58 protein-coding genes, 1 tRNA gene and 1 pseudogene (2 of these 60 running past the window's edge) are annotated in these 57671 nt (G+C 28.4%); 13 read left to right on the plus strand and 47 right to left on the minus strand.

The features are described from left to right. From J1C67_RS17755 to J1C67_RS17775, 5 genes are all read right to left on the minus strand, one after another. Window positions 1-562 carry the 5' portion of a glycosyl hydrolase family 18 protein gene (locus J1C67_RS17755; RefSeq protein ID WP_167865481.1) on the minus strand. It extends 1277 nt beyond the left edge of the window, so only the first 562 of its 1839 coding nucleotides appear in the window; the start codon lies at window positions 560-562; its stop codon lies off the left edge, out of view. Between the two features lie 263 nt (window positions 563-825). Then, window positions 826-2214 (minus strand): MATE family efflux transporter, encoded by a 1389-nt coding sequence (locus J1C67_RS17760; RefSeq protein WP_167865480.1) that lies wholly within the window; start codon window positions 2212-2214, stop codon window positions 826-828. A gap of 144 nt (window positions 2215-2358) precedes the next feature. Beyond that, complete coding sequence (locus tag J1C67_RS17765) at window positions 2359-2592, minus strand: TIGR04540 family protein (RefSeq protein WP_167865479.1); 234 nt, start codon at window positions 2590-2592, stop codon at window positions 2359-2361. A gap of 101 nt (window positions 2593-2693) precedes the next feature. After that, window positions 2694-2891, minus strand: coding sequence for a hypothetical protein (locus J1C67_RS17770; RefSeq protein ID WP_089968150.1), 198 nt, complete (start codon window positions 2889-2891; stop codon window positions 2694-2696). A 48-nt stretch (window positions 2892-2939) separates the two neighbouring features. Continuing rightward, window positions 2940-3557, minus strand: coding sequence for a superoxide dismutase (locus tag J1C67_RS17775; RefSeq protein ID WP_167865478.1), 618 nt, complete (start codon window positions 3555-3557; stop codon window positions 2940-2942). Window positions 3558-3785: 228 nt separating this feature from the next. Here J1C67_RS17775 and J1C67_RS17780 point away from each other — a divergent pair, with 228 nt between their 5' ends. After that, a complete protein-coding gene (locus J1C67_RS17780; protein WP_167865477.1) occupies window positions 3786-4646 on the plus strand; it encodes a S66 family peptidase in 861 nt (286 codons plus the stop codon). A gap of 186 nt (window positions 4647-4832) precedes the next feature. On the opposite strand, the gene J1C67_RS17785 is transcribed toward J1C67_RS17780, so the two are convergent. The 3 genes from J1C67_RS17785 to J1C67_RS17795 all read right to left on the minus strand — a co-directional run bounded on the left by J1C67_RS17785 (window position 4833) and on the right by J1C67_RS17795 (window position 6343). After that, window positions 4833-5234, minus strand: a complete 402-nt coding sequence (locus J1C67_RS17785; RefSeq protein WP_167865476.1) for a GNAT family N-acetyltransferase — start codon at window positions 5232-5234, stop codon at window positions 4833-4835. A 277-nt stretch (window positions 5235-5511) separates the two neighbouring features. Beyond that, a complete protein-coding gene (locus J1C67_RS17790) occupies window positions 5512-5922 on the minus strand; it encodes a ribosomal maturation YjgA family protein (protein ID WP_423738880.1) in 411 nt (136 codons plus the stop codon). Window positions 5923-6007: 85 nt separating this feature from the next. After that, window positions 6008-6343 (minus strand): hypothetical protein, encoded by a 336-nt coding sequence (locus J1C67_RS17795; protein ID WP_167865474.1) that lies wholly within the window; start codon window positions 6341-6343, stop codon window positions 6008-6010. Between the two features lie 251 nt (window positions 6344-6594). Here J1C67_RS17795 and J1C67_RS17800 point away from each other — a divergent pair, with 251 nt between their 5' ends. Continuing rightward, window positions 6595-6834: a hypothetical protein gene (locus J1C67_RS17800; protein WP_167865473.1), complete on the plus strand. Its 240-nt coding sequence runs from the start codon at window positions 6595-6597 to the stop codon at window positions 6832-6834. A 162-nt stretch (window positions 6835-6996) separates the two neighbouring features. Here J1C67_RS17800 and J1C67_RS17805 read toward each other — a convergent pair whose 3' ends face one another. Then, window positions 6997-7500, minus strand: a complete 504-nt coding sequence (locus J1C67_RS17805; protein ID WP_167865472.1) for a GAF domain-containing protein — start codon at window positions 7498-7500, stop codon at window positions 6997-6999. Window positions 7501-7658: 158 nt separating this feature from the next. Between J1C67_RS17805 and J1C67_RS17810 the strand changes: the two genes are divergently transcribed. The 3 genes from J1C67_RS17810 (at window position 7659) to J1C67_RS17820 (ending at window position 8936) form a co-directional block, all read left to right on the plus strand. Further along, a tRNA-Glu gene (locus J1C67_RS17810) sits at window positions 7659-7733 on the plus strand. Window positions 7734-7914: 181 nt separating this feature from the next. Continuing rightward, window positions 7915-8400, plus strand: a complete 486-nt coding sequence (locus J1C67_RS17815; protein WP_167865471.1) for a permease — start codon at window positions 7915-7917, stop codon at window positions 8398-8400. After that, complete coding sequence (locus tag J1C67_RS17820; RefSeq protein WP_089968179.1) at window positions 8397-8936, plus strand: permease; 540 nt, start codon at window positions 8397-8399, stop codon at window positions 8934-8936. Before J1C67_RS17815 ends, J1C67_RS17820 begins: the two co-directional genes overlap by 4 nt. A gap of 61 nt (window positions 8937-8997) precedes the next feature. On the opposite strand, the gene J1C67_RS17825 is transcribed toward J1C67_RS17820, so the two are convergent. Then, window positions 8998-9414 carry a UDP-N-acetylglucosamine pyrophosphorylase gene (locus tag J1C67_RS17825; protein WP_167865470.1) on the minus strand — a complete coding sequence of 139 codons (417 nt, stop codon included), beginning with the start codon at window positions 9412-9414 and terminating at the stop codon, window positions 8998-9000. A gap of 264 nt (window positions 9415-9678) precedes the next feature. On the opposite strand from J1C67_RS17825, the gene dapF reads away from it, so the two are divergent. After that, window positions 9679-10530, plus strand: coding sequence for a diaminopimelate epimerase (gene dapF / locus J1C67_RS17830; protein ID WP_167865469.1), 852 nt, complete (start codon window positions 9679-9681; stop codon window positions 10528-10530). 13 nt (window positions 10531-10543) lie between these two features. Further along, window positions 10544-11728 (plus strand): LL-diaminopimelate aminotransferase, encoded by a 1185-nt coding sequence (locus J1C67_RS17835; RefSeq protein WP_167865468.1) that lies wholly within the window; start codon window positions 10544-10546, stop codon window positions 11726-11728. A 185-nt stretch (window positions 11729-11913) separates the two neighbouring features. Here J1C67_RS17835 and J1C67_RS17840 read toward each other — a convergent pair whose 3' ends face one another. The 4 genes from J1C67_RS17840 to J1C67_RS17855 form a co-directional block, all read right to left on the minus strand. Next, window positions 11914-12903 carry a hypothetical protein gene (locus J1C67_RS17840; RefSeq protein ID WP_167865467.1) on the minus strand — a complete coding sequence of 330 codons (990 nt, stop codon included), beginning with the start codon at window positions 12901-12903 and terminating at the stop codon, window positions 11914-11916. A 93-nt stretch (window positions 12904-12996) separates the two neighbouring features. Continuing rightward, a complete protein-coding gene (gene nfsA / locus J1C67_RS17845) occupies window positions 12997-13737 on the minus strand; it encodes an oxygen-insensitive NADPH nitroreductase (protein ID WP_167865466.1) in 741 nt (246 codons plus the stop codon). Between the two features lie 72 nt (window positions 13738-13809). Beyond that, window positions 13810-14661: a rubredoxin-like domain-containing protein gene (locus tag J1C67_RS17850; protein WP_207253535.1), complete on the minus strand. Its 852-nt coding sequence runs from the start codon at window positions 14659-14661 to the stop codon at window positions 13810-13812. 180 nt (window positions 14662-14841) lie between these two features. Further along, window positions 14842-15414, minus strand: a complete 573-nt coding sequence (locus J1C67_RS17855) for a CHAP domain-containing protein (RefSeq protein WP_167865465.1) — start codon at window positions 15412-15414, stop codon at window positions 14842-14844. Window positions 15415-15752: 338 nt separating this feature from the next. On the opposite strand from J1C67_RS17855, the gene pflB reads away from it, so the two are divergent. After that, window positions 15753-17984, plus strand: a complete 2232-nt coding sequence (gene pflB / locus J1C67_RS17860) for a formate C-acetyltransferase (protein ID WP_089968199.1) — start codon at window positions 15753-15755, stop codon at window positions 17982-17984. A gap of 137 nt (window positions 17985-18121) precedes the next feature. On the opposite strand, the gene J1C67_RS17865 is transcribed toward pflB, so the two are convergent. From J1C67_RS17865 to kduI, 12 genes are read right to left on the minus strand one after another with little or no spacing between them, the layout of a single operon-like run. Further along, window positions 18122-19132 (minus strand): LacI family DNA-binding transcriptional regulator, encoded by a 1011-nt coding sequence (locus J1C67_RS17865; protein ID WP_244980256.1) that lies wholly within the window; start codon window positions 19130-19132, stop codon window positions 18122-18124. A 35-nt stretch (window positions 19133-19167) separates the two neighbouring features. Continuing rightward, window positions 19168-21192: a heparinase II/III family protein gene (locus tag J1C67_RS17870; RefSeq protein WP_243176663.1), complete on the minus strand. Its 2025-nt coding sequence runs from the start codon at window positions 21190-21192 to the stop codon at window positions 19168-19170. 50 nt (window positions 21193-21242) lie between these two features. Continuing rightward, complete coding sequence (locus tag J1C67_RS17875; protein WP_167865464.1) at window positions 21243-22259, minus strand: sugar kinase; 1017 nt, start codon at window positions 22257-22259, stop codon at window positions 21243-21245. A gap of 9 nt (window positions 22260-22268) precedes the next feature. After that, window positions 22269-22916 (minus strand): bifunctional 2-keto-4-hydroxyglutarate aldolase/2-keto-3-deoxy-6-phosphogluconate aldolase, encoded by a 648-nt coding sequence (locus J1C67_RS17880; protein WP_167865463.1) that lies wholly within the window; start codon window positions 22914-22916, stop codon window positions 22269-22271. Between the two features lie 23 nt (window positions 22917-22939). Further along, window positions 22940-23719, minus strand: a complete 780-nt coding sequence (gene kduD, locus J1C67_RS17885) for a 2-dehydro-3-deoxy-D-gluconate 5-dehydrogenase KduD (RefSeq protein ID WP_167865462.1) — start codon at window positions 23717-23719, stop codon at window positions 22940-22942. Between the two features lie 15 nt (window positions 23720-23734). Then, the gene (locus J1C67_RS17890; RefSeq protein WP_243176660.1) at window positions 23735-24010 is read right to left on the minus strand and encodes a preprotein translocase subunit YajC; all 276 of its coding nucleotides are present in this window, start codon (window positions 24008-24010) and stop codon (window positions 23735-23737) included. A gap of 1 nt (window position 24011) precedes the next feature. Then, entirely contained in the window at window positions 24012-24422 is a 411-nt protein-coding gene (locus J1C67_RS17895; protein ID WP_167865461.1) for a PTS sugar transporter subunit IIA, read from the minus strand. A gap of 28 nt (window positions 24423-24450) precedes the next feature. Beyond that, complete coding sequence (locus tag J1C67_RS17900) at window positions 24451-25260, minus strand: PTS system mannose/fructose/sorbose family transporter subunit IID (protein ID WP_167865460.1); 810 nt, start codon at window positions 25258-25260, stop codon at window positions 24451-24453. Further along, a complete protein-coding gene (locus tag J1C67_RS17905; protein ID WP_167865459.1) occupies window positions 25250-26032 on the minus strand; it encodes a PTS mannose/fructose/sorbose/N-acetylgalactosamine transporter subunit IIC in 783 nt (260 codons plus the stop codon). Before J1C67_RS17905 ends, J1C67_RS17900 begins: the two co-directional genes overlap by 11 nt. A 49-nt stretch (window positions 26033-26081) precedes the next feature. Continuing rightward, window positions 26082-26576, minus strand: coding sequence for a PTS sugar transporter subunit IIB (locus tag J1C67_RS17910; RefSeq protein WP_167865458.1), 495 nt, complete (start codon window positions 26574-26576; stop codon window positions 26082-26084). A 21-nt stretch (window positions 26577-26597) separates the two neighbouring features. Further along, window positions 26598-27788 carry a glycoside hydrolase family 88 protein gene (locus J1C67_RS17915; RefSeq protein WP_167865457.1) on the minus strand — a complete coding sequence of 397 codons (1191 nt, stop codon included), beginning with the start codon at window positions 27786-27788 and terminating at the stop codon, window positions 26598-26600. Between the two features lie 16 nt (window positions 27789-27804). Beyond that, window positions 27805-28635, minus strand: a complete 831-nt coding sequence (kduI, locus tag J1C67_RS17920) for a 5-dehydro-4-deoxy-D-glucuronate isomerase (protein WP_167865456.1) — start codon at window positions 28633-28635, stop codon at window positions 27805-27807. A 212-nt stretch (window positions 28636-28847) separates the two neighbouring features. Between kduI and J1C67_RS17925 the strand changes: the two are divergent. Beyond that, window positions 28848-29216: pseudogene (locus J1C67_RS17925) on the plus strand (glycine radical domain-containing protein); the annotation flags it as partial. A 248-nt stretch (window positions 29217-29464) separates the two neighbouring features. Continuing rightward, on the plus strand, window positions 29465-30214 hold the full coding sequence (locus J1C67_RS17930; protein ID WP_167865455.1) for a 3'-5' exonuclease: 750 nt from the start codon (window positions 29465-29467) through the stop codon (window positions 30212-30214). A gap of 11 nt (window positions 30215-30225) precedes the next feature. On the opposite strand, the gene aat is transcribed toward J1C67_RS17930, so the two are convergent. The 6 genes from aat to J1C67_RS17960 form a co-directional block, all read right to left on the minus strand. Further along, the gene (gene aat, locus J1C67_RS17935; protein WP_167865454.1) at window positions 30226-30864 is read right to left on the minus strand and encodes a leucyl/phenylalanyl-tRNA--protein transferase; all 639 of its coding nucleotides are present in this window, start codon (window positions 30862-30864) and stop codon (window positions 30226-30228) included. Between the two features lie 119 nt (window positions 30865-30983). Next, window positions 30984-31931 carry a CPBP family intramembrane glutamic endopeptidase gene (locus J1C67_RS17940; RefSeq protein ID WP_167865453.1) on the minus strand — a complete coding sequence of 316 codons (948 nt, stop codon included), beginning with the start codon at window positions 31929-31931 and terminating at the stop codon, window positions 30984-30986. 202 nt (window positions 31932-32133) lie between these two features. Further along, window positions 32134-32460 (minus strand): hypothetical protein, encoded by a 327-nt coding sequence (locus tag J1C67_RS17945; protein WP_167865452.1) that lies wholly within the window; start codon window positions 32458-32460, stop codon window positions 32134-32136. Between the two features lie 173 nt (window positions 32461-32633). Beyond that, complete coding sequence (locus J1C67_RS17950) at window positions 32634-33536, minus strand: glycosyltransferase family 2 protein (RefSeq protein ID WP_167865451.1); 903 nt, start codon at window positions 33534-33536, stop codon at window positions 32634-32636. 335 nt (window positions 33537-33871) lie between these two features. Further along, entirely contained in the window at window positions 33872-37057 is a 3186-nt protein-coding gene (locus tag J1C67_RS17955; RefSeq protein WP_167865450.1) for a DEAD/DEAH box helicase, read from the minus strand. 218 nt (window positions 37058-37275) lie between these two features. Beyond that, complete coding sequence (locus tag J1C67_RS17960) at window positions 37276-37656, minus strand: desulfoferrodoxin (protein ID WP_167865449.1); 381 nt, start codon at window positions 37654-37656, stop codon at window positions 37276-37278. Window positions 37657-37834: 178 nt separating this feature from the next. On the opposite strand from J1C67_RS17960, the gene J1C67_RS17965 reads away from it, so the two are divergent. Next, window positions 37835-38041, plus strand: a complete 207-nt coding sequence (locus J1C67_RS17965; protein WP_167865448.1) for a heavy-metal-associated domain-containing protein — start codon at window positions 37835-37837, stop codon at window positions 38039-38041. A gap of 72 nt (window positions 38042-38113) precedes the next feature. Next, window positions 38114-38326, plus strand: a complete 213-nt coding sequence (locus tag J1C67_RS17970) for a cold-shock protein (protein WP_167865447.1) — start codon at window positions 38114-38116, stop codon at window positions 38324-38326. 95 nt (window positions 38327-38421) lie between these two features. On the opposite strand, the gene J1C67_RS17975 is transcribed toward J1C67_RS17970, so the two are convergent. From J1C67_RS17975 to J1C67_RS18015, 9 genes are all read right to left on the minus strand, one after another. Continuing rightward, window positions 38422-38907: an NUDIX hydrolase gene (locus tag J1C67_RS17975; protein WP_207253536.1), complete on the minus strand. Its 486-nt coding sequence runs from the start codon at window positions 38905-38907 to the stop codon at window positions 38422-38424. A 112-nt stretch (window positions 38908-39019) separates the two neighbouring features. Then, entirely contained in the window at window positions 39020-40039 is a 1020-nt protein-coding gene (locus J1C67_RS17980; protein ID WP_167865446.1) for an ABC transporter permease, read from the minus strand. Next, window positions 40039-40785 (minus strand): ABC transporter permease, encoded by a 747-nt coding sequence (locus J1C67_RS17985; RefSeq protein WP_167865445.1) that lies wholly within the window; start codon window positions 40783-40785, stop codon window positions 40039-40041. The genes J1C67_RS17980 and J1C67_RS17985 overlap by 1 nt, the downstream gene beginning before the upstream one ends. Window positions 40786-40798: 13 nt before the next feature. Next, entirely contained in the window at window positions 40799-41545 is a 747-nt protein-coding gene (locus J1C67_RS17990; RefSeq protein WP_167865444.1) for an ABC transporter ATP-binding protein, read from the minus strand. 98 nt (window positions 41546-41643) lie between these two features. Next, window positions 41644-42363 (minus strand): PadR family transcriptional regulator, encoded by a 720-nt coding sequence (locus J1C67_RS17995; protein ID WP_167865443.1) that lies wholly within the window; start codon window positions 42361-42363, stop codon window positions 41644-41646. 179 nt (window positions 42364-42542) lie between these two features. Then, window positions 42543-42692 (minus strand): hypothetical protein, encoded by a 150-nt coding sequence (locus J1C67_RS18000; RefSeq protein ID WP_167865442.1) that lies wholly within the window; start codon window positions 42690-42692, stop codon window positions 42543-42545. Between the two features lie 14 nt (window positions 42693-42706). Further along, a complete protein-coding gene (locus J1C67_RS18005) occupies window positions 42707-43075 on the minus strand; it encodes a hypothetical protein (RefSeq protein ID WP_089968232.1) in 369 nt (122 codons plus the stop codon). A gap of 144 nt (window positions 43076-43219) precedes the next feature. Next, window positions 43220-44680 carry a MocR-like pyridoxine biosynthesis transcription factor PdxR gene (pdxR, locus tag J1C67_RS18010; RefSeq protein ID WP_423738882.1) on the minus strand — a complete coding sequence of 487 codons (1461 nt, stop codon included), beginning with the start codon at window positions 44678-44680 and terminating at the stop codon, window positions 43220-43222. Window positions 44681-44697: 17 nt separating this feature from the next. Then, the gene (locus tag J1C67_RS18015) at window positions 44698-45597 is read right to left on the minus strand and encodes a D-alanine--D-alanine ligase (protein WP_167865440.1); all 900 of its coding nucleotides are present in this window, start codon (window positions 45595-45597) and stop codon (window positions 44698-44700) included. A 170-nt stretch (window positions 45598-45767) separates the two neighbouring features. Between J1C67_RS18015 and J1C67_RS18020 the strand changes: the two genes are divergently transcribed. Then, a complete protein-coding gene (locus J1C67_RS18020; RefSeq protein ID WP_167865439.1) occupies window positions 45768-46562 on the plus strand; it encodes a histidinol-phosphatase HisJ family protein in 795 nt (264 codons plus the stop codon). 589 nt (window positions 46563-47151) lie between these two features. Here J1C67_RS18020 and J1C67_RS18025 read toward each other — a convergent pair. The 6 genes from J1C67_RS18025 to J1C67_RS18050 all read right to left on the minus strand — a co-directional run. Next, window positions 47152-47844: a hypothetical protein gene (locus J1C67_RS18025; RefSeq protein ID WP_167865438.1), complete on the minus strand. Its 693-nt coding sequence runs from the start codon at window positions 47842-47844 to the stop codon at window positions 47152-47154. 351 nt (window positions 47845-48195) lie between these two features. Then, on the minus strand, window positions 48196-49209 hold the full coding sequence (locus J1C67_RS18030; RefSeq protein WP_207713822.1) for a serine hydrolase domain-containing protein: 1014 nt from the start codon (window positions 49207-49209) through the stop codon (window positions 48196-48198). Between the two features lie 92 nt (window positions 49210-49301). Next, entirely contained in the window at window positions 49302-50402 is a 1101-nt protein-coding gene (locus J1C67_RS18035; protein WP_167865437.1) for a serine hydrolase domain-containing protein, read from the minus strand. 287 nt (window positions 50403-50689) lie between these two features. Next, window positions 50690-51226, minus strand: coding sequence for a cysteine hydrolase family protein (locus J1C67_RS18040; RefSeq protein ID WP_167865436.1), 537 nt, complete (start codon window positions 51224-51226; stop codon window positions 50690-50692). Window positions 51227-51267: 41 nt separating this feature from the next. After that, a complete protein-coding gene (locus J1C67_RS18045) occupies window positions 51268-51492 on the minus strand; it encodes a cysteine hydrolase family protein (RefSeq protein ID WP_167865435.1) in 225 nt (74 codons plus the stop codon). 80 nt (window positions 51493-51572) lie between these two features. Then, a protein-coding gene (locus J1C67_RS18050; RefSeq protein WP_167865434.1) for an Ig-like domain-containing protein crosses the window boundary here: on the minus strand, window positions 51573-57671 show its 3' portion. 789 nt of this gene lie beyond the right edge of the window; only the last 6099 of its 6888 coding nucleotides appear in the window; its start codon lies off the right edge, out of view; it ends in the stop codon at window positions 51573-51575.

Below are 57671 nucleotides of genomic sequence, written 5' to 3' on the forward strand. Positions count from 1 at the left end.
CTGGTTGACGAGCATCACCTGGGTATTCCCAATCTATATCTACAAAATCCATATTAGTATATTCAACAAATTTCATAACGTTTTCAACAAATTTAGCTCTAATTGTAGGATCAGCTGTTACTGTGGAGAAATCTCCTGATTTTGACCAACCTCCAATAGATGTACCTATTTTCATATTTGGATTTTCTGCCCTTAAATCTTGCAATGCATTTATAATACCTGCATTAGCTCCACCCCATTGAACGCTTGGCATTCCAACTGGAGCTCCAATATTTGCATCCTTGTCACAGAAAATCAAATCTCCACTTGCATTAAAATCTAAAAATGCTAAATTTAAATGAGTTAATTGATCTGCTGGTATGTCTTTTGGATAAAAATTATTTTCTCCACCCCATATCGACCAATCTCCGTAATACATTACATTACGTTTGTTCTGTACTGCCACTTCCATTGCACTTGCATTCATAGATGGCATAACAGTAATAGTAATTCCCATAAGCATACTTGTAACTGTCAAAATTGCAACTGTCTTTTTCATTTTTTTAAAAGCTCTTCTCGCCATTTTAATATCCCCTTTTTTTTAATATTTTAAACTCCAGTACAACTTTTGTATTTATGAAGTTTAATGTAATATATTAATAATATTACTATTATATCCCAATTGCAACGCTTTATTTTAATTATTCTGATTATTTAGATTACTCAGTTTATTTCAATTTTTCTTCTAATTAATATACTACAAACTACATAATTATTTTTTAATGTTTTATAAAAATAAGAACTATCAAAATCTCTGAAATTAGAAATTTTGATAGTTCTTTTCCCTTAGTCGCTTTCAATTCTACTATAAGCTATTTCATCTTCATTTTTATCAAGCTTCTTTATTGATCTCATTTCTCTTATTACTATTAAAGCTGTTATTATTGTCGCAATAATATCTGATATAGGTTGTGCTATCCAAACCCCATCTAACCCTAAAAACTTAGGTAAAATAATCATAATAGGTATAAGTACTATTATTTGTCTAAGTATGCTTAATGCCATTGCAAGTTTTGCTTTACCAATAGCCAAAATATAATCTGAACCAGATATAGCTATACCTATAATTGGTAACATAAGAAGATATATTCTAACACCTCTTGTTGATATACTCATTAGCTCTGGATCTTTATTAAACATTCCAATTATAGCTTCTGGGAATATTTGAATTACTATTGCAGACACTGTTAAGATGGCTGTTGCCGCCATCATTGAAAGCTTAACCGCTTTATGTGCTCTGTCATATTGTTTTGCCCCATAGTTAAACCCAATTATAGGTTGCGAACCCTGATCTATTCCAAACACAGGCATTAGAAATAATAAATTTACTGAAGAAATAGTTGCCATTGCGCCAATTGCTAAATCTCCACCATAAACCTTTAATGAATTATTTGCTATAACTTGCACTAAACTTGCTGCAATTTGCATCATAAAAGGTGATAATCCTATTGCGAATATTACTCCAATTAGCTTTTTATCTAACTTCAAGCTTGATTTTCTAAACTTTAAGTTCGATTTGCCCGAAATGTAATATTCAAGTGCCCACACAGTAGTAATTATTTGAGATATTACTGTAGCAAGTGCAGCTCCTTGAATTCCTAAATTAAATTTAAATATAAATACTGCATCTAATATAATATTAGTTAAACATCCAACCACCATTATAGTAGCTGCAAGCCTTGGATTACCATCTACTCTAATTGTATTATTTAAAGCAAATGCTAAAATACTAAAAGTTGTTCCCCCTAATATTATATAAATATAAGACTTAGCATAATATAATGTATTTTCACTTGCACCAAATAGGTTTAAAATATTGTTTCCAAATATTATACCTAAAATACTTAGTGTTACTCCTATAATCAGTGAAAGGGTAATAACATTTCCTATTATTTTTTCTGCCTCTTTCCGTTTTCCCTGACCAAGTTTTATCGATATATTACTTGCAGCTCCGATTCCAATAAGCATTCCAAAGGCTAATATAATAGTCATTATTGGCATAGTTAATCCTACCCCAGTTATTGCTAAAGATCCAACCTCTGGAAGGTGCCCTATAAACATTCTATCTACTACATTATAAAGTGCATTTACAATCATTCCTATTATTGCCGGAATTGAATATTTTATAAGCAACTTCCCTATAGGCGCAGTTGCTAACATATTTTCATTTTTCATAAAAATTCTCCTATCCTATTTTCATTTGTATCTATTTCTAGAATTATTTTTCCATTTTTTGTCAATTTTTACAAAGCTATATCTATATAGACTTCAAAAAAAGAAGTGAATCTAGTATCAATCTACTAAATTCACCTTCAATATTTATTCAATATTTTTTGCAATTTTATCTATTACTTCTATTCTTTCAGCACCTAATACAATAGATAATTTTGCTGGCATATTACCATCTTTATAAATTCTATCGCCATTAGCCTTTATAATTAATGTAATCTTTTGCTCTAATTTTTCATAACTTAACACATCATCAAAATAATCATCTATGGTGTCCTTAAGTTTACTTGCTAATTCCTTAGGATTTCTATATACTGCTCTCATATGTTCTCCTTTTTATCTAAGTTATTTTATATAATGAAACATATTCATTATACTTTATCAATGTAATTATTGTAAATAAAAATTTAATATATTAATAAAAATTAATCTACATAAAGATTATCTTCTATAATTCTGTTAATTATAAGACCTACATTAACTTCACTTGTATCCATATACACATCTATAATACGATCATCTAAGGTGACCTCAACATACTCAATTATTTTCCCATCTTCATCAACAGACTTTATAACATCATAAGTTATTATATCTTCTTTAAGTTGTTTCTTTGTAACCATATGTTAGTCCTCCTCTTAATCTTTTAAAGTATTTATACTTATTATAGCCTATTTTCCCATTGACTTATAATAAATTTTTTCAATTTTTGACCAATCTATTAGGTTCCAAATATTTTTCACATAATCTGCCCTTAAATTTTTATATTTTAAATAATATGCATGCTCCCAAACATCTATAGTTAATAGAGGTATCATACCAATACTTATTGGTGTATCTTGATTTTGTGTACTTATAATTTCTAATTTTCCTTTTCTATTAATTACAAGCCACCCATAACCTGAACCAAACTGAGCAATTGTAACTCTACTGACCTCTTCCTTTAATTCATCAAAACTACCAAAACATTTATTAATATTATCTAGTAATTTTCCTTCTGGTTTTATTTTAGCATTAGGAGATAGTATTGTAAAATAAAAGTTATGATTAGATACTCCACCCCCTTGATTTATTACCCCTGTCCTAATTTTACATGGAATTTTTTTCGGGTGTCTTAATATTTGTTCTAATGTTTTCCCATCTGTAAAATCCTCATATCCCTTTAATAAGTTATTTAAATTATTTACATAAGTTTGAAGATGCTTTGTATAATGTATTTCAACTGTTTTTGCATCAATATATGGTTCTAATCCATCATAAGTATAATCCAGCTTTACTTTATCATACATAATCCTATTACTCCTCTTTTATAATTCATATAAATATATCTATGCTCACTATATTGTTTTTGTTAATATTTATATCAAGATATTTAGGATCATGAAAAAATAACAGATCAATGTTATAATCAGCATATAAATAAACATTCAACACAGGCTTTCAAAAAAACTAAGGACAGTATGTAGTATAATATTATACTACAACATAATCTGAAATTAAAAAGGACGGTTAAATATATGAATTCATTATTAAAATTTGAAGATACAATAGGAATAATTGCTTGCTCTAATGGTTTATCAGAAGAGTCCTCTAGAAAAATTGATTATTTAGAAGAAAAACTTTCTTCTATTAATATAAATGTCTTATACGCGAAAACATTATATAAAAAACATTCTATTTTTAATGGTTCTGCAAAAGAAAGAGCTAATGAATTAATGAATCTTTTTATTAATCCAAATGTTAAAGCAATATTTGATGTTTCTGGTGGAGATTTAGCTAATAGTGTTTTAGACTACTTAGATTTTAATATCATAAAAACTAACTTTAAACCATTCTTTGGTTATAGTGATTTATCAGTATTATTAAATGGTATATATGCAAAAACAGGTTTAAAAACATATAATTATCATTTAAGAAACCTAGTTGGTAATTGTGAAGAAAAACAGCTTCAGGATTTTACTAAAAGTCTTATTGAAAATAAAAAAGATTTATATAACTTTGAATATACGTGGGTACAGGGAACTTCAATGGAGGGTGTAGTTGTTGGCGGTAATATTCGTTGTGTTTTAAAACTAGCTGGAACAGAATATATGCCAGATTTTCAAGATAAAATTCTTTTCCTTGAAAGTCTAGGTGGTGATGTAGGTAAAATGACAACATACTTAACTCAATACAAACAATTAGGGGTCTTTAAAAAAGTTAAAGGAATATTACTTGGCAGCTTTACTGAAATGGAAAGAGAAAAGTATACTCCTGATATTATAGAACTAATAACTAATATAATAGAATATCCTAATCTTCCGATAGCTAAAACTAATCAAATTGGCCACGGGCAAGATTCTAAATGTATTGTAATTGGAGAACATCAATCATTTTAAATAACTTTTGCATCTATAATTATCAGTTCTTTATAATATTAAAGCAGGTAGTAAATTTAATACCACCTGCTCATTTATAATATATTAAATTTTTGCAGCTATAATTTATGAACTATCTATTATAATAAATACTCCAATTGACAATCTCTTGGCTCACTTTCATAGTACTAATTACCCTATACTAGGTCATCTACTCATAAATCTATTTCCCTCTTTTTTAAATCCATATTGCTCATAAAGTCCATGAGCATCTTTAGTTGCTAACATTCCAAAACCACTACAAACCTCATCAAATTCTATCATACATTCTATAAGCTTTTTACCTAACCCTTTACCTCTATGTTTTTCATCCAATATTACATCACAAATATAATATGTTGTTGCATAATCCGTAATAATTCTTCCATAACCTATTTGTTTTTCAATATGATATACTCCATAACATATTGAATTTTCAATAGACTTTTCAATAACTTCCCTAGGTCTTTTACTTGCCCAATAACTTTTAGATAATAATCCACATATTTCCTCAACTGATAATAATGATTTATCATTGCTTATTTTATATTCTCCTTCTTTCCACTCCATAATAGACCCTCCCATAATACTTGTTAATATAATTCATTCTAACTTACACCATTTTATTAGTTCAAAACATCTAAGAACTTTCCATTGTGAATCATATAAATCGCCACTATAAATACCATTTTATAACATACTTTTCTCAATATCAACCTACATTTTAGCAGTTTCAATGAAAAATAAATGAGTATACAATTAATCTGTACACCCATTCATAATTATATTTATTTAAAAATGCCTTCTATAATAGAGTTCTATTAACCTGTAAACTAACCATCACCTTTTATTTTACAACTCCATTAGACTTCTTTGAAATACTGTAAAAATAGAAATATTCAAATGATACTCCAATTAAAATTCCGATTGTGTAACACACTAAATCACTAAATAGAAATCCCCGCCCTAAAACTAATGCTCCTAAGGTAGTTTGTCTAATTACATTTATCAATTTTCCTTGATACAGCTGGGATATTTCTATTCCCCAAGAAAATATTAAAGATATTAATGCAATGTATCTTATTGGACTTTTACTAAATAAAAATCCAAATCCTAAATAAACCATTAATGCCCATAGTATATCGCCTGAATATTCACTTATAATTCCTGGTAAATAACCTCCATATTTTCTTGAACAAATCCCTAGAATCATTACTATAATAATTAATCCTAAATATAATGTTCTTTTTCTTTTCATCCCCATATACCCTCCCTTTATTTAGGCATATTCTTAAAAAATAATAGACCAATATAACGCCCCTATTTGTGTGTTTTTTTTTGCATTATTTATTAAATAATTCTTTTACCAAAGACTTTGACACCACTATATTCTCAATACAAATATTCTTAAGACTTGTTGTTAAATGATATTCTTCTAACCATAAATTCCCATCAATAATTTTATTAGTTATTATTGGTTTATCCGCATTCTCTTCATCAACTTCTTCTAACTCTTTATATGGAGTTAAAACTACTATTCTCCTACAAGCTTCTTCAGTTTGAGAAAATATATTGAAAAAACTATTATAATTTTCAAATGACTTCATTGAATTAACTATCTTTAAATATAACCCTAAGTCCTTAGCTAATTCTATTGCACTTACTAAATCTTTATCCACTATAAAACTCCTTACAACTTAAATACCTCTTCAAAAAAGCAACCAATAAACATATACTCTACTTTTGATTGCTATTTTTTCAGATGGCTAATTTATTATATTTACTATACCCATACCTATATAATATTGTAAATATATTTTATGGAAAAACCTAAAATTTCACTTTAACTCTTGACCTTAATTTTACCATTGTATTTTATGTGCATATGATATATACTTTTTATAATAAATAAATTTAGGAGGTTCTACATATGAGTTGTGGATGTTCAACATTAGGTAATGATGGTACAGGTGTAGTAGATTTAGTAAGAGGTAAGGGTAAAGCTGATTTAGCTTTAAGAACTTATCATGAAATTGATTGTTCATGTGGAAAAACATTTACTATGGAAAAATTAGTAGATAAATGCCCACATTGTAATATGACTTATGGAGTTACTCCATGTAGTCAAGGAGATAAAAACAATATAAAACCAGCTGGTATTAATTACTAATATCACTTAAATTTTAAATATCCCTAAGTCCTATAAGGATTTAGGGATATTTTTTTATTATTATTTATTTTTGCCTCTAAATAAAACAAACTTGATTATCTTCCCTTTGGAAAACATTTGTAAATTTTTCTCATATTAGCACTCCCTCAATTAAGTTAATTTTTAATAAGTTATATTTTCCCAATTAATGTATTTATTAAGGATTTTCATTGATTTTTCTAAATAATCCTGTTCTACTTTCGTAAATCTATTAAATTCTTCACTATCTAAATCTAATACACCATATAGTTTTTCATTTTTAACTATAGGAATTACTATTTCAGAGTTTGATGCTGCATCGCAGGCTATATGACCTGAAAATTCATGAACATCTTTAACTAACATTGTTTTTCTTTTTGAAGCTGCCTCTCCACATATTCCTTTCCCAATTTCTATTCTAGTACAAGCTGGCATTCCTTGAAATGGTCCAAGTACTAATTCATTATTTTTCATTAGATAAAATCCACACCAATTTATTCTTCCTATTAATGCATTAATTAAAGCTGTTGCATTACAAACATTAGTTAAATCATCTTTTTCATCTTGTATAAGACCTTCTAACATAATAAGCATATTATCTAATTTACTTTCTACTGTCATTCCATCAAAAACTTTTATATCAAACATTTTCTCTTAACGCCCCTTTTTAAGTAATTTTTAGTATCTGTATCATTTTTTATAATAATAAAAATTATATACTATATTTATCCATTAGTCCTTATTTTCATTGTATTTTAAAATTATATCTGATATTATAAATATATCAATTAAAATATTTCAATCATGGCTTGTTGGTCAAGAGGTTAAGACATCACCCTCTCACGGTGAAATCAGGGGTTCAATTCCCCTACAGGTCACCATATTAGAAACAAAGGCATCATTACTTCTAATTTAAGAAGCGATGATGCTTTTTAATTTTTTCTTATTTAATTATCACTAACTTTATTATTCCCACACATTTGATAATGATTTGATGAACACTTATAGCATTTACATGAATATTATAAAACATATTAAAAATAATATTTATGGAGTGATTTTATGACTGGAATTATTTTATATACATTAGCATTCGTACTTCTTATTTTATCTTTTTTAAAGGATAAATCAAAAACTATACAAGCTATTAAATCCTCACTTAAATCTTTTGAAAATATAATGCCTCAATTTTTAGGTATTATATTTTTTGTAGGCTTATTATTATCATTATTGAATCCTGAAACTATATCTAAATTAATAGGTAATGATTCTGGATTTTTTGGTGTTTTAATTTCTTCACTTATGGGATCTATAGTACTTATGCCAACCTTCGTAGCATTCTCTACTGGAACCTCATTATTGCAAAATGGAGCTGGATTTGCTCAAGTAGGAGCTTTAATATCAACTCTTACATTAGTTGGAGTTATGACTTTTTCTTTAGAATCTAAATATATAGGGATAAAAGCTTCTTTCCTTAGAAACTTTATAGCATTTCTATTTTCTTTTGTAGTAGCTTTTATTTTAGGAAAGGTTATGGTTGTTATATGAAAATAATTTGCAAATTAGCTAAAAGGTATTCTTTTTTTATTAGTTCACTGATTATACTTATTGTAATATTTTTTATTAATTGTAATATTGGTTTTAAAACTATTGAAAGTGCAAAGTTTAGCCTTTTACAAATGTTAAGTGTTTTGCCCCCTATTATGATTTTATTAGGTCTTATGGATGTTTGGATTAAGCGAGAAGTATTAATGAAATACATGGGTGAAAATTCAGGGATTATGGGAATTGCATTATCTATGCTAATAGGTTCACTAGCCGCTGGCCCTATGTATGCAGCTTTTCCATTTACTATTGTGTTACTAAAAAAAGGTGCTAAATTTAGTAATATAATAATTTTTATGAACTCTTGGTGTGTTACTAAAATTTCTACTCTCCTATTTGAAATCTCAGCTCTGGGCTTTAAATTTACTATGGTACGTTTATTAATAGATATTCCTGGAGTTATTTTGATGGGCTACTTAGTTTATTATTTTATGGGTGAAAAAGAATTAAAAAAGGTTTACGATAATGCTATTAATTAAAATATGAAAACAAGGCATAACTATATTAAATACTATAGCTATGCCTTAGTGATTCTTTATTTTAATATTGTAAAAATTTTAGAATATTATCTTCATTTGTGTTTATTGTAAAAATCATATCCTCATCTATTCTTAATTTACATTCTTCATTATTTGTTTGAATCCTATTAATATTTATTCCAGTAGCAGATATTACTTTAAACTTTGCTTGTGCTATATCAATATTAAATTTCTTATCTTTAGCACCAGTTATTTTTAATATTGCTCCTTCCACTTCATTACTTTTTACCTTTATGCTTATAATATTATTTCCCTTTGATATAATTTCAGTTTTTGGAATTTCTTCTATATCAACTGAACCTGTAATTGTCATCCAACCACCACTTAGTGTTATTTTAGATAACAAATTTACTTTATATTCTTCTCTTATATTTTTTAACAATTTTCCTAATTCATATAATGTTAATTCATATTTCATTTTAATTAATACCTCTTTTATTAAAATTTTAGTATTTTTCAGATATATTTTTCTTAATTATATACTAAATTAACTTTTAAAACTACAATGTATATAATAATAATTATTATATACTATTCTTTATAAATAATACCCCTTAGCTAACCACCCTATATATTAAGATTATTCTAAATAATCTTAATATTTTTAAATTTTATTTTACATTAATATAAAATAAAGTATAATATAAAGCATATATACAAATATATATTAGGGGGCCATAATATGAATTTCACAAAAATGAATGGAATAGGGAATGATTATATTTATTTCAATTGTATAAACGAAGAGTTAAAAGATCCTGAAAAAGTATCTATAATTCTAAGTGATAGACATTTTGGAGTAGGTGGAGATGGAATTGTATTAATTCTTAAATCTGAAACTTCTGATTTTAAAATGAGAATATTTAATGCAGATGGATCTGAAGCTAAGATGTGTGGTAATGGTATAAGATGTGTTGGTAAATATGTTTATGAAAAGGGGCTTACAAAAAAGGACTTTATAAAAATAGATACTTTAAGTGGTGTCAAGTTACTAAAGCTTACTATTGAAAATGATGAAGTAGTTAGTATTGGTGTTAATATGGGTGAGGCTATTTTAAATTCTAGGAAAATACCTGTGCTCCACTCTCAAGAGAATATAATAAATGAAAAAATAACTATTGATGAAATAGATTATTATATCACTTGTGTTTCTATGGGTAACCCACATTGTGTTGTGTTTATAGATGATATAGATAACTTAGATTTAAAAACTATAGGTCCTAAATTTGAAAATCATGCAATGTTCCCAGATAGAATAAATACAGAATTTGTAGAAATAATAGATGAAAACACAGTTAAAATGAGAGTTTGGGAAAGAGGCAGTGATGAAACACTTGCTTGTGGAACAGGTGCTTGTGCTGTAGTTGTTGCATCTGTATTAAATAATTATTGTAAAAAAGACAATGACATAACTGTTAAGTTACTTGGTGGCGACTTAACAATTAAATATCAATCTGATGGGTTTGTTTATATGACTGGTACCGCAGATTTTGTATTTGATGGAACTTATATTAATAAAAACTTAGATATTTAGGGGGCTAATTATTATGACAAAAATAAATAAAAACTATCTTGAGTTAAAAGACAGTTATCTTTTCTCAACAATAGCAACTAAGGTTAGTGAATTTAAAACTAAAAATCCCGATAAAGAAATTATCAGACTTGGAATTGGTGACGTAGTTCTACCATTATGTTCATCAGTTATAGATGAACTTAAATCTGCAGTAGATGACATGGCTTCTGATTCTACTTTTAAAGGATATGGTCCTGAACAAGGATATTTGTTTTTAAAAGATAGTATTAAAAATTACTATAAAGAATTCAATGTAGATCTTTTAAGTGAAGAAATATTTATAAGTGATGGTGCCAAAAGTGATCTTGGTAACCTCCTTGATATATTTTCAAAGGATAATGTAGTTGTAATCCCAGATCCAGTGTATCCAGTATATGTAGATACTAATATAATGGATGGAAGAAAAATTAATTATGTAAATGGTACTTTTGAAAATGGTTTTTTACCAATGCCAACAGAAGATTTAGAAGGAGACCTTATTTACATATGCTCTCCAAACAATCCAACTGGTGCAACATATAACAGATCTCAATTAAAAGAATGGGTTGATTTTGCTATTGAAAAAAAATCAATTATTTTATTTGATGTAGCTTACGAAGCCTTTATATATGATGATGACATTCCTCATAGTATATATGAAATAGAAGGAGCAAAAAAATGTGCTATCGAAGTATGTTCTTTATCTAAAACAGCAGGATTTACAGGAGTTAGATGTGGATATACTACAGTTCCTTTAGAACTTGAGTGTGATAATGTTTCATTAAATAAACTATGGCTTAGAAGACAAACTACTAAATTTAATGGAGTGTCATATATTGTTCAAAAAGCTGCCTCCGGAGTCTTTTCAAAGGAAGGCCGAATAAAAATAAAAGAAAATATAGATTACTACATGGAAAATGCCAAAATAATAGGCAATGCTTTGGACGACCTAAATATAAAATACATAGGTGGGAAAAATTCTCCTTACATTTGGTTACAATGTCCAGGTAATATGTCTTCTTGGGAATTCTTTGACTATTTACTTGAAGAAGTAAATATTGTAGGAACTCCAGGCGTTGGTTTCGGAGAAAATGGTGAAGGCTACTTTAGACTTACATCTTTTGGTCATAAAGAAAATATAATTAAAGCAGTTGAAAGACTAAAAACACTAAAGTTTTAGACTAACTATGCTTTAGGCCTTTGAATAAAGATATCAAATCAAGGCGAGATATTTTTTGAATATGCCTTAAACAAAAGAGGATCTATATTGGTGATTTATTACCAATATAGATCCTCTTTTTATTAGACTATATTTAACCTAATTATTGCTCATTAATATATTAGAAACTTGTTGTATTTTCATAATTAACTCTTAGCTTCATTGTTTTCAATACATTTATTAGGATTTAGCTCTATATTAACCCAAGAAGCACCCTCTTGACTTCTAACATACTGAGCTATTTCAATATCATTATCATTTGTTAATGTATAAAACAATATCATATATTCTTTATTATCTATTCCATCAAAGTAAACTCTTTTTTCATCCCCGTTTACTTCACTTTTCCCCATAGTTTTAATCATTTTGCACCAATTGCCATATTTAGCTTCAACTGATGATTCCCCATAATTAGACCATCCATGATAAGGGGTGCATAAATAGTTTTCTCCGTATATATCTATATTAGAAATTTTATAAGTATTATTGACCTTAGAAATATATATATATCCATAATAATATGCAAAATAAGCTACATCTTTATCAGAACCTTCTATAGTCTCTATTTCAAAAAAATACTTTAATTCATCTTCATTACTGCTTGGCACTTCTTTTAATTTCAGTAAATTTATATGAGCTATATTCTCAAAAGATTTCTTATAGTTTTTAAAACTAACTTTATCTTTATATTCATTGGTGAAAAAATTATATCCTATTTTATAAGGAATATTCCCCATTCCTAATGATCCACAACCTATGGTTTTACCTTCTACAGGATTAGCCGCTTCCCTTAAAAGAGAAAAATAATTTAATATTGTAACCTCCGGGGTTTTTAATATATCACTAGGTATAGTTATATTTGAGTATTCTTTATCATACTCACTATCAATTAGCTTATTAACCACTTCTTTATTATTCATTATAGGTAAATTAGAAGGTCTAAAATATTTTTCTTCTTTATCCTTTGTAGTAATATACTCTTCTCCACCCGCCAAGCACTCATAAGGTAAATAATTACCACCTACAAAAATATTATCACTTTTATTATTAGTGAAAACTATTAAACCAACCACGCCTATAAAAATTATTAAAATAATAAATATATATTTTCTTATTCTTCTCAAATCCACTACCACAAAATATCTTCTCCTTAAAATATAAATATCTATATATTCATATTCTAAAATTAAAATATTATTAACATCATTAGCTTATATTTGAACATTTTATTACTTTTCACCAGTAAACCCTTGTTTTTCTAGGGCTCCTTTTACCTTTGGAAAATATACATGTTGGTATACTCCTGAAACTCTTTCAGACCAGCTACTTTTATCTTTTCCCCCTGTTCTTTCACTTAAGTAATTACTTATTAATCTATCATATTCTTCTAATTGATCATCAGTAATTTCTTTATATGTTTCTTGTGATACTACAACTTCCATAGGGAATCTTTGCTTTTGCTCAGGTTTTTCTTCAGCATGTCCTATAACTAATCCTGCTAGTGGAAAAACATACTTTGGTAATTCTAACAGTTCTATAACCTCTTCTGGATTTCTTCTTACGCCACCTATACAAACTGTACCTAATCCTAATGATTCTGCAGCTGTAATGGCATTTCCCATAGCTAACCCAGTATCAATTCCTCCAACTATATTAGCTTCTTGACTATCTACCGCTGCTTGTTTAAGCCCAACTTTTTCACTTGCTTTATTAGTTCTATTAAAGTCCATACAAAATACTAAGAATACTGGTGCTTCTGATATATATCCCTGATTACCAGCTAATTCTGCTAGTTTATTTTTTCTATCAACATCTTTAACTACTATTATAGACACACTTTGTCCATTAATAGAATTTGCTGCTGCTTGGGCTGATTTTAAAATATATTCAAGCTCCTTATCCTCTATTTTCTTTGAACTGTATTTTCTTATACTTCTATGATCTAGAAGCGTTTTAATTGTTTTGTTCATATTTCCTATCTCCTCGCTACTTATATTTATTCTATAATTTTTTTCTTTAAATATACTATAAATCCAATTTAATTATTCAGCTAAATCTTGATAAGCACCAAACATTTCGTAGTTTATTTCCTTTTCATTAATTCCTATAGATTTTAAAGTATTATATATATGCTTCATAAAACCTACAGGCCCACATAAATAGAATTTTCCATTTTGAGGAACATTATCTTTAATCCATCTATCCGATACAAATCCTTCAAAATCATAGTTTTTATTTAACTTATCTTCTTCTAAAGGAGTTTGATAGAATATGGCCTTTTTAACTTGACTATTCTCATCTACTATTTTTTCTAATTCATCCTTAAAAGTATGCGCTGAAGAATTTAATACAGCTTGTATAAATAAAATATCTCTACCGCTTTCTAAAGCCTCATATAACATTGACATCATTGGAGTAACCCCAATTCCACCACTTAATAAAACTAATGGTTTCTTACTATCACTTAAAGTAAATTCCCCTAAAGAGTCCGTAGCTTTAATAATATCCGAAACTTCTACGTTATTATGTAAATATGAAGATACTATACCCATTTCTTCCTTCTTAACACTTATTCTATAGAAATCCCCTCCTGGTTTCATAGATAAAGTATATTGTCTAACTTCTTTAGAATTTTCGCCTTTATCTATAGGCATAACAGAAATAAACTCTCCTGCTTTATGCTTTTTCAAAGTTCCTTCTTTTAATTTCAAGTAAAATGAAGTTACTAACTCATTTTCTTTTACCTTATCTACTACTATAAAATCCTTGAAAGTATTATTACTTTCTAGCAATTCAAATTTATCAAATCCAACCTTACAAATTGGACATATTATATCATTTTTCAATTCTCCTTGGTGAATATAACCACAAACTGTGCAAACATATTTTTCCATTTTAATTCTCCCTTCTCATCTTCCGTTCTTATACTTTAATTATAGTGTAGCTATTGAAATTAGTCAATAATAGTTATTACTTAATAATTAAAAATAAGATGCACTATATTTTATTAAATCCACCTTATTTTTGTCTAATTATTATCTTAATTAGACAAAAATATTATCGACTAATTTATATTATCCTTTTCGTAACCATCCTGCTGGTTTTTGTATCGTTCCAACATAGTATTGTCCGTCTTCTAAAACAAGTTCATATTGTTCTCTTGTTTTACCATAAACATTTTGTTGGATAACTTCTATATAATTAGATTTAACTTCTGTTACAATTGCAACATGTCCATATTTACTATTTGTAAAAACTATTAAGTCATCAGCTTCTGGCTTAACACTCTCCCCATTTCTATATTGTACTAAATCTCTACTTTTATTTAACTCTCCTTGTGGTACGCTATCATCAAAGAATTCCTTCGCATTTCCATATACATCAGGCATTTTATGATCTTTTATTTGATGATAAAATCTTTTAACATATTCTACACATTGCCATTCATATCCATAATAGTATCCATCCTCACCATAATTTTCACCATATGTTTCAGTATAAATTTTACCATTATAATAGACAGGTACATTACTATAGCTATCTATTTCAGTCCCTATCATTTCTCTATTAGTAAAAATCTTAACTCCACACCCTATTACCATTATAATAATGATAGCCAAAAATATTTTTCCCAATTTATTTTTCATATTGACCGCCTTTCAATTAAATCATACGCATATATCCTTATTAAATATATTTATTCAATATATTATCATTTTTTAATCTACTCATTTCATATCATTTTTATTAAGTTTATATAATTATTTACATGTTTTTATATTTTATGTAATTTCATATAAAATAATGCTCTGATTAAGTTTCAAATCCTCAACCTTTTTTTATATTTATTCTTGTCATATAAAAATATTAATGTTATATTATATACAAATAATTAATCAACAATTGTTATTTATAAATATCAATTATTGATATTTGCCGTATTATATTAACAAGTAAAATTTTACGTTAGAAGGAGTAGATAAATATGAAACAAGAATGGAATAACTTTAAAAATGGACAATGGACTAAGAATATAGATGTAAGAGACTTTATTCAAACAAATTACATTCCATATGAAAGTGATGCTAGCTTTTTAGCTGGTGCAACTTCTGATACTACAAAACTTTGGGATGAAGTAAGTGCTTTATTTGTGAAAGAAAGAGAAAATGGTGGAGTTCTGGATGTTGATACTAAAACAGTATCAGGAATTAATGAATATGAACCTGGATATATAGATCAAGCTTTAGAAAAAATAGTTGGTGTTCAAACTAATGCTCCACTTAAAAGAGCTGTTATGCCTCAAGGTGGAATTAGAACAGCAGAAGTTGCTGCTAAATCTTATGGCTATGAAGTAGATAGTTCAATTTCAGAAATCTTTAGCAAATATAGAAAAACTCATAACCAAGGTGTATTTGATGCTTATACTGACGAGATGAAACTTGCAAGAAAATACGGTATAGTAACTGGTCTTCCTGATGCCTATGGTAGAGGACGAATAATTGGTGATTATAGAAGAGTTGCTCTTTATGGAGTAAATAGATTAATCGAAGATAAAATGGAACAAAAGAAAAGTTTAGAAGTAAACTGCATAGATGAAGATGTTATAAGACTTAGAGAGGAAATTTCTGATCAAGTTGTCGCATTAAAAGAATTAAAAGGACTAGCTTTAACTTATGGACTTGATATATCAAATCCTGCTACAAATGCAAAAGAAGCTATCCAATGGTTATACTTTGCATACCTTGCTTCAATAAAACAACAAAATGGTGCTGCAATGTCTCTTGGAAGAACTTCTACTTTCTTAGATATATATATTGAAAGAGATTTGAAAAATGGAATAATAAATGAAGAAGAAGCTCAAGAATTGGTAGATCATTTTGTAATGAAATTAAGACTTGTTAAATTCTTAAGAACACCCGAATATAACGATTTATTCTCAGGAGATCCAACTTGGGTAACTGAATCAATTGGTGGTATGGGGTTAAATGGTGAAACTTTAGTTACTAAAAACTCATTTAGAATACTAAATACACTTTATACTTTAGGACCATCACCAGAGCCAAACCTTACAGTATTATGGTCAACTAAATTACCACAAGGCTTTAAGGATTTCTGTTCAAAGGTTTCTATAGATACAAGTTCAGTTCAATATGAAAATGATGATTTAATGAAACCTTACCTAGGGGATGACTATGCTATTGCTTGTTGTGTTTCTGGTATGAGAGTTGGTAAGCAAATGCAATTCTTCGGAGCAAGAGTTAATTTAGCTAAAACTTTACTTTACACTATAAATGCCGGCAGAGATGAAAAATCTGGAGTTCAAGTTGGACCTAAGATGGAAGGTATAACTAGTGAATACCTAAACTATGATGAAGTTATGGAAAAATTCGATGTAATGACAGATTGGTTAGCTAACCTTTATGTAAACACATTAAACGTAATTCATTACATGCATGATAAATATTCATATGAAAGCATGCAAATGGCATTGCATGATAGAGACGTATTTAGAACAATGGCTTGTGGTATAGCTGGGCTTTCAGTTTGTGCTGATTCCCTATCAGCTATTAAATATGCTAAGGTTAAACCAATAAGAAATGAAGCTGGGATAGCTGTTGATTTCGAAATTGAAGGAGATTATCCTAAATACGGAAATGATGATGATAGAGTTGATGATATTGCAATATTCTTAGTTAAAAATATGATGAAGAAGTTAAGACAAAACAAGACTTATAGAAATTCTTATCACACTCAATCTGTATTAACAATAACATCAAATGTTGTTTATGGTAAGAAAACTGGTACTACTCCTGATGGAAGAAAAGTAGGAGCACCATTTGCACCAGGAGCTAACCCTATGCATGGAAGAGATAGTAGTGGATCACTTGCTTCATTAAACTCAGTAGCTAAGTTACCTTATGAAGATTCACAAGATGGTATTTCAAATACTTTCTCAATAGTTCCAGATGCATTAGGTAAATCACCAGAAGACAGAATAAGAAGCCTAAGCTGCTTAATGGATGGCTACTTTTCTCAAAATGCACATCACTTAAATGTTAATGTATTTGCTAGAGAAACTTTATTAGATGCTATGGATCATCCAGAATTATACCCTCAATTAACTATTAGAGTATCTGGATATGCTGTAAACTTTATAAAATTAACTAGAGAACAACAACTAGATGTTGTAAATAGAACATTCCATAAAACTATGTAATTTAAGTAAAATAAAAAGAGATGATTTCTGTAAACTACAGGAATCATCTCTTTAATTCAGTATAGACTTTTTTAAAGTAGCCTTATCAAAATGAATGTTTTACAATTTATTTCCTTATTGATAAAATATAACTTATTTTATATTTTACTAATATTTGTTGAATCCTTCCACTCAATATTACATTTAAATGTTTTAGATTCTATTTTACTTTCTTTATGTTCTATGCTATCTATTAATATTTTTGCTGCATATTTTCCTTCATCAAAGGTAGGTTGATCTATTGTTGTAACCGATGGTGTTGCATAATGAGTCCATTCCCAATTATCAAAGCCTATAATTCCTACTTGATTTGGAATATCTAAGCCTTTACTTTTTACAACATCATATATCTTTTGAAGTACCTTTCCATTTATAGCAAAAATTAAATTTTTCTTATCTTTTTTTATACTTTTACTTATAACCTCTTCTAGCTGCTCTGATGAAACATCATTATCAAGTATTTCAACTGAGTAAGGTATATTGCCCTTACTTAAGGTATCTACAAATCCTTCTCTTCTTTCTAACCTAACATTTAATAAATTAGGATCTTCGGTTATTAATGTAAAATTTTCATAGCCCTTATCTATTAGCTGATTAACTGCTTCTACTGTAATTCCATAATTATTAGTTTTCACCCATTTTCCTACAAAATCATCACTTACAGAATCTATAAAAACTATTTGTTTTCCTTCATCTTTTATTTTACTTATTAATGCATTAAATTTTATAGTTGGCTGAACTATGAACCCATCTACTCCCATAGCAAGCATTTTATCCACATAATTTTTTTCATATTTATAATCTAAATTACTACTTCCAACAATTATTTGATAATCCTCTTTTCTTGCGATATAATCTATACCCTTTACTATAGTGCTGCTGAAAGGATTAGTTATATCTGCAACAATTACTCCAATTAAATTTAATTTTTTAGATGTTAGCCCTCTTGCCAACATACTCGGAGTATATTTTGCTTCCTTTATAACTGCTCCTATCTTACTCCTTGTTTCTTCTGACATTTTATCAAATTTACCATTAAGGTAAAAAGACACTGTTGTCTTAGATGTTTGAGCCATCTGTGCAATATCTTTTATAGTTACTTTACTCACTAATATATCCCCCTTGAGATGTACTCATTATATAATTAGCCTTTTAATCTAATTAATTTATATCCACATTTATTCTTATGAATTATAACCACCTTTCCATATACTGGTATATCATTATAAAAATAAATTTTGCTTCCTTTAAATGTTTCCTCATTAAATATTATAATTATGTAGCTTTCATCTAAAGATAATTCTATCTCTTTTACTATACATACCTCTTCTGAAATATTATTATTACCTTTAAACTGATTAATTTCTCCATTTTTTATCCTAATATTATTACAATTATCCTCTCCGACCATTATATCATAATTTATTACCTTATCGTCAAAATCCTTTTTAGTAATTATTCCTATGCTGTTATTTATTTCATTATAGCATTTAGAAATTAAAGAGTCTCTCTTCGATAAAGTATCTATATTATAATTATAAATACTTAATTTACTTCCACTATTATTTAAGCTTATATTTTCATCATTTATTTCTAAATTAACATTGTTATCAAAGTTATAATAGTTTTCTAAACTATGATTTCCAAAACACCTTATATCATTCACTACCATCCATATATTTGGCGATATAAACAATACTTTTTTTATTATGGTGTACTCATTTCCATTTTTCAGCTTCCCCCTATATGGAAGTTCTGCATAAGTTATTCCATCTTTAGCAAAAAAATAATTTTTAAATGCATATCCATAGCTCTTATACCCCCATGAACCTTTTGGTACTCCAAAGGGATCATTATCTATTATAGACACATTATGAGATTTCGCAGATTTAAAATACTCTCTTAAAGGATCTCCCTCTACATAAGTATACCTTCCACTATCAATTAAAAATGGTTTTCCATCATAAAAAATTGACATATGTCCTAAGTCACAATGACCATGACCACTTCCTAATGTTCCATTTTTTAAATAAGTGTAACTGCTATCCTTTTTTAAAGAACTTCTAATATATATATTTCCCGAATCTTTAAATTCCTTACTTAATTCTCTACTTTTATTAAATTTAATATTATTAAATATTTTGAAGGCTTTTTTACCCATAAGCCAAACTGTATTTAAATCTATATTTTTAAATGCTGCGTCCTTTAAAGTTTCATCTTCAAATAAAATTGCTGCCTTAGTAAGTACATCTCGTACCTCAGTTTTATCACTATCCCCCTGACATTCTTGAGTACAATCTGGAGTTTGGGAATACATAAGATACTCTGCCATAGACTTAACCTTTTCTTTAAAGCTTTCTTCTAACTCAAAGTCAAATACTTTACTATAATAAATAACCTTCATTGAGCAGTTTAATACTTCTACATGATACATTATTGACTGTTCCCAATGAGATCCATCATCAAAAACCTGAATATCTATTTGAGTATATAATTCTTTTACCGCCCAATTAAATAAGCTTTCATCTTCAAAGAAATCCTTTAGCCACAAATAACTGCAAATTATACTTGTAGTTTGTAACACTCCCCAGTTACTTAATATATATTTACCTATATATGCTTCTTTTAGGTATGTAAGCTGCTCTTTAATACTATCTACTATTCTCATAATTTCTTCATCTTTTAATTTATCTTCATTAATTAAATGGATTAATATTGGAATCCAAGCTAATGCTCTTATACCAGTATCTATAGTTCTTATAGTATTTCCACCTTTTAAAGTTATTTTATTACTATCTATCCAATTAAATATAAGTTCTTTTACTTTAACTATATATTTCTCATCATTTTCTACATAATATGATATTATAAGTTTATATAAATACTCTTGCCTATTAAGCATAAAAGTCCATTCTTCATCACCATTTGGTGTATAATCCCAAGTAATAGGATTTACTCTATATGGAATATTACATTGTTCCATATCCCAAGTTCCATCAAATAAAAAAGAGTTATTTAATAAAAGGTTTCCACCCTTTAATACTTGTTCATATTCTCTTTTACAGTTTACGTTCATATAGTTAACTACAAAATCCTTATTATACTCACTCATATATGAGGATATTTTTCCTCTTAGGTTTTGAATTTTCATTTTATTTAATCTATCCATTTTACCACCTTATAAAGGGCCACCTGAATATGCTCAGGTAGCCCAATCTATTATCTATTTACACTTCCCAAATTTTTTCTTCCAGTTGTATCATATACTTCTTCATATGAAGATAGGCTTACATCACCTTTTATTGAATGTTTTAGCGCAGCACAAGCTGTTCCAAATTCAATTACTTCTAAGTTATTACCTTCTTCCAAAAGCATTCTTATTACGCCTGCTGCAAAAGCATCTCCACCACCTATTCTAGATATCATACTAAATTCATATTTAGATGATCTAACTAGGTTCTTACCATCATAAATTAACCCTGTTAAAGAATTATAATTTACAGATGATCCTACTCTTAATGTAGTTGCCACATACTTTACTCCTAAATCTTCTGTCATATACTTAAAATTATTTATTAATAATTCATCAGTTATACCATCTCTAGATCCATCTAACACCTTAAAGTTGTTAACATCTCTGTTTAACCATCCAAAGCAAATATAGCTATCTTCAACTATTGGCTTCATTACTTCTGCAAACTCTTCATAGCCTGAAAATAATTTAGCTCTATAATTTAAGTCCACACTAATCTTTACACCTATTGACTTAGCATAAGATACAAGTTCACAAACAAACTTTCTTACCCCACTTCCAAGTCCTAAAGTAATGCCAGATATATGCAGTATTTCTACATCTTTAAATGTAGATTCTAAATCTATATCTTCTATTTCTATATCAGTTATAGATGAATGTTTTCTATCATAAATTACATTTCCGTTTCTTAGAGAACATCCTTCCTCATAGTAATATAGTCCTAGTCTTTCACCTTTAACTACTACACTATCACAATTTATATCATGACTCTTTAAGAATGCTTTTGCAGAATGACCTATTTCATTATTTGGCACTGCTGTTATAACAGCGCTATCTACACCTAAATGTTGTAACCCTATAGCTACATTAACTTCTGCACCACCAAAACATATTTCTAATTCATTTGTTTGAGATATCTTTAAATTGTCCTTTGGGGTGAGTCTCATCATTATTTCCCCAACTGTTATCACTCGTTTATTCATATATATCACCTATACTGCTTCTCTCGATTCTTTTACTTTTTCTACAAACTGTCTAGCTACTTCAGATATCTTTTTATAATCTCCAGTTTTAGCTGGCGCTGTTAATGCCCCACCTACTCCAACAGCAATGCATCCATTTCCTATCCATTCATGAACATTATCTAATGAAACTCCTCCTGTTGGCATAATAGTAATCTGTGGTAATGGTGCTTTTATATCATTTATCATAGACGGACCATAAGCAGATCCTGGGAAAAGCTTTATTACATCAGTGCCAGCTTCCATAGCCTTAATTATTTCATTTATAGTCATACAGCCTGCCATATATGGAATTGCATATTTATTACATAGCTTAGCTGTCTCTAAATCAAAATTTGGTCCTACTATAAATTGAGCCCCACTTAAAATAGCAAACCTAGCAGTTTCAGAATCCAAAACTGTTCCAGCACCTACTACAACTTTATCACCATACATATCTACTAATCTTTCAATTACCGTATTTGCCTTTGGTACTGTAAAAGTTATTTCAAGGATGTCTATTCCTCCTTCTACAGAAGAAGAAGCTATTTTTATAGCTTCTTCAACATCCTGACCTCTTATTACAGCTACCACGCCTGTTTCCTTAACTCTATTTAGAACTTTTATCTTATTTAGCATAGTAACAACTCCTTTAAATTAACCTATCTAACAAGCCATCCCCCATCAACAGCAACAACGTGTCCATTGATATAATTTGAGGCTTTACTTGATAGGAATACTACAGTTCCCATTAAATCAGAAACCTCTCCCCAACGTTCTGTTGGAATTCTTCCTAATATTTCAGCATTTCTCTTTTCATCTGCTCTTATTGGTTCAGTATTAGCTGTTTTAATGTATCCTGGTGCTATAGCATTTACTTGAATATTATGAACCGCTAATTCATTAGCAAAAGCACGAGTAATTCCAACTATACCATGTTTTGAAGCTGTATATGGAGGAACAAATTTTCCACCTTGATATGATAACATAGATGCTATGTTAATAATCTTTCCTGATTTTTGTTCTACCATAACCTTTGCAACTCTTTGAGATAAGTAATAAACAGCATTTAAGTTTATGTTCATTACAGCCTCCCAATCACTATCTTTATATTCTAAAAGCGGTGCTCTTCTTATTGTTCCTGCATTATTTACTAATATATCTATTTTTCCATACTCTCTTAAAGCAGTTTCTATAACTTCATCAATAAAGCTGCTATTTGTTAAATCACCTTTTACAAAAATTATTTTTCTTCCTAGAGCTTCTATTTTTTCTTTAACCTCTTCTGTATTATCATCAAAAGTTGTAACTAAAATATCTGCTCCGGCCTTTGCTAATGCTTCAACATAAGCCATTCCAATTCCAGTGTTTCCACCAGTAACAATTGCAACCTTATCTTCTAATCCAAAAAAGTCTAACGAAAATCCCTTTAAATTATCCATATCAATACACCCTCCCTATTTTAAAGCACCCATTATACTTGCTTTATCTATTTCTATAACTATTCCTTTTGCTACTTCTAATTTAACTATATTTTTTTCTACTCCTCTGATGGTTCCATATATACCTGATATAGTAACCACACGATCATTTATCTTTAGAGAAGAGAGTTGTTTTCCCCTCTTCCCTTCCTGTTCCTTCATTCTTTTTTTGTTAAAGAACGGCATTGCTAACATCACTAAAAGTGGTAGTCCTGCACATATTATTAAAACTATCTTTAATGTACTATTCAAACTACATCATATCCTTTTTACATATTACGGATGCCATATCTGGTATCTCGTTTATAGCATTTTCAATTATAGTTCTAATGTCTTCGCTACTACACACTACAATCGTATTCATTACTATCTCTAAAATACATCCTAATGCTACTCCGCCAACTACATATTGGTTTTCGCTATCCTCATTAACTAGTACTTCTCTTGAAGTAATTTGGAAAGGTGCCCCTCCTGATATATCTGCAAAAACTATAAGATCCTTATTTACTTTAACATAATCCTTCATTATTTCAGTAAACTTGTCATGAGTTATATCATCATTTAGATTTATAGCATCTAAATCTTTATCAACTCCTGTTAATAATTTTATTGCTGACTTTATTCCTGTTGCATATTCTCCATGGCCTACAATTAAAATCTTCATACTTTTTCTTCCTCTCTAGTTGTTATAATTAAGATATTAATCCTAAAACTGATCCTATTATACCTAATACTATTGTTAATCCAACAACTTGATATGTTGTCCATTTACGCTTCTTTAATAAGTAGAATACTAAAATAGTGAAAAATACCGGTAGCATTTTTGGCGCTATCTTATCTAGCATATCTTGAACTGAAACTATATTTTCTTTTCCTTCAATAGTTGTTACATATTTAGTTGCGATGTTTACTTTAACGAATGATACCGCTAACCCAGAGATAACAGTTACCCCGATCATACTAGCAATATTTGAAATTTGAGCCATTTTATCACTTAAAGTTTCAATTATACTTGTACCTAATTTATATCCATATAAACCTGTAACCAACTTAATTGTTGTTAATATTCCATTCATAGCTAAGAAAAATAAAATTGGCCCTGCTATCATTCCATCTTGAGCTAAACTTGCTGCAATAGTTGAGAATAATGGAGCTAAGCAGAATTGAGATAATGAATCACCAATTCCTGATAAAGGTCCCATTAATGCCATCTTTATAGATCTTATTTCTTCAGTTGGTCTTTCTGATTCGATCATTACTAAGTGTAGGCTTGTTATAAATGGTAAGAAGTGAGGGTTTGAGTTGAAGAACTCAATATTTTCTTCTAATGTATCCTTTAATCCATCTTCATTGTTTTTATATATTTTCTTTAAAGCTGGATATAGTATATTTGCATATCCTAACCCTTGATAGTTTCCGTAGTTAAATCCATTTTGCAAGAAAAATGCTCTTAATGAAGTTCTTAAATAATCCTTTTTAGTTAAAACCTTATTAGATACCATCTTCAGATCCCCCTTCTTCTACTGTTTGTCCTGTTAAATTTCGAGTTCTAAAGTACTCAAGTAATGCAAACATTGCGCCTATAAAAGCTATACCCATTACTGGTAGATTTAAGTAAGCTACAGATACGTAACCTAATAATACAAATGGTATTAATTCTACTTTTGCCATAACTGTTAAGATCATAGCAAATCCGACTGCTGGTAATAATTTACCCGCTACTGATAGTCCAGCTATTAACCATGCTGGTATTAGTTCTACAACGTATTTTAATCCTTCAATACTATAAGCTCCTGAAAAACCTATTATAAATCCAACTATCATAAATACTAATATTGTTGAGTTAGCAGCAAATCTGAATCTTCCAAACTGCTTCTTTGCTAAACTTTTCTTTGCAAATTCTGGTAATCCTGATACAAAAGTATAAGTTGCTGTAATTAGAAATTGGAATGCAACTGCAAATGGGAAAGATAATGCTAATGCAGTAGCTGGATCCATTCCTTGTCCCTTCATGGTTATAGCCATTAATGTACCTATAATTCCAGGTCCCATGGGATTAGGTGGAACAGTCCCACCGGCACCTACTCCAAAGCCCATAAATGCAAGTTCTGATACTGCACCCATAGCTAAAGCTGTTGGAATATCTCCTAATATAATCCCTACTCCAAATGATAAAATTATGCAACGATTTGAATAAATACCTAATAACATACCTGCTAAACACAATGATGTCCAAATTCCTATTAGTACACATTGAAAAATTGATATTTCCATCTTTTAAACCTCCATTTTTTTATATTTACCACTATTTTCTTATTACTAACTAATCTAAATATTTAGTAATATCTACTTGAACGGCTCCATCATTTCCACTTGGAGTAGTCTTTGTGTTAAACTTAATTCCATATTTAGTAGATAACTCTTTAAAAGCAGCTTTATCTTCTTTCCCTAAATAAATTGATCTTGTAACTTGTGTTTTCCCTTCACAATTGTGAACATTACCTATATTAATTTCATTTACTGGTACGCCTCCTGCAACTAGCTTTAAAGCATCTGCGGGTGTTTTACAAACTATAAATATTGTTTGCGTTGGTGATGCCTTGTGTATAATGTCACAAGTATGTTGTATTGAGAAGAATCTCATCGCTATAGATTTAGATACAACTGTTTTCATTAAAACTTGTTGTATTTTATCCTCACTAGCAGCATCATTAGCAACAATAACTGTATTCACTCCTAAAGAATTTAGCCACATTTGCCCTTGTCCATGGATTAATCTTTCATCAACTCTCATCATTTTAATATTTCCTGTATTCATGCTAAGCTCCCCTTTCATATTTTACCAGTATAATTCCCAATCTTTATAAAATCTAATTAATGATTCCAAGAAATAATAGTCTCCCCATATATTTCCTTCATCTAAACCTTTACCTGAATGCCATGAATATACACCATGTAACAAAATCGGTTTACCACCTATGCATTCGGTATGCGTATAGTTAGATATTAATGACCTTAAAATATTATGCATTGCATACTTGTAAACTTCTTTATCTCCATCAACTTCTGGAAGGTATTTATTCATTTCATGCATCCCACAAACTGCAATTGCTGCTGCTGATGAGTCTTTTGAATGATTGTCTCCATCTCCAAAAATTAAATCCCAATAACAAACATTATCTTTTGGTAACCTATTTAAGAAATAATTAGTCATTCCTTTATATAAATTAAATGAGCTTTCATTTTTTACAGCTCTATAATTTAATGGAATTCCGTATATCCCCCAAGCTTCACCTCTAGCCCAAGCTGAATCATCGTTATATCCTTGTCTTGTAGCTCCTCTAAGTGGTTCTCCTGTTTCTATATCCATATAGAATGTATGATAAGCTGATGCATCATCCCTTATAACATTATTACAAGAAGTTATGAAATGTTTACTTGCCATATCTCTATATTTCTCATCTCCAGTTACATCTGTTGCCCAATATAAAAGAGGAATATTTAACATACAATCTATTATAAATCTGTAGTGATCCGGATTTCCAAGGTCTCCCCAAGCTTGTATAAACTCACCATTTTCTTGGTATCTTGTTATAAGCTTATCGGCGGCTTTTAGTGAAGCTTCCTTCGCAACCTCAGACCCTGTTAACTTATATCCACTTACACAAGATAATGAGTACAGGAATCCTAAATCATGATGATCTATTTCTATATCCTTGTCCACTCTGTTTTTAAAAGAAAGAATATTTTTTTCTGCAAGTTCTCGATATTTTGCTTCACCTGTATATTCATAAGCTAACCATAAAAGGCCGGTCCAAAATCCATCTGTCCACTCTACATTTTCTATAATTCCATATTGATTATCCTTTGTTGCTGATGAAGGAAACTTATCTTTAAAATATTCCATATTAGCATCTATTTGTTTTATAACATTTTCTATTGCTTCTTTAATTTCTGTCTTTGTAAGAAGTTTTGTACTTAGAAATTCTTCTCTTTTTTTAATATCTTCTACATTAATTTTCTTAATCATAGTTCCTCCTAAAAGCTTATCTAAGAATATCCATTGCAACATTATCCATATCAGTAAATGTTTGATTTTCTCCACACATTCCCCAAACGAAAGTATAGTTACTAGTTCCTACACCTGAATGTATTGACCAGCTTGGTGAAATAATTGCATCTTCATTCTTAACTAATAAATGTCTTGTTTCATTAGCCTCGCCCATTAAGTGAATTACTCTTGTATTTTCTTGCATATCAAAGTAGAAGTAAACTTCCATTCTTCTTTCATGAGTGTGACACGGCATAGTATTCCATGCACTACCAGGTTCTAAAATAGTCATTCCCATTAATAATTGACAACTTTCACATACATTTGGATGAACATATTGATATATTGTTCTTTGATTTAAATTAGCAGCCTCTCCACATTTAATTGGTTGCGCTTGATTTATATCAATCTTAACTGTTTTATATTCTTTATGAGCTGGCACTGAGTTTATATACAGCTTAGCTGGCTCTTCAGAATTTACCGATTTAAACTTTAAAGATTTATTTCCTTTACCTATATAAAGTCCATCCCTCTTATTAAGTTCATATTCAACTCCATCTATAGTTATAATTGCAGTTCCACCAATATTTATTATTCCCATTTCTCTTCTTTCTAAGAAATAATCAACACCCATTTCCTTTCCTGCTAAAAGTTCAAGTTCTTGGTTAACCGGTTTAACACCGCCAAATATTATTCTATCTACATGACTATAAGTTAATTTAATTTCATCATCCTTAAAGTTTTCTTCAACTAAATAATGATTTCTTAATTCACTTGTAGTATATCTTTTTGAGTCATCTGGATGATTTGCATATCTATTTTCCATAATACCCTCCTAAAATTTATTATATATTGTTAAGTAAACATAAGTTTGTAAACTGGTTTACTAACTATAAATTTATTATAATCTACTTTTGTAAAGGTTGTCAACATTTTTTTATTATTTATCTTTTTAGAAGTGATTTAAATTCATTCCACTCAATATCTTCCCCACCCACACTTTCAAGATGCTCTGAATATAGAAGTAATAATGATAGCGCTAACCCTCTGCACGGAATAGATAGTAGTGGATCACTTGCTTCATTAAACTCAGTAGCTAAGTTACCTTATGAAGATTCACAAGATGGTATTTCAAATACTTTCTCAATAGTTCCAGATGCATTAGGTAAATCACCAGAAGACAGAATAAGAAGCCTAAGCTGCTTAATGGATGGCTACTTTTCTCAAAATGCACATCACTTAAATGTTAATGTATTTGCTAGAGAAACTTTATTAGATGCTATGGATCATCCAGAATTATACCCTCAATTAACTATTAGAGTATCTGGATATGCTGTAAACTTTATAAAATTAACTAGAGAACAACAACTAGATGTTGTAAATAGAACATTCCATAAAACTATGTAATTAAAACCCATTCAAGATAATTTCTTGAATGGGTTATTTTCTTTTTGTGCTAGAAAATAAGTTGCTATTAATAATATATATTCTTCTATAAAATAATAAAAAACTACTATTATTATAGCTAAATTCAAATATTTAAACTGGTGATTCTTTATTAATTTTTTTTATTGTAATATAAAAATATTAATGGTATGTTATATTCAATAGTAACTAGCTATTATTTTTGTTTAATAAATAAGGTGGGTGCCCAAATGAATTATATAATATACGATTTAGAATTTAATCAAGAATATCCAAGTAATAAATCTATAAAAACAGATAACTATTTAAAATTACCTTTTGAAATTATTCAAATTGGAGCATTAAAACTTAATGAGGACTTTAAAACAATTTCTACATTTAATACTCTAGTTAAACCAACTCTTTACCCTACTATTCATCCTTATATAGAAGATTTAACTAAAATAAATAATGAACAATTAAATTTATCTAATAGTTTTCCTAAAGTTTTTAAAGACTTTATAAGATTCATTGGAGAAGATACCCCTATATTTTGTGTTTGGGGAATTGCTGATATTAAAGAACTTTTACGAAATATTGAGTTTCACAAATTATCTACTTCATTAATTCCTAAAGAATATATTGATATTCAACTCCACACTTCAAAATATGTTAATTCTCCTAATTCATCAAGAATTGGTTTGAGCAATGCAGTTAAGCTCTTAAATATTCCTATTCAAAATGAGTTTCATGATGCTTTTAATGACGCCTACTATACTTCTGAAGTTTTTAAGAATATTTATACTACTAATATAAAGCCTATAGTTTATACTCCTACTCGTCCTAAAAGAGAGAAAGTGCACAAATATAAACTTAATACTACTTCTTTAATAAATCAATTTGAAAAAATATATAATAGAGAAATGTCTGAAGAGGAAAAATCAATTATAAAGCTTGCATATACCATGGGTAGAACTCATCAATTTACTATTAAAGATTAAATGTTATACCATTAATACTTAAGCATTCCTGTAAATTCATTCCAGTTAATAGATTCTCCACCCATACTTTCAAGATGCTCTGTATGAAACTGACAATCTAAAAATTTAAACTTTTCTTCTTCCAGCTTTTTACATAGAGCTATTAATGCCATTTTAGATCCATTGCTAACCTTTGAAAACATACTTTCTCCAAAAAAGCACTTGCCTATTTTAACTCCATATATTCCTCCAACTAGCTCTTCATCTTTATAAACTTCTACACTAGATGCATATCCATTATTAAATAAATTAAGATATGCATTCCTCATATCATCTGTAATCCAGGTCCCTTCTTCATTTTCTCTAATTTCCTTGCAACTTGTTATTACCCCATAGAAATCATTATTAAATGTTACTTTAAACTCTCCACTATTTATAATTCTTTTCATAGTTTTAGAAATATGTACTTTATCTGGTCTAATGATATATCGCTCTTTTGGACACCACCATAATATTTCTTCACCTTCGTTATACCATGGAAATATACCATTTTCATATGCTAGTAATAGCCTATCCATAGATAAATCTCCACCAACAGCTAAAAGACCATCTTCTTCTGCATACTCTGGATATGGAAATGCAATTCTTTCATCTAATTTATAAATAGTCATTTTTCCACCTCTACTTTTTATTATTTTATTCTTTAAAAACCTACTTAACTAAAAAATCCAATATAACAATTATATCAATCATCATATTGGATTTCATTATTTTTTTCAAAATACCTTATTTAGCATTCAACTTTATTATTAATAAAGTCATCTATATTTTTATCTTTATAATAAATAGATACAAACCCTATAGTCAATAATATTACAAAAGTCACCATAAGTCCACCTTCTGCTCCAAATGCTCCTCCATTTAAAATACTATCTTTAACAGTTTTTAGCTGATACATTCCATCAACTACATTTCCACTTACTTGGAATCCCCATATATATCCCTGGAAATAATTCCAAGTTATATGAAATCCAATTGGCATCCAAATATTAGATGATTTCATAAACATATACCCAAATGCTATTCCTATTAAGAATATATTTATTAGGGGAAGTACTCCTATTTCTGCATTTCCTAAATGCATAGCAGAAAATATTATTGAAGAAACAATTAGTACTACCCACTTGTTTCTTGTTTGCTTCAATACAGACATACAATACCCTCTTCCAAATATTTCCTCACCAAACCCCACTGCAATAAAAGCCAAAAGACCAATTATTAAATTACTACTAAACCTCGGACTAGTGATTGGATTAACTAATTTTACACTTCCTATAAGTAATAAGACTACAGCTACTATTGTAATTGTAACTGCACCTAATGCTAACCCAACTCCAAGTTCCTTATAGCCATTTTGGCTAAAGCCCTCCTTTGGTATAATGTTTGTAATACCCATATATTTTATTTTTTTCTTCTCAAATATTTTCCAAACTACAAATACAGTTCCAATTACGCATATATTTTGAAAGATAGCCATAATAACAAAATGCATTTGATTACTTTGCATTGCTAATGTAGCTGCATTAATATCTCCTCCATTTTTATCCATTTCAATCCCCATAAACACTATACCAACTATAATTGATGTTATTATTGTTAATGCTATCATAACAATAAATGTTAATGATATCTTCCATCCACTTCTAACCTCTGAATATTTATTTTTAAATATCTTCACTTTAAATACCTCCTTATCCTCTCATTTTTTCGCTCTAATTATAATTATATCTAATATAGTTATTTTTTACCATATTTTTTTATAAAATTAGACTCTTTTAAAAATAATCTATCCTATTGTATTTATATTTCCCTGAATTTTCCTTGGTATTAATTAATTAAATTAAGAAATTCCTAAGACTTTTTATAGCCTTAGGAATTTTTTATTTTGAACCTATATCTTCTAATAAAGTTTCTAATTTCTCTATACGTTCTTCTAGTTCTTTAATTTTTTCATTTTGCATTTCTACATTACCAGAGTTTATGTTGTCAGATCCAATAGTCTCCATAGCTTCTATAACTGCTTGATTAGGTGTAAATTTACCTTCTATAAATAAGTACTTGTTTCTTTCCATTAATTTCTTAACTGCTTGTTTATGTAATCCTATTTCAGTACTTACTTTACTTAAACTACAACCATTACTCATATCTCTCTTTATATGGTTAACTTTTTCAAATTCTTTTAACTTACTAAATTCATTTTTATCCATTTTTCTGCCTCCATTATGTTAATTCACTTAACCTTAACATAATCTAAATATGTAGTCCACCCCTATGAACAATTTCTCAAGCACATCCAGATAAAAAGATGCCATAAAGATTTATAAAATCTTTATGGCATCTTGGGCCTTTTCAAATATCGAAAATTTTTCTATCAACATATCTAATTAATTGATTTTAATAAACCCTTTATCTCATTTAATTTTTGCTCAAAATAATCTTCTTCAGAATAGTATTTAGTAAAAAATTCATCTATACCCTGTATACCTACGCCTATTTCTTTCCTAATTATAGCATGAATACTTGGTATTATTACAGAATTAACCATTTTATTTTTTTCATTTTTAATAGTTTGTTTTTCTAATCCATGTTTTTCATAATCATATAATATATCAAAATAATCCCCTATAACTTCTAGTAAATCATATCCAATCCTAGGTGCATGTCCAGATCCTAATTTCAGTATATTACCAGTCAAAATATAAAACTTTGGATTTTTCTTTAACAACTCCATTTGTATATAAACCTGATTTACCTCTGTATTTATATATCTGTCTTTATCTTCAAGTTCCTTATAATGTTTATTATTTATTATCATTGATGTAATAAAAGTAATACCATTTAGTTGGTTTAAGTAATCATTAAAGCCTACTCCTTGAATAGCTGTTAAATTGCAACCAGTCCAAGGTGCATATATTACAGACACATCCTCGTTCTGATTAATTAACTTAATAATTTCAGTTATAATTCCTCTATTAAAAAAGTCATCATCGCCATGAGGATTTATATATTTCCCCTGGGCTAATTCAAGTACTGTCTTAAGATTCCTAGCAAAACCTTCATTTTTAGCTTGTTTAAAATAAACTAAATTACTATATTTAGCTTTATATTTTTTAACTATTTCTTCAGTATTATCTGTAGAGCAGTTATCACATACTAAAATTTCAATATTAGGGTCATCATTAATTTCCCCATAAATCCACTCTAAGCATTGTTCTAAGTAAAATCCCCTATTAAACGTTGGAATACCGATGGTTAAGGTAGGTTTTTTATTTTCTTCAGCCATCAAACTAATCTCCTTTCAAATTTATTTTGAAGCTTAATGATTCAACTCTTAAGTAAAAGATAAGCATCTAGTTAGACTTTCTTTATTCATATTCTTGCACTTAAACATACACTTATGCTTTTGGTATTTATACAAACATTACTTTCAATTTCTATCTTATAATCCTGACCTTATCATTATATACATCTTCAAATTATTTGTTCTTGTAATCTAAATATAACCAAGGAAAATAGCATATCCACTTCCCCCTATCTTTCTTTGTTATATTTCCATTATTCAGAATCCTATACTTATAAGGAATTTTTAAGAAATAACTAGTCAATATAGTATTTTTTCTAATTAAAAAGACTCAAAATTTCTTCATCTGTTAACTTACTTAATATTTTTCCATCCATTACCTCTCCATTCATTACATTATTAATAAGTTCTTTTTTACTTTCTTGTAATTTCACTATTTTTTCTTCTATAGTACCTTGTGAAATTAATTTTATTACTTCTACAACTTTTTTTTGCCCTATTCTATGAGCTCTATCTGTTGCTTGCTCTTCAATAGCTGGGTTCCACCATGGATCAAAATGAATAACCAAGTTAGCTGAAGTTAGGTTTAATCCTGTTCCTCCTGCTTTTAGAGATATTAAAAATACTTTTATATGAGGACTTTCATTAAATTTATTCACAAGATTTATCCTTTCTTTGGCTTTAACGCTACCATCTAGATATAAATATTCTATATCTTCTTTAGATATTTCTTCTTCTATTTTCTTTAATACAGATGTGAATTGAGAAAATATTAATATCTTTTTATTACAATCTATTGCATTACTCACAATATCAATTGTGGCTTTTATCTTTCCACTTCCACCTGAGTATTCTTTAATTAGAATTGATGGATCTAAACATAGTTGTCTAAGCTTTGTTAAATAAGAGAATATTGTTATTTTATCTTCTTTATTTAACTTCATTTTTGATTTAACATCCTTCATATAACTTTTATAAATTTGTTTTTGTGCAACTGTCATTTCCACCAAATATTTTTTCTCTATTTTATCTGGAAGTTCTTCTGCAACATCTTTCTTTAATCTTCTTAATATAAATGGTTTAATTAATGTTTTTAATTCTTCAATATTCTTTCCACCAGTATTTATAAATTTTTCTTTAAACTTCTGCTGGGTATAAAGAAATCTAGGCATTATAAAATCAAATATCGACCAAAGCTCAGTAAGATTATTTTCAATAGGTGTTCCTGTTAATGCAATTCTATACTTTGCATTAATGCTTTTAACTATGTTTGTATTTTGAGATGTAGGATTTTTAATATTTTGAGCTTCATCAATAATACAATAATCAAATATATTATTTTTATAATTTTCAAAGTCATTTCTTAATGTTCCATAGGTAGTAAGAAGCACATCATACTCCTGCTGCTTTTCTAATACCTTTGCTCTTTCATCCAAACTTCCATGAATTATACCAATCTTAAGAGTTGGTGCAAAATTACTAAATTCATCTTTCCAATTATAAATTAAAGATGTTGGAGTAATAACTAAAGTTTTGCTCTCTTTTTTTGAAAGTAAAAATGCTATGGTTTGTATTGTTTTTCCAAGACCCATTTCGTCTGCTAAAATCCCACCAAACCCCATATTAGATAATTCGCTAAGCCAATTATATCCTACTAATTGATAAGATCTTAATGTAGCATTTAAATCTTTAGGAGCTTTTAGATTTTTATGTTCTCTATTAGTTAGGCTTGTTCTTATACTTTTAAGTGCCTCTTCCCCCTTGATAAAATCTAGACCTTTATTTTTAATAATATTATCTAAATAAAGCGCCTTATTTCTATCTATTTTTATAATATCTTCTTTTAATTTTTCTCCATTACTTAAATCTTCTATTAAATTTAAGAATCCTACTACTCTTTTATCTGTTAAATCTAAAAAATCATTTTTTTCAGTTTTAAAAAAGTTTCTATTTTCCTTTACTGCATTTAAAGAATTTTGTAGTTCTCTCAAACTTAAATCTCCTACATTATATTTAAAAGAAAAATACCCGTCTTCCTCTTCTACTACTCCCTCAATAAATGTTGAATTTATTAACCTCATTTTCTTAAACTCATTAGATAAATGTATTTCGCCTAATTTTCTAAGATTTTCTAATTCAAAAGATAATAAATTGAAAATATCCTCATCTTCCCCTATAAATACAAAGCTACCCTCTTTCTTTATAAATCTAAGTCTTTCAAGTTCCATACAAATTTTATCTTCCTTTTTTAAATCTCTTAAAAAACCTTTATTGTTAGATTCATTTATTAAGTCTATTTTTTCTCCTAAATAATTAATCTTAACTCTGCAATAAACCTTATTATCATATTTTTCAAAATGAAACTGTGGAAATGTTAATTTTTCTGTAAATTCCTTTACTCTTTCATCCAAGGTAATTTCATTCGATATTTTCTTTAGTATATTAATTAATTTTTCTAATACCTCTATTGATTTATTAAACTTAATTTGCCCCGTACTTTTCAGTTCATTATATAAGGGTTTATAATACTTTATCTGTTCCATTGACGGAATATATAACTTTCTATCATAAATATAAACATCATTATTTTCATTAAGTGGTATAGGAAACTTCTTTTTTGTTCTTAAAATAAAAAAATTCCCTTCTAACTTTAGATTAAATCCTATTGGTAAATCTTTTCTTAAAACTTCTGAAGCGTAATCTAAATAATCATAATTCAAGACTATTTTCTTTTTTGAATTTACTAGGTTTAAAAATTTTCTTAAAGTATTTGGTGCAATTCTTAATGATTTTCCTTTTGCCATTTGATAACTTCCATTTTTTAAATCTTTACTTAACTCTATGTATTCTTTTATAAAATTCAAAACCGATTCATCTTCAGCGCAAAATATATCCTCATAAGGTTTATATGTAAATTCTTTATTAAATGTATTTGGTCTATTTAGATTTCTTGTATTAATAAATTCTTCTAGTGAATTTATTAAATTAGTACTTTTTCTTCCTATTCTAAATTCAGCCTCATAATAGTTTGCATACTTCTCATTAACATGTTTTAGTTTTATATCTAGGTTAAGAGGCGAAACTTCATTATTACTTCTTACTGACTTTAAAATACTATTACCCTTATTTTCACTTTTTTCACCTTCTACACTTTTTTCTTTATCACCTATTATTTTCTTTTTAGCTAAATCATAAAACATGTACATTATTGCCAGATTATGTTTACATACATATATATTAGTAAGCTTAGAATTATCCTCAGATTCATTACAAGTACACTTACAACTTAGCAGAGTTTCATTTTTAATATTTATTTTGATATGGGAATTGAATTCACTAGTACTATTTTCATTTTTGACTTTTCCATATATGTTATATATAAAATCTATTTTTTTGCTTTTTATATTTGAGGCTAACCCTTTATTAAACATTAACTCCCCTTCTTTTCTATTAAAGTTAGATCCCGAATCTAATACTTTATCTACTAATTCTTTTAAATTCATCTACTCACCCTATTCTATTTATTTGCTTGTTATTTTTTAAAAATCCATTCTATAGATTATAATATCATATCTAGTCTAAAATAAGACATATGCAAATAAATAACAAATCAGTATTGTTGTATTTATTTGAATATGCCTAATATAAAATAATATTTATTTTAAAAATAAAAAAGACCAGAATCTAATATTTCTATTGATTCTAGCCTTCATAGTTTATATTATTTAGTTTTCCAAAGTCCATGTATATTACAATATTCTCTAACTGTTTCTATTTCTCCATCAAATTTAAATGTTGCTTCTGGAGCTTCTCCTGGGTTTAGTTCTTTTCTAAAAATTGTTCCATCAGTTGTTATAAGTTCTATCCATTCTATATAATGTTTTTCTTCCATAGGATGTGTTACTGATCCTACTTTCACATTTACTCCACCATTTATTTTTTCTACAACTGGTATATGTTTTTCTGTAGCTGCATCAACTGAATTTTCTTTAAGTAATGTCATTGGTTTATTGCAACACACAAGTGTTCCACCTCCGCCATTAATAACCTCAACCATAGACCCACATATTTCACAACAATAAATTTCATTTTTCTTACTCATTAAAGTACCTCCTTATTTATGTTATCTTGTATTTGTATCTCTCTAATAAGTAGTATATCATAACTATTTATTAAAGATATTAAAATATTTCAAATATTAAAATATATTTAATTGTAATATAACTAACCTACTTTGAGCATACTACTTTTATAACTTTTTTTAGAAAGGAGTCGATAACATGGAAAGAGAACACTATCTTATTAATGATCTTACTAATGAAAATGTTAAAACTCAAGTTAAAAATGCTCTTGAAAAAATTGAAGGTGTAAATAAGGTTTGTATTGACCTTGGACGTGGAAGCGTTGAAGTTATATATAATGAACCTGCTACACGAGATGAAATTAAAATTTGTATAGAAGATACAGGACATAAAATTCAATCCTAATAACTATCTAAATAAATGAATATATATATCCTTTACTCGGTTCTATAAGATATATCCAAAGGAGTGATAATAATGGCTAGTTATACCGGTGTTGTTAAATGGTTTAATGAAGAAAATGGATATGGATTTATATCCTGTAATGAAGGTGCTGATGTTTTTGTTCATCATTCTCAAGTAAAAGAGAAAGGTAATAATAAGGATCTTCATGAAGGTCAAAATGTAACTTTTGACATACAACAAGAAGAGAAGGGTTCAACAGCATTTAACGTTCAAAAAATGGATTAATTTCAAATTCAAAAGCATTAACCATAATTTGGTTAATGCTTTTTGCAATTATAAACTCGTAATATTTATTATTATTTGATTTATTTAAAATTTTATCAATATTTATTTTCAACTGTATGCTTAATGCTATTAGGTAATTTCAAAATATTCTCTTTTATAAATAGAGGGTATAAATATAAGTCTTTAATTTCTTCTAATGGTTTCCAGTAGAAAACAAGTCTATGCTTCCCACCTTCAGTCATAATAAACTCATTTCCTTTTTCAAATATTTTTTCATCATTTAATTCTAATAAATAATAAAATCCTATTTCATGAAAATTTTCTCCAGACTCATCATCTTTGAAAAAACTTTCTACTATCCATAGCATTCTTTTCACATTAACATCAATATTAATTTCTTCTCTTATCTCTCTTTTTATTGCATCAGCGCTAAGTTCCTGCAATCCAACTTTTCCGCCTGGAATATAATAATATGGAGAGTTTTCATCTTTCATAACTAGCAATTTATTATTATGAATAATGATTCCAGCTACTCTATAGACAAACCGTACTGTTTCCGTTTTAAATGTAATATCTGTCACCTTACTACCTCCAAATAATTCTATACTTTTCTAACTTAGGCATCTGTAAATAAATAGAAAGTCAGTATTTTTATCTTTTTAATTATACCATAATTTACTATATTATTTGTAATTAAACAAATTTCTTTTCGCCTAATTTACAAGAACCTATAACCATTATTATTGATAAACATAGTATAATCGCCATTGGCACTAATATATCAGTATTATCTACTCCTTGTTCTATTTTCTTAATAAATACAACTAACCATTTTGTTATAGTCACATTACTTACATACTTTAATGATGTAGGCATTTTATCCAAAGGTAAAAATACGCCCCCTAGTAATGACATTATTAAAGCAATTACAGATGCAACTATACTAGCTTGCAAGTCACTTTTACATAAAGCAACAATAAAGCTACTTAAGCTGGTTGCAATAATAGCTATAGTAAATCCAATAACAAGTAACTGCATTCCAGTAATTCCAATATCTATTGGCAAACTCATTAATATAATAATCGCTATTATTATTTGTACAATCGTATTTAAGAGATTATATAAATATATTCCTAATACATATATGATTGGTTTATGTGGAGATATTAAAAACCGTTTTAATATCCCATCCTCTTTATCCTTTATTAAATTACAGGCTGATAAGGTACATGTTATTATTAATGTTAATAATATAAACCCACCACTTCTCTCTGCTATTGTCATTTTTTCATTTTCTATTTTTAACAAAGCATTTTCAAATCCCTTTAGCTCTTTATTTGCAAAATATTCATTCATAACTTGTTCAATATTTTCCTTTACCTCAAGATCTAAAGCAGTTACTTTGAATGATTCATCCTTATTTAGTTGAATTACAGCCATATATTTTCCAAGAATCATATCAGTATTAATACTTTCTTCATTTGCAGTCTTTATATCTAATCCATTTATAGAACTAGATTCTTCTTTGAGTTCCTCATATATATTTCCTGACCCATTATTAATTATCCCTATATTAATAGAAGGTTTCATAAGACTATTAATGGCTATTGCAGCTATTATTGAAATAACTGGAATTAACAATCCTAATATTAGTTTTTTTTTATATTTTAAACTTCTTCTAAACTCATTATTTACAACTATTAATATACCCATTATAGAAACATCTCCCGTCTAAATCTTTTAACAGCTCCAAAGGTAAATATTATACCTAAAGCTAATGTTATCCCTACTGCTATTAGATACACCTGAATACTATTATCGTTAATCATTAAAAATATACCTCTATTAATCCACGTTAATGGTGATATATAACTTATAATTTCTACAGTTCTTCCTAAAGATCCTATAGGAAAGAAACTTCCACCTAACATTGCCATAATTAATATTGGAGTGCTTATAAAATTTTTAACTTGCATAAAATCTTTTGTACTTACCCCTATAAAAGTACCCATTGCACAGGACATAAACGCCACTATTGAAAATAAAATATATAAATAAAAAAACTTCCCACAGTAATCTACCTTAAATACAAATTTGCATATTCCCATTAAGATGAAATTATAGATCATTATAGAAATAGTAGATGGTATAATTTTAGATAGCACTATAGCAGTCTTACTAATTGGGGCTATAATAAACCTTTCTCCGCATTTATACATGCTTTCTTCTCTTGTAATATATACAAGCGTTACTGATTCTAAAAATATAGAAAAAGGTATAGTTACCATACTATAATAATAGTATGAAGTTATTTTATTCTCTCCCGAAAAATAATTTGATGCCATATATCCAAGAATTCCTATTAAAAACAAAGGAAATACAGTTCCATAACTTATTAAAAAAGAATCCTTAATTCTTCTCTTCATCCCTATTTTAAATAATACATTAAACCCACTCATAACTTCACATCTCCTAATCTCTTAATTCTTTTCCAGTTAAGTGTAAAAAGATTTCCTCTAAACTATTTAATCCCTTTTCCTTATATTTTTTCTTAATTTCTTCTTTATCTCCTTCCTCAATTATTATCCCTTCATCTACTATAATTAACCTTGAACATATAGACTCAACCTCTTCCATGTAATGCGATATATATATTATCGATGTCCCCTCATCTCTAAGTTTCTTTGTTACTTCTAATATTTTATTTCTTGACTGAGGATCTATCCCAACTGTTGGCTCATCTAAAATTAATATTTTAGGTCTATGCACTATTGAACAAGCTATATTAAGTCTTCTTTTCATTCCACCTGAGAAAGAATCCGGATAATCCTTTTTTCTATCCCAAAGACCTACATTCTCTAATGCCTCTTTAGCTCTTTCTTTTAATTCATTTCCTTTTAATCCATATAAAGAACCGAAAAACTTTACATTACCATAAGCAGAAAGATCTGAAAAAAGTGCAATATCTTGTGGAACTAAACCTAATTGCCTTTTAAACTCTTCTTCATTTTCTTTAACATCTTTGCATTTAAATGATACAGAACCTTCATCCATATTTAATATTGTACATATCATATTTGTAACTGTACTTTTTCCAGCTCCATTAGGTCCTAATAATCCAACAATCTCTTTTTCTCTAATATCAAATGTTATTCCTTTTACTACTTGTCTATCCCCCAAATTTTTCTTCAATTCTCTAATTTCTAAAACTTTTTTCATTTTAGCACCCCTATATTAAATATTTTATATACAACCTTTAGTATTAACCTTAAAATTTTAGCAATGACTTATCATTGCTAAGTATTTTAAAAACATATTTAGTTTTTTTCTTCTCCAATAATAGTTATTAATCTTTCTAAAGCATTTTTAGCTCCAGTAGGATCATTTAATATAATATTTTTTAATTCTTTTAAGCTTGCTTTATTGATATTAATATCCTCTGAATCCTTTTCATCTAACTCTGCAAAATTAAAACTTTTAATCATAACTTCATTCTTTTCGCTTAATTCACAATATAAATCAAATTCTTCAATTAAGCTTTCATGCCATTTAATTTCATATTCATAGTTACATATAGTCATTTCAAAAGAAAGCCTTTCCACTTGTGTACTACAATCATTTATTTTTATACCTTTCCAATAATTCCAGTATTCTAACTTTTTATTAAGCTCTTTTATACGCTCTTCAATTATACTAATAGCTTCATCTTTATCTAATTTATTAAATGTTATTGGTAAAATAAATTTATCTATATTCAAAGGAACTAAAGGCTTATCTAATTCTTTTTCAATTTCCTTCTTAAGTTCAATTACTCCTAAATCAGTAATTTCATATATACGCCTTACCCTTGACCCTCGGTTTTCTTCCCTTACTAATCTTATTTCTCCATTTTTATCCATTTTACTTAAAGCATAATATATTGAGCCAGCTTTAATATTTGTCCAGGCTTCAAACCCACTTGCTTGTATAAACTTTTGAATTTCATATCCATGTGTAGCTTTAATATTTAAATAATATAAAATTAGTACTTTAACCATATTGACTCCTTACTATTGTAATTTTAAAATATAAAACCTTGTATATTTTCCTCTTATTATCATATTATACTAAACCTTGTATAGTGTCAATAATAGTTAATATTTTTTAGTACTATTTTATTGTGCTAAATATCTAGTAATAATTAAAAACTTCTTGTAAGGTCATTTTTGATCACTAACTATTCTGCTGAGTATTTTTTTATTTCTTCAAACTCTTCTTTTGTTATTCCTAACATACTAATTATAGTTTCATCATCTAATCCTAATGCTGTCAATTTTTTAACTCTTCCAATCATTGTTGTTATTTCTACTGTTTGTTTTATTCCCATTTTAAATCCTCCTCTTAAAGTCCATTTACTTTATTTTCTATCGGATTATACATATATAATAAGTCAATTATAAAATTTCTAGTATCTGAATCTAATTTTCTAGTACTTGAAATAGATTTCACTTGAAAAAATTTACTTACTAAACTATATGCTAGTTCACAAATAAACAATCCATTCTTAGCTATCCTAGAATCTTTTAATAATTCCTTGAAATTAATACCCATTTCATTTATATAATCTTTAGTTATGCAATATACTTCTTCAATACTTAACAGTTTTAAGGCTATGTCAAAATCATATTCTCTTTCTTTTGGAAACTGCTTAAGTAAACCTAAATAATTATCAATATGTTTTGAATTTACAAATTCTATTTTGTTTTCCATTAGCACTCATCTCCTTTAAACTAATTGTATAATAGAAATTTGTCAATTTTGTTTCAAATCAATACTCTTAATAAAATTTTAATAATTTCCCCTTAATATATCTTTTTCAAATAAACAAATATAGATACATCAATTTATTATCCCTCATAATCCTATCCTCCCTATATTTCTATATTCCTCTAAACATTCGCCAATAATTTTAATTCCCTCTTCAATTTCTTCTAAAGTTAATCTTGATAAACCTAGTCTTAATGTATTTTTTCCAGTATTATCTACCGTGAATATATCTCCTGGTGTAAATATAACATTTCTTTTATAGCATTTTTGAAGTAGTTCTCTTGAATTTACACCATCTATTCCTATATAAATATGCAAGCCTCCCTCTCCGTATATAAAGGTTGGCTTGATATATTTATTTATACATTCTAATGCAAATTCGTATCTTTCTTTATAAGATTTCCTCACTTTTTTAACATGCTTTTCAAAAGCTCCAGATTTTAAATATTCATATAATATTCCTTGATCTAAAAATGATGTATGAATATTTTTGCATCTTTTAACGCTTTCTAAGGTTTCTATTATCTTTTTATCTCCAACTATCCATCCAACTCTAATTCCTGGAAATAATATTTTTGAGAAACTTCCTATATAAACAACTCCGCTTCCACCTTTATCTAAAGCCGCAAGTGGAGAAATATGTGTACTATTATATAGAAGTTCCTCATTAAATCCATCCTCTATTATTGGAACATTATATTTTTTGAATATATTATAAACTTGATATCTTTTTTCTCCAGTTATTACTATGCCTGTAGGATTATGATATGAAGGAATTAAATATCCAAACTTAATTCCGCCTAACTTTAATTTATCTTCAAGCTCCTCAACATCTATTCCATCTTGTTTCATATTTACTCCAACTATATCTAACCCATGAACTTTCATAATCTTTATAGATGTGTTATGCGTGGGATTTTCACATATAATCTTATCTCCTGGATTTGTATAAGCTGTAAGTAACATTTCTAGCCCTTCTGTAAATCCATTGGTTATTATAATGTCTTTATTGTTTGTTTGAATCCCCTTTCCATTCATATATTCTAAAAGGTATTCCATTAATGGCTTATAACCTTTTGCATATCCATAATTCAATATTTTGTGACCTTCTATTGAGATTCTATTTAGGAAAGCTTTTTTAAATTCATCCATATCAAAAAGATTTCCATCTGGCGAAATACTCTTAAATGAAATTAAATTCTTTTCCCAGGAAATTTCATGTTTAACTATATCCAATTTTTCTGCAAGTTTACCATAACTATTAGTTCTTTCTTCCCATTTTACTTTCCAACCATCTTCATTAATAAATTTCTTTATAGAAATAAATGTACCTTTTCCCTTTATTGTATATACTACACCTTCACATTCCAGGTTTTCATAAGCAGTTATTACTGAATTACGGCTCACATTTAAAAGTTTTCCAAGTTCTCTTGTTGCTGGTAGTTTTCCATTATTAACAACCATACCATCTTTAATCATATCTTTTATATAGTTTTCAATTTGTAAATAGATAGGTTCTTCTTTATTAAAAACGAAACTAGAAAATATCAATATTTTTTCAACTCCTAAATAAGTGAATACTCTATTATCTTGTCTAATAATTCACTAAATTCTATTCCTTTTGCCTTTGCACTTTTAGGAATAATACTTGAAGTTGTCATACCTGGCAATGTATTAACTTCAAGTACATATGGTATTCCATTACTTACTATCATATCAATTCTACAATAGCTCTTGCAACCTAAAACATCCCAAATATTCTTTGAAATTTCATTTACCTTTGATTGTAAGCTCTCTTCTAATTTTACAACTGTCTCTTCTGCACCACCTTTATCATATTTAGATGAGTAATCGAAGAATTCACCATTTTTAGCCTTTATAATTACAGTTGGAAAAACTTCTCCATTTAAAACAAACGAGGTAATTTCTTCTCCGTTAATATATTTTTCTATTATAACCTCATTATCATATTTTAGACCTTCTCTTACAGCATTTTCTACATCCTTCTCATATTTAACACAAAAAGTTGCCACACTAGATCCACCATTATTAGGTTTTATAAAAATAGGATAATCAAATGTTCTTATTTTTTCATAATTAATTTCCTCTATTGATTTAACTGTAATCCATGGTGCTGTTTTAACTCCAACAGTTTGAATAATTCTTTTAGTAAGTCCTTTATTCATACAAACCGAACTAGTTAATACCCCACATCCGCTATAAGGGATTTCTAAAGATTCAAGCAAGCCTTGAATTGTTCCATCTTCACCAAAATGACCATGTAATGCTATAAATGCAAAATCAATGCCCTTAACTTTTTCAATAACCTCACTTTTAGAATTTATTAATATTGGTATTATTTCTTTATAGTTATTAATATTTAAATTCCTTAACACTTCTCTTCCCGACATTAAGGATATTTCTCTTTCTGAAGATACCCCACCCATTATTACTCCAATTCTCATTTAACAACACTCCTTAATACTTCTTATGCTTTTATTATATGAATCTATCCTTAAATAAAAAAGGACCACTCCCAATGTAAATATTGAGGTTAGTGGTCCACTATATATAATTTTATAATTATATATAGTATAATTTAGAATATATTAATATTCATAAAGGAGATTTTTTTATGTTTTATGATTACCATATGCACTGTAGTTATTCAGCTGATTCAAATACCCCTATGAAGGATATGATAGAAAAATCAATAGAATTAGGGCTTAAAGAAATTTGTTTCACAGATCATGTAGATTATGATGTAATCGGCAACCCTAATGTTAAGGTTGATTACAATAAATATTTTGAGGAAATAGATTTTTTTAAAAATAAATACGCCAATGCTATTTCTATTAAAAAAGGAATTGAAATGGGGCTTCAGTCTCATATATTAGATAGATGTTCTAAAGAGATAAGAGAACATGATTTTGATTTTGTTATAGGATCTATTCATACTATAAATAAAAATGAGTTATTTACTGGAGATTTCCATAAGGGTAAAACTCAATATGAGGCCTATGAAGGTTACTATAAAACTTTATTAGAAATAATTAGTTCTTTTAATGATTATTCTGTTTTAGGACACCTTGATTTAATCAAAAGATATGGTAACTATAATAATATTTTAGATGATAGCTTATTTTCTGATTATTTAGAAGCTATTCTTAAAAAAGTTATTCAAAATGGTAAGGGAATTGAACTTAATACATCTTCTTTTAGATATAATCTTAAGGATTTAACTCCCTCTGTAAACATCCTTAAAATGTATAAGGACTTAGGAGGAGAAATTATTACTGTTGGATCTGACTCACATAATCCAGGTCAAGTAGCCTTTAATTTTGAATATGTTCATAATATCCTTAGGGATATTGGTTATAAATATGTTTGTAGATTTGATAAAATGAATGTTGAATTTATAAAACTATAATTTATTTGGATAATACAAAACTTCTTTTCTTCCCTAGAAGTTTTGTAGGTTCGTATAACAAAAAATGCCACTGCAAATAATAATATTACAAATAAATATTTATATATCTCCTTAATGCTTCCACCTTTCTAAATATCTATTATTGACTGCTTTACCCACCTTGTTGGCATAAAACATGATATCTTTTCAATAACTGGAGGCATTATTTCTATGCTTTTCATATTATAAAGTTTTTCTAAATCTATTATTATATCCAGTTAAAATATATTAAACAACATGTTATATCCAAGGCTTCTCCTACTAACTTATTTTTTAGTAAATATTGTTTGTCCCCTGTTTTTATTCGTGTATAATTAATATGTAAACTAAATTATATTAGGCGGTTTTATAAGACTGTGTTGATTTTTAATTAAAAATTAGTAAAATCCGTCAAAACTAAATTAACAAAAAAAGAGCAACCGAGTTGCTCTTTTGATTCGTTCGTAATATCCTAAGATGGTTCAAATCTATCAGTAAAAAATACATCTTCGATAGTTAATTGTGCAAATCCTTCTTTTTTTAGTATTCTACCAGTTTCTATATATTCTTTCTAAGGCATCATACCTTCTAAATGAAACTTATTACTAAAATCTTTTCCATTGATAGTTAAGGTAAGAGTTATTTCACCAGTGGCTTCTGTTTTAGGAACTTCAGCTACGTAATGAATTTCTCTCGTTTCAAGTGGTTTTATTGAATTATCTTTTTCTAAATTATGACCATTAGCACTTTCTGCAATAGAAAAACACTTATAATCATTACTGTTGGTTTTTATCTTTGCAGTGATTGTGTCCTCTGCCATTCTAGTTTTATCATTCAAATTGTGCACATTTAGAATAAAATCTATATAAATATTATTTTCAGTCTTCACCTTATAACAGGAAGAGCTTTCAGTAATAATTGAAGGCTCGATTTTTGGTGTAAGATTAACGTCCTTTAAATAATATTCATAAACCCCCGGTACTGTATTATTCCCTGCAACAATGAGCAACTCATTTTTAGTTGCATTTTGTTGAGTATTTTGTTGAGTATTCTGATCCTTTTGTTTACTTTCTACTGGATTTTCAGCAGATGGAGGGGGAGTTTTTACACTTTCTTTTTCCGAACTCTCAGTGCTTCTAACTGATTGGTTTATACTTGATTTAGAAGAATCATCTTTTCCTACTGAATTATTTTTTTTCCCACATGCAACAAGTGACAGAGATAATAACAATAATCCTAATTTCAAAAATAGCTTTTTATTCATTTCACATCTCCTCTATATCTTCTTATTTACTGATTACAATTTCGCTCCATTACAAATATATTCTTATTATAGCATATTGTGTAAATTACGTATTAGTATAAATAGCCAACCCAAGGTATAGAATTCAATTCATTATAATAAATAGGACTATTTAATATACCTTTTAAATGATTCTAGGGCTGAGTAATAACTATATAGGTAGGTATAGTAAAGAAAAATATCCTTGAATTGCGAACTAAAAAATACCGCTTATTCACTTTAAATAATACGGTATTTCTATAAATATATTTTTAATTTTATTTTTGTAATATTTTAAGAATGTGTAGTAACTACCTATATTAAGAATCTCTTTTAAATTATCTTCTTAAAAGCACCTAACTTTTTACCATAAACTAATGAAGCAATCTCTCTACTTATATATGTACCACCAGTATCTTTCATCGATAAGCATGTGTATTTTACTAAATCATTGCTTAATACAACAATGGTAATATCGTCATCAATATATTTCTCAAAATGAGAAGTGTAACCATTTGGAATTGACCCACCATGGCATATACTTTTACAATCAAAATGGTTTTTCACAAATAATCCATATCCATATTTCACATATTTACCATTATGGTGAGGCTTTTGCATTTCCTTTACTATTTGAGTTTTCAATAGTTTACCGTCCTGAATTGCTCTATCAAGCAAATAAAAATCACCAACAGTTGATACAATATCACCACAAGCAAAGAACATTGATGGGTCCATATAGAACCCTTTTTCACCCTTAATATAATTATTTGCTACTTTTTTTTGTTCCTCGTCTATAAAACCTGAATTATTCATTTTAGCAGGAATAAATATATAATTTTTAACATATTGGTGATAGTTCATTCCAGAAACTATTTCAATTATCAATCCAAGAATAAGATAATTAGTATTACTGTACGACCATTTTTCACCAATAGGGAATTTCAATTTATAACCTTTTACAATTTGTAGTATTTCTTGGGGTGTATGATGTTCGCCCCATTTTATTTCTTTTTTTAACATTATGTAGTTAGGTATACCAGAAGTATGATTCAGAAGATGATGAATTGTAATTCCATGACCCTTGTAGAAGTCTGGAATATAATCTTCAATATTCTGTTGTGTTGAAAGCATACCTTTTTCTGATAACTGCATAATACATAATGCAGTTATTGCCTTTGTCATAGAACCAATCATGAATTTTGTTTGAGGTGTATTTTTTATTCCTTTTTCTTTATTTGAATATCCATATGATTCATTAAATATAATTTCATTATTTTTTGATAACAATACATTACCACTAAATTTTTTTTGTTTTTTAAAGTATTCATTTAAATTAATATTCATTATTGACCTCCTCCGATAACTTGTCCATATTTTATATATTCACTATTAAACTAGTTCGTATTACAAGGATATTGTTCAACAACACCAGTTCTTTAAACTTCACCTTGTAATGATTTCATAAGTTTCACTCCCATTACAGTTGCAGGGATCCTATAGCTTGGAGAAAGATTTGATAATATAACAACACCTACTTGTTTTTCTTTATCAAAAGCAATATAACTATTGAAGTTACTTGTCCCCCCATTATGCCAAACAATATTATTTTCCCGATCAATCATCCATCCAATACCTGCTGCATCCATTCTAATCCCCATTTTTTCATTTCTCTTTGATGTTGCATTTATGTTTTCAATAGTTTTATGGGCTTGTGAAAGATACTGTTTTTCCTCTGATATTTGTAATTGAACATACTTCATCATATCTGTAATGGTAGAAACAAGCCCTCCTGCCGGTAAGTACCCATCATTAGCATTCCAATGCCAGTATTCCTCTATAGCTCCAGTACCATCAGAAATCTTAGTATTTTGAAGTCCTAAATCATTATTAATAAAAGAATTCATCAGCGTAGTATAATCTGTATCATATATTTCTGCTAGGACACTTCCTACCACTGATAAGCCAAAGTTAGAATAGTTAAAGTCATAATCCTTATTCTTAAGTGCTACTTTACTAATTTTCTTATTGAGTTTTTCTTCACTAATACCATAAAAGTCATTTTTTTCACCCTTAAAAAAGTTTGATATCATTTGTCCATCAAAATAATATCCTTTAAACCCAGAAGTGTGTGTTACAAGTCTTCTTAAAGTAGGATAATATTCCTTTGGTGCCAAGTTCAAATAGTCATCAATTGAACTATCTAAAGTTACATTACCTCCATCAATTGCTTTACATAAAAGGCTAGTTGTGAATGTTTTTGTCAATGAACCTATTTCATATTCGTGTTCTTCACTTGGTAGCACCTCTCCATCGTTACCATAGACTACAAATTCCATTTTCCCATCTTTTATAGTGCCAACTGTTATTCTAGCTTCATCATTGTTTTTTGTTGTATAACTTAACATTTCCTCAAATGTCATAGAAGGTATCAAACTCATTTTATAGGAAACTACGCAAAAAAATATCCCTGCACCAATAGATGAAGTAGATATTATAATAGCAATCCACTTTACTATTTTCCTATTCACCTTAACCATACTATCTAATTCTCCTCTTTAATTAAATTCATAACTTTACCTAGGATTTTTTTTAAAAATATACAATGATAAACGTGTTAACAAAGAACCATAAAATAAACAATCCTATTACTACAATGATTGAATTCCACATGTTACTTATCATACCTGGAGCATATACTATAAGTGCCATAATAACACCCGTCCATATCCCAGTTGCTAGAATAAAATTTCTAAGTATTTTGCCTTCTATAATTAGCACCTCCCACTGTAAATTAATTTTACAAATAATTTAATTTTTAATAATTCTAATTTTTTATTAATCTTTCTATTGTATTGTCGACACTTTCTATAATAGCAAATCTATTTTTAAATATATTAAAATTATAATATTCATATAAATCTTTTGCTAACATATTACCATTATTAAAAGTTGTATTTGTATTTTCTGGAATAATAAGCTTAAATCCATATTCAAAAGCTACTTTAACAGTAGTATCAATACAATATTCTGTTTGCATACCTGTGATTATTAACTTGTTTATTCCTCTACTATCTAGATACTCTTTTAATGTTGTATTTCTAAAAGCAGAATTATAATTTTTATTTATTACCTTCTCCCCATTAATTGGAGCTACTTCTTTATAAATCTGCCATCCATCACAGTTTGGTTCTAATTCTCCACCAATTTCATCACTATGTTGAATATAAATTACTTCCACTTCATTCTCTCTACTTATTTGCACTAATTTTTTAATATTACTTATAACCGCTTCTCTGTTATAAGGTCCTCCTAATACTAATGCATTTTGTACATCTACAACTAAAAGTGCTATATTTTCCATACATTCATCCCCTTTACTATCTTATACCTTAATATTTAAACTCATTGTACTTGTTTGTATTTTTCTAAATACTCCTCTGTACTTTTTACTTCTGCAAAATTTGTTAAAGCAGAAATAAATGTCAGATGTACATTCTTAGCCGAAAGAGTGTTGCCTAAAATTAACAATTTTATTGTACCACAGCCATCATTAATTAGTATATGGCTAAAATTTAGTTCTTTAGCTTTTCGAGTTGTTTCAATAAAATATCTATGCAGATATTTCAAATATTAAACTAATAAAAAAGGCTACTAACACTTTAACGTTAGTAGCCTTCTACAATAAATTATACTAAATATCAAATTTATTAATTGTTAATACGGCTTTTTCTTTTTCTTAAAGTAACCACTCCTACTCCAACAAATAATAATCCAATAATTATTATATTTTCAGTATTATTCCCACCAGTTTTAGGTAGTATTACTCCATCAGCATTAGTAATCTTTTCTGCAACTATAAATTTACTGAAATGAGGTGTTTTAAATGTAACTTCATTCCCATTTATTGTTGTTTCTAAAATTTCAAATGTCTTTGTTTCTTCATTATAGTAAAATACTGCTAATTTATCCTTATTAAGACCTTTTAAATCTTCATCTGAAAGCTTCAATGTCACTGATGCCATTCCAGCCTTAAATGTATGAATACTAACAATATTATCACCATTTTTTACTCCTATAGTGAATTCAAATACCTTTTTAACAGCTTTCATTCCCTTTGTTAAATCACTGTTCTCATTAACTTTCATTTCAAAAATAATACTTGAACCTTCTGTTATTAATGATTTGTCAATTAATTCAAATGGTATTAATATAACACTATCTCCATTTTTAATTTCAAAACTTCCTATACCATTTTTAATTGCTTCAATATCTTTAATTTCTAATCTTATTTCATTTGATGGTTCTTTTATAGAAATCTCATTTTTCCCATTAGGATTTTCAATTTTTTCAATAATTGTTCTCCCATTACTTTCCGGGATTTTAGCGTCCTCTTTTTCTTTTACTTCTGATGGTGGTGCTACCTCTTCTTTTGCTTTTACAGTAACTATAACTGGCTTAGTTGTTATGGCACCTTTACTGTCACTAACTTGGTAAACTACTTTGTACTCCCCTTCCTTTGTAGTGTCTACTTGATTTTCAACTACTTTAATGTTCTTAGTTAAATCTCCATCCTCATAGTCACTTGCAGTTACATTTTTAAGTGGATCAAATGTATCTCCAACTGTTATTGCTACATCACTTGCAGCTATTGTTGGTATTCTATTTATTAAAGTCCACTTAGGATTTACAGTAATTTCACATGTTGTTTTAAAATCACCATCTTTTGTAGTAACTGTAATAGTAGCTTTTCCCGATGAAACTGCTACAACTTTACCATTTCCATCTACTTTCGCTACTTTTTCATCACTTGATTTCCAAGTAACATTTTTATTAGTTGCATTTTCAGGTAATACTGTTGCCTTTAATTCTAAGCTTTCATTTACCTTTATAGTTTCTGAAGTTTTATCTAACGAAACTCCAGTTACTTTTACATCTGTCGGTGGCGTTACTTCTTCATTATTTACTATAATTTCTGAAGTAGCTTTAAAATCACCATCCTTAGTTGTAACTGTAATAGTAGCTTTTCCTGATGAAACTGCTACAACTTTACCATTTTCATCTACTTTTGCTATTTTTTCATCACTTGATATCCAAGTAACATTTTTATTAGTTGCATTTTCAGGTAATACTGTTGCCTTTAATTCTAAACTTTCATTTACCTTTATAGTTTCTGAAGTTTTATCTAATGAAACTCCGGTTACAATTACATCTGTTGGTGGAGTTACTCCTCCCCCTGTATAAGTTATACTCATATTTATTGTTTTTGTAGCTTGACCCGCTCTACCTTGATCTGTGTACCAAGGTAACTCTAATGTTTCTTTAGTAGGTTCAACGTGTATTTTAAAGTTATTTACTCCTGGTTTTAATTTAATACCATTAACTAATATATTTCCATACTGGTCCATTGCATTTGGATATAGCTTGTTTAAATCTTCATCATTAATTGTGCATGCAACTCCGAATGGAACTTTAGCTTTTAAAGTAAAGTCTTCTTTATCTGTTGTATATTCAATATTATCTCCATAAGATATTCTTGGCATCGAAATCATCATTGGCATATCTCCCCAACGAAGAATATAGTCATCAATAACCATAGAATTTCCACCTTGATTTTTAACTGTTAAATTCATATTTGTATCCGTTGAGCTATATGCCCAGTTACCATAATCTTCAGTATCGTCAGCTTTTCTATTATGACTTGAAAAAGCTTCTGTTCCCCATGAACCTCTAGTATATTTGTACTGTATTGATTTTCCGGCCATCATTTTAAATTTATACTCAACTACATCACGACTTGTAGCTCCACTTGGAACTGTAAGCTTTCCACCACTTGCATTCCAACCATTAAGATCTCCTGCAATAAAGATATCATCTGTAGCTGGAGTGTAATTTGGTATGTGTAAGTTTAAAGTTACATCAACCATAACAAGTTTTGGTGTCACTTCTTTTACTACTGAGTATTCTCTATTATAAGCTTTATCATAAGCAGAAACTTTATAGCTATAATTATTATCATTATTTATTGTATAATCAATAAATTCCTTTGAAGTTGAATCTAAAGTTGCAACTTTAACAAAACTGTTACCATCTGCACTACGATAGACTTCAATTCCAGCTATTTCATCCCCACCTAAATTCCACTCTAGTTTAACTCTATTTGATTCTACTAGTATATCCTTTAAGACTGGTGCTAAAGGTGCTACTGTATCCTTTCCATCTGCAATAACTTTCATTGAAACTTCATCTGAAAGCTTATAACTATCTCCTGTATTTGTAGTTGCCTTTGCAAAATACTTATATATTCCTACTTCTGTTGGTTCAAAACTTCCGTAATAAACCTTTTTACCATCACTTGTATCTTCTTTATATCTTAATTTTATACTTGTTGCATTATCAACTGAAGTTCCATCTTTATAATATGATAATTTTGCTTCCATATTAGGAACTTCAATTCCTGCATATTTTGAATCATCGGTTAATCCTGGAACTGAAATTATTACTTGTACTTCTTCAGTCTTATTACCTACTCCAATAGTTAAATCTTTTACTGTATTAGGTGTACTTACTGCTTCAATATTAAATGAAGGTAATACAGTTATAGAATCACTAAAATCACTTTCACTATCCCCTTTAACTGCTGTAATATAGTAATAATATCTAGTTCCATTTACTACATCTGTATCTTTAAATGAATTTTTAGTAGTTTCTCCAACCTTTTCTGATTTTTCTACTTCCAGATTAGTTCTATATACATTATATTTAGTTGCTTCATTTACCTTATTCCAAGTTAAATCAACTTGTCCTTTAGATGATTCTGCCTTTAAGCCATCTACTTTGTCTATTTTAACAATTTTATTGCTTGAAACCATCATAAATGCTGTTTCTGCTGGTATTGTTATAGTTACTTTTCCATCAATAACTTTTGCTTTAACATCTCCGTATAGTTCATCCTTTAAATTTAATCCATTAGGTAAGAATCCAGTAACATCTGCTACTATTGTCTTTTCCTTATCAGATTGATTTAAAACTAATAAACCACCTTTTGAGTCACTCTTTCTAGCATATGCAATAACACTATCTTTTGAATATGCAGTTTTTATATCACCTGTTGCAAAAATATCAAGATTCTTATTTCTTATCTCTGTAGATTTCTTATAGACATCAAATAACTCTTTATATCTTCCATTTGCTGAGTAATCCCCATTGCTTTCCTTTAATCTTTCCCAAGGGAAAGTTCTTCTAGAATCTGGGTCTTTAGTTCCTGTAACTCCTACTTCATCACCATAATAAATAGTTGGCGCTCCTGGATATCCCATTTGGAATATAGCAGTTAAAGCTTGTAACTTAAGCGCCTTATCTGATGCATCTGGTGCAATTTTTGTATTTTCCTCGTCCCATGTAGGGTTATCAATTTTAGTTAAATTACGAATTGTATCATGAGAATCAACAAGGTTTAACATTGCTTCCCAAGCTTCTTTCGGATAATTTTCTCTTATAATTTCTAAAGCATTATTAAAATCTTCTGCCTTACCATTTATTATATAATTTTGAATTGCTCCTCTAAATTGATAATTCATAACTGAATCAAATTGATCTCCAAGTAAATATTTAGTTGCTACTCCCCATTCTTCTCCTAATATTACAGGATTGTCAATTTGTTTGCCATTAACATCTAATCTTCCTTCTGTAGACTTAACAGCGTCTCTAAATTTCTTCCATGTATCAGTTGAAACATCTGGTGCACAATCTAATCTCCAACCGCTTGATCCCATCCACATCCATCTTTGAGAGTTTGCAAATTGCATTTGTTTATTTGCATCAGAATCACTTAATCCATTTAAATCATAGCCTATTATATTTTCTCTAAAATTTATATTATTCCATTCATGTTGACCTGAAATAGCTAAACTATCTCCAATTTGAGGTTCTCTAGCTTCCATTACTGGTAATGAATCATAACCCCACCAACCTTCATATTTATAATGTTGATCTTTTGGATCAATAGTTATTCCATCCTTATCTCTTGTTACCAATTGATTTTCAACTTTAAACCAAGTTGTAAATTCAAAATCTTGTGGATATGAATATTTCTTACCAGTTACAGGATTATTAAGTGATGTAAAGTAATCTCTAACTTCCTTTTCTGCCTTATCTTGTAACATACCATCATTAACCTTATCCCAAACTCTCTTCCAATACTCATAAGCTCCTATTTCAGGATACTTTTCATATCTATCAAAATAAATGGAATCATCTCCAACATGATTAAATACTCCATCTGCAATTAATTTAATTCCTTTTTTATCTGAAGCCTTCGTAAATGCTTGATAAATTCTATCTGAGGCTGCTCTAGTCTTTTCATAATTTAATCCTGATGTTGCATCACCTGCTTTATTGTACACAGGTTGTCCAAACATAGGATCTAATGACTTAAAATCTGTTGCATCATACTTGTGATTTGATGCTCCCCAAGATACAGGGTTTAAATAAATAGCCGAAACCCCAATTGATTTTAAATAATCAAGTTTTTGTTCTATCCCTTGAATATCTCCACCATAAAACTCATTAGTCCAAATATTATCTGTTTTTGAATTTGGATAATATGGTTTATTTTCTGGTGTCGAATGTCTTGGATTTTCTGGATAATCACTCCAACTTCCCCATACTTGTGATGCTGCTGGATCTTTATCTACTCCACCATCAAAATATTGCATTTGATATGATTTTAAACTACCATCTAGTCCAATAAATCCACGTACACCATCTACAAGTTTTGCTCTATTATTATCTTTATTACCATCAAAAAATCTATCTGGGAAAATTTGATATACTATTGAATTTTTCATCCAATCTGGAGTTTTATAATCTTTAGCATATACAGTTAAATTATAAGGCAATGCACCTTCCTCAGTTGCAGAACCTGTTCCTCCACTTATCCCATCATCACCATACTCCATTTTTGTTTTACCATCAACAAGTATAAACTTATATCCCCATACGCCTATAGATGATAGCTCATCTTTAGAAATATAAACTTCATAATAATCTATCTCTCCAATAGTTGTTGCTTTTCTCATTTCATAGCTTTTTGCTACGCCCTTGCCATCTATTAATTCAAGCTTTGCAACTTGAACATCATCCTTAGCAACACCTATTCTTAATGTTAAATCTTCTGACTCTTCTTTTATTGCTCCAAAAGGTTTCTTATAAGTAACACTTCTTGAATCGAATTTTATTGCTGACTTATTAATTAACCCATCGTATTCTCCTTCAACTGGTTTATAATTATGTCTTAATATTTTGTCACCTGCATAATCAATTGAAAAAACAACATCTGCTGGGTCTACTGTATTTAATGCTAAATTAGCATCAGCAGCTCCATAATTTTCGTCCCAATTTCCTCCAAAAGTTACCTTTGCTTCATATTTTCCAACTGGAATATTTCTTTGAATCTTATAAAGACTTCCATCAAAATTATAATCTACAAATATTTGCTTAGCGGTATTTGGTGACCATGCTTCTTCTCCAAATACTTTTTGAATGTCACCAACTAATCTAGGCCATTTTGCAATATCTAGTTTTGGAGTATACTGAGTAATCCCTTCAACTCCTGCAATATTTATTCTTACTTCATTTTTGACTTCATTTACATAAAAGTTCACTTTTGTCTTTTCAGCTAAAGTAAGTTTAAAGTTGTCCCCACCCTTACTGACTCCATCCCAAGTTCCATTTTTAACAAATTTAAATTCATAGTCTCCAGCGTCAAGAACTGTAGAATATTCATAAAATCCATCTACTAAATGCTT

This window comes from Clostridium gasigenes, assembly GCF_017348895.1.
Taxonomy (GTDB): Bacteria; Bacillota; Clostridia; order Clostridiales; family Clostridiaceae; genus Clostridium; species Clostridium gasigenes.

Excerpts from the sequence above, each read along its gene's own strand:
- J1C67_RS17760 (WP_167865480.1), bottom strand. The coding sequence starts at position 2,214 with ATGAAAAATGAAAATATGTTAGCAACTGCGCCTATAGGGAAGTTGCTT.
- J1C67_RS17765 (WP_167865479.1), bottom strand. The coding sequence starts at position 2,592 with ATGAGAGCAGTATATAGAAATCCTAAGGAATTAGCAAGTAAACTTAAG.
- J1C67_RS17770 (WP_089968150.1), bottom strand. The coding sequence starts at position 2,891 with ATGGTTACAAAGAAACAACTTAAAGAAGATATAATAACTTATGATGTT.
- J1C67_RS17775 (WP_167865478.1), bottom strand. The coding sequence starts at position 3,557 with ATGTATGATAAAGTAAAGCTGGATTATACTTATGATGGATTAGAACCA.
- J1C67_RS17780 (WP_167865477.1), top strand. The coding sequence starts at position 3,786 with ATGAATTCATTATTAAAATTTGAAGATACAATAGGAATAATTGCTTGC.
- J1C67_RS17785 (WP_167865476.1), bottom strand. The coding sequence starts at position 5,234 with ATGGAGTGGAAAGAAGGAGAATATAAAATAAGCAATGATAAATCATTA.
- J1C67_RS17790 (WP_423738880.1), bottom strand. The coding sequence starts at position 5,922 with ATGAAAAGAAAAAGAACATTATATTTAGGATTAATTATTATAGTAATG.
- J1C67_RS17800 (WP_167865473.1), top strand. The coding sequence starts at position 6,595 with ATGAGTTGTGGATGTTCAACATTAGGTAATGATGGTACAGGTGTAGTA.
- J1C67_RS17805 (WP_167865472.1), bottom strand. The coding sequence starts at position 7,500 with ATGTTTGATATAAAAGTTTTTGATGGAATGACAGTAGAAAGTAAATTA.
- J1C67_RS17815 (WP_167865471.1), top strand. The coding sequence starts at position 7,915 with ATGACTGGAATTATTTTATATACATTAGCATTCGTACTTCTTATTTTA.
- J1C67_RS17820 (WP_089968179.1), top strand. The coding sequence starts at position 8,397 with ATGAAAATAATTTGCAAATTAGCTAAAAGGTATTCTTTTTTTATTAGT.
- J1C67_RS17825 (WP_167865470.1), bottom strand. The coding sequence starts at position 9,414 with ATGAAATATGAATTAACATTATATGAATTAGGAAAATTGTTAAAAAAT.
- dapF (WP_167865469.1), top strand. The coding sequence starts at position 9,679 with ATGAATTTCACAAAAATGAATGGAATAGGGAATGATTATATTTATTTC.
- J1C67_RS17835 (WP_167865468.1), top strand. The coding sequence starts at position 10,544 with ATGACAAAAATAAATAAAAACTATCTTGAGTTAAAAGACAGTTATCTT.
- nfsA (WP_167865466.1), bottom strand. The coding sequence starts at position 13,737 with ATGAACAAAACAATTAAAACGCTTCTAGATCATAGAAGTATAAGAAAA.
- J1C67_RS17850 (WP_207253535.1), bottom strand. The coding sequence starts at position 14,661 with ATGGAAAAATATGTTTGCACAGTTTGTGGTTATATTCACCAAGGAGAA.
- J1C67_RS17855 (WP_167865465.1), bottom strand. The coding sequence starts at position 15,414 with ATGAAAAATAAATTGGGAAAAATATTTTTGGCTATCATTATTATAATG.
- pflB (WP_089968199.1), top strand. The coding sequence starts at position 15,753 with ATGAAACAAGAATGGAATAACTTTAAAAATGGACAATGGACTAAGAAT.
- J1C67_RS17870 (WP_243176663.1), bottom strand. The coding sequence starts at position 21,192 with ATGGATAGATTAAATAAAATGAAAATTCAAAACCTAAGAGGAAAAATA.
- J1C67_RS17875 (WP_167865464.1), bottom strand. The coding sequence starts at position 22,259 with ATGAATAAACGAGTGATAACAGTTGGGGAAATAATGATGAGACTCACC.
- J1C67_RS17880 (WP_167865463.1), bottom strand. The coding sequence starts at position 22,916 with ATGCTAAATAAGATAAAAGTTCTAAATAGAGTTAAGGAAACAGGCGTG.
- kduD (WP_167865462.1), bottom strand. The coding sequence starts at position 23,719 with ATGGATAATTTAAAGGGATTTTCGTTAGACTTTTTTGGATTAGAAGAT.
- J1C67_RS17895 (WP_167865461.1), bottom strand. The coding sequence starts at position 24,422 with ATGAAGATTTTAATTGTAGGCCATGGAGAATATGCAACAGGAATAAAG.
- J1C67_RS17900 (WP_167865460.1), bottom strand. The coding sequence starts at position 25,260 with ATGGTATCTAATAAGGTTTTAACTAAAAAGGATTATTTAAGAACTTCA.
- J1C67_RS17905 (WP_167865459.1), bottom strand. The coding sequence starts at position 26,032 with ATGGAAATATCAATTTTTCAATGTGTACTAATAGGAATTTGGACATCA.
- J1C67_RS17910 (WP_167865458.1), bottom strand. The coding sequence starts at position 26,576 with ATGAATACAGGAAATATTAAAATGATGAGAGTTGATGAAAGATTAATC.
- J1C67_RS17915 (WP_167865457.1), bottom strand. The coding sequence starts at position 27,788 with ATGATTAAGAAAATTAATGTAGAAGATATTAAAAAAAGAGAAGAATTT.
- kduI (WP_167865456.1), bottom strand. The coding sequence starts at position 28,635 with ATGGAAAATAGATATGCAAATCATCCAGATGACTCAAAAAGATATACT.
- J1C67_RS17930 (WP_167865455.1), top strand. The coding sequence starts at position 29,465 with ATGAATTATATAATATACGATTTAGAATTTAATCAAGAATATCCAAGT.
- aat (WP_167865454.1), bottom strand. The coding sequence starts at position 30,864 with ATGACTATTTATAAATTAGATGAAAGAATTGCATTTCCATATCCAGAG.
- J1C67_RS17945 (WP_167865452.1), bottom strand. The coding sequence starts at position 32,460 with ATGGATAAAAATGAATTTAGTAAGTTAAAAGAATTTGAAAAAGTTAAC.
- J1C67_RS17950 (WP_167865451.1), bottom strand. The coding sequence starts at position 33,536 with ATGGCTGAAGAAAATAAAAAACCTACCTTAACCATCGGTATTCCAACG.
- J1C67_RS17955 (WP_167865450.1), bottom strand. The coding sequence starts at position 37,057 with ATGAATTTAAAAGAATTAGTAGATAAAGTATTAGATTCGGGATCTAAC.
- J1C67_RS17960 (WP_167865449.1), bottom strand. The coding sequence starts at position 37,656 with ATGAGTAAGAAAAATGAAATTTATTGTTGTGAAATATGTGGGTCTATG.
- J1C67_RS17965 (WP_167865448.1), top strand. The coding sequence starts at position 37,835 with ATGGAAAGAGAACACTATCTTATTAATGATCTTACTAATGAAAATGTT.
- J1C67_RS17970 (WP_167865447.1), top strand. The coding sequence starts at position 38,114 with ATGGCTAGTTATACCGGTGTTGTTAAATGGTTTAATGAAGAAAATGGA.
- J1C67_RS17980 (WP_167865446.1), bottom strand. The coding sequence starts at position 40,039 with ATGGGTATATTAATAGTTGTAAATAATGAGTTTAGAAGAAGTTTAAAA.
- J1C67_RS17985 (WP_167865445.1), bottom strand. The coding sequence starts at position 40,785 with ATGAGTGGGTTTAATGTATTATTTAAAATAGGGATGAAGAGAAGAATT.
- J1C67_RS17990 (WP_167865444.1), bottom strand. The coding sequence starts at position 41,545 with ATGAAAAAAGTTTTAGAAATTAGAGAATTGAAGAAAAATTTGGGGGAT.
- J1C67_RS17995 (WP_167865443.1), bottom strand. The coding sequence starts at position 42,363 with ATGGTTAAAGTACTAATTTTATATTATTTAAATATTAAAGCTACACAT.
- J1C67_RS18000 (WP_167865442.1), bottom strand. The coding sequence starts at position 42,692 with ATGGGAATAAAACAAACAGTAGAAATAACAACAATGATTGGAAGAGTT.
- J1C67_RS18005 (WP_089968232.1), bottom strand. The coding sequence starts at position 43,075 with ATGGAAAACAAAATAGAATTTGTAAATTCAAAACATATTGATAATTAT.
- J1C67_RS18015 (WP_167865440.1), bottom strand. The coding sequence starts at position 45,597 with ATGAGAATTGGAGTAATAATGGGTGGGGTATCTTCAGAAAGAGAAATA.
- J1C67_RS18020 (WP_167865439.1), top strand. The coding sequence starts at position 45,768 with ATGTTTTATGATTACCATATGCACTGTAGTTATTCAGCTGATTCAAAT.
- J1C67_RS18025 (WP_167865438.1), bottom strand. The coding sequence starts at position 47,844 with ATGAATAAAAAGCTATTTTTGAAATTAGGATTATTGTTATTATCTCTG.
- J1C67_RS18030 (WP_207713822.1), bottom strand. The coding sequence starts at position 49,209 with ATGAATATTAATTTAAATGAATACTTTAAAAAACAAAAAAAATTTAGT.
- J1C67_RS18035 (WP_167865437.1), bottom strand. The coding sequence starts at position 50,402 with ATGGTTAAGGTGAATAGGAAAATAGTAAAGTGGATTGCTATTATAATA.
- J1C67_RS18040 (WP_167865436.1), bottom strand. The coding sequence starts at position 51,226 with ATGGAAAATATAGCACTTTTAGTTGTAGATGTACAAAATGCATTAGTA.